Source organism: Aeromonas sp. EU05-FHT14A05, from assembly GCF_058791175.1.
Genome location: NZ_JBYTDH010000009.1, coordinates 132,713 through 188,892, shown reverse-complemented (window position 1 = coordinate 188,892; position 56,180 = coordinate 132,713). Strand labels below are relative to the sequence as shown.

The window sequence follows — 56,180 nt, the reverse complement described above, 5'->3', positions numbered from 1 at the left end:
GCGCGGCGACGTGTTGAGCTAACCCATACTAATTACCCGTGAGGCTTAACCATACAACACCCAAGAAGTGTTTCTGGTGCTTGTAGCGAATGAACGAACTACTCAAAATTCAGTGATAGTGACAAGCCAAGCGCAACATCATTACTCACGTCAGCTTTCCTGGATTGAAGAATTTGCCTGGCGGCCATAGCGCCGTGGAACCACCTGATCCCATGCCGAACTCAGAAGTGAAACGCGGTAGCGCCGATGGTAGTGTGGCATTCGCCATGCGAGAGTAGGACACTGCCAGGCACCCAACACGAAAAACCCCGCTCATCTGAGCGGGGTTTTTTATTGCCTGAAATTCATAGTATCCATCTATATCCGGTTGATTTACAACCGCATCCTCTCTTCATCGGCCCTGATCTGCGCAGGGCAGCACCATATTGACTATGCCGTCTTCCAGCTGGATGTCGATCTGGAAACCCAGCCGTTTGGCCAGATTGATCATGCCGCGATTGCTGGGCATGGTCATGCCCGACAGCTGGCCGATGCCACGCTCTCTGGCGTAGCGCACAATCTTCTCCATCATCAGCTTGCCGAGCCCCAGCCCTTTCATATCCGATCGCACCAGGATGGCAAATTCCGCGTCAGACTGGTCCGGGTTGGAGATGGCGCGCACCACTCCCAGGATCTGCTGGTTGTAGGGCCCATTCTGCCCCACGGCGACGAAGGCCATCTCCCGGTCGTAATCGATCTGGGTCATGCGGGCCAGCTCTTCGTGCCCCAACTCCCCTACGTCGGCGAAGAAGCGCTTGTATCTGTCCTCATCGGAGACCTTGAGCACGAACTGCTTGTGGGCCGGTTCGTCCTCCGGCCGGATCGGGCGCAGCAGCACATGGTTCTGATCTTTCAGCCAGGCCCCCTCCTCCAGTTCGGTGGGATAGGGGCGAATGGCCAGTGGCAGCATCTGCCGACCCTCTTCCATCAGCACCAGCCTGGCATCCAGGATCACCATCTCTGCGCCGCAGGCCTGCAGTGGATGCAGGTCCAGCTCCTGGATTTCGGGGAAGGCCAGCAGCAGTTCGGAGAGCTGGCACAAGACCTGGCCGAGGGCATCGATATCGAGTCGTACCGGACTGGCCTGTTCGCGGATCTTGCCGTTCTTGAGGGCACCGATGATCTGGTAGCGAGCCAGTGCCTGGTTGAGCGGTGGCAGGGCCGCGACCATCTCGTGGGGCTCGGCACCGGATTCTCCGAGCAGGATGACGGGGCCGAACACAGGATCCTGCTGCAAGCGGATCCTCAGCTCCAGACCCCCGCTGCGGCGTGCCATGCGTTGCACCAGCAGGCCTTCTATTCGGGCCCCAGGATCGTGCTGGCGGACCCGGTCTAGAATGGCATCCGCCGCCTGGGCCACTTCCGCCGAGGTGCGCAGATTCAGCATGACGCCGTGCACCTCGGATTTGTGGGCAATGTCAGGTGAGCGCAGCTTCACCGCCACCGGATAACCTATCTGCTCCGCGGTCAGCGCCGCCTCGATGGCATCGGAAACTATCCAGGTCGACAGGGTGGAGAGACCGGCCGCCTGCATGATGGGTTGTGCCAGGTGGGTGTCCAGTACCTGCTGCTTGCGAGCCAGCGCCTGGCGGAGCAGCTGCTGACAACGCTCGACATCGAGTCTGTCCCCTTGCAGGGAGGCGGGGGTTTCCATCAGCTGCTTCTGGTTGCGGCGGTATTCCACCATGTGCATGAAGGCGGTGACGGCACTCTCCGGAGTACGGTAAGTCGGTATTCCTGCTTCATTGAACAGGCGTCGACCCTCCTGGGCCGAGTATTCTCCCGCCCAGTTGGTCAGTATGTTGAAACGCCTGGCCCTGGGGTGCTGCTTGAGGAAATCGATCAGATTGCTGGCCAGGGTCGCACCGCGAGCGGTGAGGGAGGGGGCGTGGATCAGCAGTATGGCATCGGCCCTGTCCCCTTGCAGCAGCTCGTCCAGCGCGGTTCGGTAGGCCTCCACGTCGGCGTCGCTGCCTATGTCCAGAGGGGGCATGGCCATCTTGCCGCCGCGTGCCAGCAGCACGTCTGCGGCCATGTTGGCCAGACCGCGCCCGTTGGAGAGGATGGCGAGTCGCTCCCCCTTGAGGGTCAAGGAGTGGCTCAGGGTTTCGACGGTGGCAAACAGCTCGTGGGTGTCCCGTACCCGCAGCATGCCGGCCCGGCGGATGGCGGCGTCATAGACGTTGTCGAGGCCGTTGGCCGGATCGTGGCGGCCGCTCTTGAGCACCAGAATGGGTTTGTTGCGGGAAGCGGCGCGGGCGGCGGAGAGAAAGTGGCGGGCATCGTGAAGCTTGTCCATGTAGATCAGGATGGCGCGGGTTGCCCCGTCGCGGGAGAGCTGATCCAGCAGCTGACCGAAGTCGATGTCGCAGTGATCCCCAAGCGAGACGAAGGCCGAGAAGCCGATCTCCCGCTGTTTGGCCCAATCGAGGATGGTGGTGCTGACCGCCGCCGACTGGGACAAAAAGGCCACCTGCCCCGGGGTGGCGGCAATGGGGGAGAAGCTGGCGTTGATGCCCTGTCCGGGCAACAGCATGCCCATGCTGTTGGGGCCGAGCAGGCGGATGCCGTATTGCCGGCAGAGCTGCCTGAGCTGCTGGCGCTCGTCGCCGGAGAAGTGGGCGGCCAGTATGATGGCCGCCCCTGTGCCCTTCTTGCCGAGCTCCTCGATGAGCGGCAGTACCCGCTCGCGCCGGGTGCAGACGATGGCAAGATCCGGAGAGAGAGGGAGGCTCTCGATATCGGGATAGGCGAGCACGCCGGCGACGGCCCGGCAGTGAGGGCTGACCGGCAGTATGGGGCCCTTGAACTGGCCCGCGAGCAGATGCCGGATGACCACATGCCCGGCCTTCTGGGGATCACTGGAGGCACCGATGACGGCAATCGATTGGGGTTTGAAGAGCCGATCCAGGCCGCTTGGTTTCATGGGCACTCCTCATGGCGACCCCCGAGGCGAGGGCGACGTATGGTGCCAGTCTAATACGCTTCAGGCGTTCGTTCTGTGACCCATTTCGGATCACGACCGGGCCAGGGCATTGGCACGCAGATAAAATCTCAGCTCACCCTGGATGCGCCGCACAGTGGCCAGGTGCCTGTCCTGCACATAGATCTCCTGCTCCCGATCGAGCGAGGTGCGCTGGACTCCGAGGCTCTGCAGGTACTCTGCAAACAGGATGGCACTCTGGATTTCGACAAGATGCTGGCTCACGGCGTGATCCTCTGTGGTGGATAGATTTGCCGGCCAGTGTCCCCTCTTCTCCAGGGCTTTCATACTGACACATTTGACACTGATGCTGGGGTGACCCCGGAGTCAGCGCAGCCCTCCCTGACCGCGGGCCGTGTCCCAGAAGGCGCGGATCAGCGGCTCTTCCAGCCGCTTCTTGAGCACGGCGATGCCGACATCGAACGGCTTGAGGGCGGGCTTGGGATCGACGATGCGTACCTTGTCCCCCATGGGGCTGTGATCGATCACGGCGGCAGGCACCAGGCCTACGCCGAAGCCGAGGGCCACCATGGCGACTATGCCCTCGTTGCCCGCCACCTCGGCATAGATGTTGGGGGCTATGCCCTTGTTGCGAAACCACTGATCACAGCGTTTGCGGGCCAGCCCCTGCTCCGAGAGGATGAGCGGCAGCCGCTCCCAGTCGGGTTCACCCTGGGAGAACCACTGGCTTTGCTGGGGGGCATTGCGGGGGGCGATAAAGACCAGCGGCACCTGCTGCAGGCTGGCGAACTCCAGCTTGGACGAGAGGGCATCTGGCCTGGCGGCGATGGCGAGATCGGCCTCGTCCGCCAGGATCTTGTCCACCGCCAGGGCGGGGTCGCCGGTCTCCAGCTTGATCTCGAGCTGGGGGTAGCGGCGGCGAAAGCGTTCCAGCACCTCGGGCAGCAGGAAGTAGCTGGCGGTGACCGAACAGAAGACCCGCAGCCGCCCCTGCAACGGCTCGTCGCTGCGTTTGAGTTCCTGCTTGAGCCGCCGCCACTCCTGCAACAGGCTGCCACCGAACTCCCTCAGCTTCTCTCCCGCCGGGGTGAGCCGTACGCTGCGGTTGTCCCGCTCGAACAGCACGCAGCCGGTCTCCTGCTCCAGCCGCTGGATGGCGCGGCTCAGGGTGGAGGGGCTGACCGCCATGGCGTCGGCGCTCTTGCCGAAATGGAGGGAGTCGGCGAGGTGGAGAAACAGTTCGAGATTGCGAAGGTCCATCTTTGAATTCCTGCAGCGGCGCTTGTGCCGACCATATACCTTCAGGCAGCAAGCCCCCGAGATGCACCGGGTGGGAAAAACGGCCTGAGAATGCCAAGAGTCACATTTCAATTTCTGCAACGTACTGTTTCGAATATATCAGTTCAGGCAATAAGTGTCCCGCGCTATAGTGGTTTGGACAACGCCGCTACCCGGCATGGAATCAATCGAACGGAGCAATCACCATGGCTAACTATTTCAACACCTTGAACCTGCGTCAGCAGTTGGCCCAGCTGGGCAAGTGTCGTTTCATGCAGCGCGAGGAGTTCGCTGACGGTTGTGCGGCGCTCAAGGGCAAGAAGGTGGTGATTGTGGGCTGTGGCGCCCAGGGTCTGAACCAGGGTCTGAACATGCGCGACTCCGGGCTGGACATCTCCTATGCCCTGCGCAAGGCCGCCATCACCGAAAAGCGCGCCTCCTGGCAGAAGGCCACCGACAACGGCTTCGTCGTCGGTACCTATGAAGATCTGATCCCGACCGCCGATCTGGTACTGAACCTGACCCCGGACAAGCAGCACTCCGACGTGGTGAAGACCGTCATGCCGCTGATGAAGCAGGGCGCCGCCCTGGGCTACTCCCACGGCTTCAACGTGGTGGAAGAGGGTCAGCAGATCCGCGCCGACATCACCGTAATCATGGTGGCGCCGAAGTGCCCGGGTACCGAGGTGCGTGAAGAGTACAAGCGCGGCTTCGGCGTGCCGACCCTGATCGCCGTTCACCCGGAGAACGATCCCCAGGGTGAAGGCATGGCCATCGCCAAGGCCTGGGCCTCCGCCACCGGCGGCGACCGTGCAGGCGTGCTGGAGTCCTCCTTCGTGGCGGAAGTGAAATCCGACCTGATGGGCGAGCAGACCATCCTCTGCGGCATGCTGCAGGCCGGTTCCCTGCTCTGCTACGACAAGCTGGTTGCCGAGGGCACTGACCCGGCTTACGCCGGCAAGCTGATCCAGTTCGGCTGGGAAACCATCACCGAGGCCCTGAAGCAGGGCGGCATCAGCCTGATGATGGACCGTCTCTCCAACCCGGCCAAGCTGCGCGCCTTCGAGCTCTCCGAGCAGCTGCGCACCCTGATGCGTCCGCTGTTCGAGAAGCACATGGATGACATCATCGCCGGCGAGTTCTCCCGCGGCATGATGGCCGACTGGGCCGAAGACGATGCCAAGCTGTTCGGCTGGCGCGAAGAGACCGGCAAGTCCGCCTTCGAGAATGCCCCGGCCTATGCGGGCAAGATCGCCGAGCAGGAGTACTTTGACAATGGCGTGGTCATGGTGGCCATGGTCAAGGCAGGTGTGGAGCTGGCGTTCGAAACCATGGTGGCCTCCGGCATCTATGAAGAGTCCGCCTACTACGAGTCCCTGCACGAGCTGCCGCTCATCGCCAACACAGTCGCTCGCAAGCGTCTGTACGAGATGAACGTGGTCATCTCCGACACCGCGGAGTACGGTAACTACCTGTTCGCCAACGCCGCCGTGCCGCTGCTGCGCGAGCACTTTATGCCGACGTTGCAAGCCGGGGATCTGGGCAGCGCCCGCGCCGAGCCGAAGGCGGTGGACAACCTGGCCCTGCTGGCGGCCAATGAGGCGACTCGTAGCCATCCGATCGAAGCGATCGGCCATACCCTGCGTGGCTATATGAAAGACATGAAACGCATCGCCGTCGGCGGTTAATGCCGGCGATGGAAGGGCGGGGGTGACGATCCCCGTCTTCTGGCTGGCTTAGACACCTGGCCAGATCTCCACAGGATGGCAACGCCGGCTTCCGGCAATAAAAAGCCCCGCTCATCGAGCGGGGCTTTTGCATTCAGAAAGGCCGGATAAATCAGGCTTTCCAGGCTTTCCAGGTGTTGATCAGACCGTTGGTGGAGCTGTCGTGGCTGGTGACGGCGTCATTGCTGCCCAGCTCCGGCAGTATCTTGTTGGCGAGCTGCTTGCCCAGCTCCACGCCCCACTGGTCGAAGGAGAAGATGTTCCAGATTGCGCCCTGTACGAAGATCTTGTGCTCGTACATGGCGATCAGGGCACCCAGCGTCTTCGGGGTCAGGCTCTTGAACAGTATGCTGTTGGTCGGGCGGTTGCCTTCGAACACCTTGAACGGCACCAGATCCTTGACCTGCTCCAGCGTCTTGCCAGCCGCCAGGAACTCGGCCTCGACCTGCTCCTTGCTCTTGCCGAAGGCCAGCGCCTCGGTCTGGGCGAAGAAGTTGGCCAGCAGCTTCGGATGGTGGTCGCCGATCGGGTTGTGGCTGATGGCTGGCGCCAGGAAGTCGCAGGGGATCAGCTTGGTGCCCTGGTGGATCAGCTGGTAGAAGGCATGCTGGCCGTTGGTGCCCGGCTCACCCCAGATGATGGGGCCGGTCTGGTAGTCGACCTTGTTGCCGTTGCGATCCACGTACTTGCCGTTGGATTCCATGTTGCCCTGCTGGAAGTAGGCAGGGAAGCGGTGCATGTACTGATCGTAGGGCAGGATGGCTTCGGACTCGGCACCGTGGAAGTTGTTGTACCACAGGCCAATCAGCGCCAGCAGCACAGGCACGTTCTGCTCATAGGAGGCGGTGGCGAAGTGCATGTCCATCTCGAAGGCGCCTTGCAGCAGGGCTTCGAAGTTGTCGAAACCGACGGACAGGGCGATGGGCATGCCGATGGCAGACCAGGAGGAGTAGCGGCCGCCAACCCAGTCCCAGAACTCGAACATGTTGTCGGTGTCGATGCCGAACTCGGCCACGGCCTTGCCGTTGGTGGAGAGGGCGGAGAAGTGCTTGGCAACGTGGGCCTTGTCACCGGCGATCTGGATGAACCAGTCGCGGGCGGTCAGGGCGTTGGTCATGGTCTCCTGAGTGGTGAAGGTCTTGGAGGCCACCAGGAACAGGGTGGTTTCCGGGTCGATCTTCTTCAGGGTCTCGGCGATGTGGGTGCCATCGACGTTGGAGACGAAGTGCATCTGCAGGTGGTTTTTGTAGGGGCGCAGCGCCTCGGTGATCATCACTGGGCCCAGATCGGAACCGCCGATACCGATGTTGACCACGTGCTGGATCGCCTTGCCGGTGTAGCCTTTCCACTCGCCGGAGATGATCTTCTCGCAGAAGCCCTTCATCTTGGCCAGTACGGCGTTTACTTCCGGCATCACATCCTTGCCGTCGCACTCTATGGGGCGGTCTGAGCGGTTGCGCAGGGCTACGTGCAGCACGGAGCGGCCTTCGGTCATGTTGATCTTGTCGCCGTTGAACATGGCATCGATGGCGCTGCGCAGATCGGTCTCCTTGGCCAGATCGATGAGCAGCTTGAGGGTCTCCTCGGTGATCAGGTTCTTGGAGTAGTCGACCAGGATGTCGCCTTGATAGGTGAGGGAGAACTTGTCGAAACGCTGGGGATCCTGGGCGAACAGATCTTTCAGCCGGGTCTCTTTGTTCGCTGCAAAGTGGGCTTCCAGTGCCTGCCAGGCCTGGGTCTGGGTTGGATTGATGTTTTTCATAGGATTATCAGTCTTCCAAGTTGTGTTTGAACCTTGCAGGCAAGGCTCCCGCCAAACCTTATTATTCGAGCACTATACCGGGCCCATTATACCGGGCACATGGTGCGGCCCGTGTAACAGAGCTTTACCAATTGTCTGCATCGAAGGAGTTTACAACCAAAACGCTGCGATTATGAGTCAGCAGGGGTCATGAGATCTTGCGTTGGCTCATGCTTCGCCGGTCTCGTCAGGTTGAAAGGGGTTTCAATGTGGCAGGGGGGAGGCGGGGCCGGAGATGGGGTGGCGCGGCGGCCTTTCGAGCGGGGGTCAGGCCGCCCGGTGGCTGGCCTTTCCCCTGCCCCAGAAACGACGATGCCAGCCCTAAGGCTGGCATCGTGGCCATCATCACTGGATTCAGGCCTGGGTCTTCTGCATGTGCATGACCATCTGGGGGAAGGGGATCTCGACGCCCTCGGCATCGAAGGCCAGCTTCACCTTCTCGTGGAAGTCGAACCAGACACCCCAGTAATCGCCCGTCTTGACCCAGGGACGCACCACTATGTTGACCGAGGAGTCGGCCAGGGCAGCGACGGCGATGGTGACGGCCGGATCCTTGAGGATGCGGGCCTCCTCATTCACCAGACGCTCCAGGATCTGCTTGGCCTTGCGCAGGTCCGAGCCATAGCCGATGCCGAAGGTCATGTCGACCCGGCGGGTGTCCATGCGGGAGTAGTTGACTATGGTGCCGTTGAGGATGGCGGAGTTCGGGACCACCACCATCTTGTTGTCGGCGGAGGTGAGGGTGGTGGTGAACAGCTGAACGGCCTGCACCACGCCGTTGGTACCGGCCACCTCGATGAACTCACCGGCCTTGATGGGGCGGAAGATGATCAGCAGGAAACCGGCGGCAAAGTTGGAGAGGGACCCCTGCAGCGCCAGACCTATGGCCAGACCGGCGGCACCTATGATGGCGACGAAGGAGGCGGTCTGTACCCCGACCCGGCCCAGGGCTGCGATCACCACGAACACCAGTATGGTGTACTTGAGGATGCTGCCGACGAAGTGGGTGATTGTGGTGTCCAGTTTGCGGGTATGCATTACCTTGGTCACGCCGCCGCTGATGATGTTGGCGGCGATGTAACCGACCAGCAGGGTGAGCAGGGCGGCGGCGATGTTGACCGAATACTCGATGATCAGTCCCTGGTTATTGACCAGCCAGGTCTGCGCTTCTGTGATGATCTCGGGTTCCATAGGGTGTCCTGTTGGTATTGAAGGTTTATGGCGGATAAATCTAACACCGGAGCGCGACAACCTGGGTCGCATCTGGTGCTTATTCTCTGCCATCAAAAGCTGCCACAAAAAACAAGGGAGGCCAAGGCCTCCCGCTTTGCACCCACCAGTATGGTCCAGCTTTGCAGCTATGGGTTGCGCATCTATTGCCACCGAGCCTCTAACCCGGTGATGGGTTAAGGGTTTTATCCGGAGCTGATATGTAGGTCGATCCGTCCCTCTGGCTCGGCTCAGCTTTGCAATAACTGGCTGCGCATAAACTGCCACTGATCCTCGAAGCCGGCGGTGGGCTTGAGCTTGAACTCGGAGCGGACGAACTGGCTGATGCGGCCCTCCGCATAGGCCAGCAGCAGGTTGGCCAGCATGGTCTCATCGAGCTGGAAGCCCTGGCCTTCCCGCAGCCGCTTCTCCCTCAGTGCCTGCTTGAGCTGGGTCTCCAGCTTGTCAAACAGGGCGCTGATGCGATCCCGCAGCCGATCGTGCTCGCCAAGCAGGGCATCGCCGTTGAGGATGCGGGTGATGCCGGGATTGCGCTCGGCGAACACCAGCAGCAGCTGCAGTATATGGTGGCAGCGGGCCATGGTGTCCTTCTCTTCGGCCATGATCAGGTTGACCCGTGACAGCAGGGAATCCTCGATAAAGTCGATCAGTCCCTCGAACATCCGCGCCTTGCTCGGAAAGTGTCGATAGAGGGCCGCCTCGGACACACCCACCTCGGCTGCGAGGCGCGCCGTGGTGATGCGCTGGCCCGGACTGGTTTCCAGCATGTGGGCGAGTGCCTGCAGGATCTGATCGCGCCGACTCTGTTTCTGGTTACTGCTTGCCATGGATTCCCCTAAAAAAACAATGGCTTGATTCTGTTATTAGACACAGACCCCAGGGGGTTGTGTGGTCTTGTTATTGGCGACCAGAAGAACCAAACCCGCCTTCACCCCGTTCACTCTGGTTGAATTCGTCGACCAGCTGGAAGCTGGCCTGCACCACGGGCAGGATCACCAGCTGGGCGATGCGCTCGCCTGGCTGCATGGTGAAGCTGTCGTTGCCGCGATTCCAGACCGAGACCATCAGCTGGCCCTGGTAGTCGGAGTCGATGAGACCGACCAGGTTGCCGAGCACTATGCCGTGCTTATGGCCCAGGCCGGAGCGGGGCAAGATGGTGGCGCACAGACCCGGATCCTGAATGTGGATGGCGAGCCCGGTCGGCACCAGGGTGGTGTCGCCCGGTGCCAGCGTGATCGGTGCATCCAGCAGGGCGCGCAGATCCATGCCGGCGGAACCCGGAGTGGCGTAGGCAGGCAGCGGGAAGTCGGTGCCGATGCGGGCATCCAGGATTTTCAGTTCAATTTGTGTCGTCATGAATCGTTTTTCAATTGGATCGCCCCGGGGCGATCGAGTGGTTCAGTGGGCGCCCTTGGGTCGCCCAGCATGTTGTCAATGCGATGCCGGTCGCCGAGAGTCCGTCGCCAGTGGTAATGGCCCGGGGCTCAGGGTCGATAGTGGCGTGCAATCAGGGCGACAAGATGACGAGCCAGCGTCAGCTTGTCGGCCAGGGGCAGGGCGGCCTGACCCCCTTGCCAGAAGACGGTCAGGGCGTTGTCATCGGCATTGAAGCCTTGACCCGCGCGGGACACGTCGTTGGCGGCGATCATGTCCAGCCGCTTACGTCGCAGTTTGTCGAGGGCGTATTGTTCCACATCCACGGTTTCGGCGGCAAATCCGACGGTGAAGGGCTTGTTTGACAGTGCCCCCACGGCGGCGATGATGTCGGGATTCTTGACCAGGGTCAGCGCCATCTGGTCGTTGTCACCAGTCTTCTTGATCTTCTGGCTGGCGACCTGGGCCGGGCGATAGTCCGCCACGGCGGCGCAGCCGATAAAGAGGTCGCACTCACCGACCCGGCTCATCACGGCTTCGTGCATCTGCAGGGCGCTCTCCACATCGACTCTTGTCACCCCTTGCGGGGTGGCCAGGGCGACAGGGCCGCTCACCAGCGTCACTTCGGCACCCGCCTCGCGGGCGGCGCGGGCGATGGCGTAACCCATCTTGCCGGAGCTGTGGTTGCTGATGTAGCGCACCGGATCCAGCGCCTCGCGGGTCGGCCCTGCGGTGAGCAGCAGTTTGACCCCCGCCAGCAATGGCTCGGCAGCCAGCTGCTGGCAGCAGCGCTCCACCAGTTCGAGGGGATCCAGCATCCGGCCGGGGCCCACGTCACCGCAGGCCTGGCTGCCGGAATCCGGCCCCCACAGCAGGATGCCGCGGCTGGCCAGGGTCTTGAGATTGGCCTGGGTGGCGGCGTTGCGATACATCTGCTGGTTCATGGCAGGTGCCAGCGCCACGGTTGCCGGGGTGGCCAGGCAGAGGGTGGTCAGCAGCTCGTCCGCCATGCCGGCGGCCATGCGCGCCATCAGGTTGGCGCTGGCGGGGGCGATTAGCACCAGATCCGCCCACTTGGCCAGCTCGATGTGGCCCATGCCCGCCTCGGCGGCCGGGTCCAGCAGGCTGTCGGCCACCGGGTGGCCGGAGACGGCCTGCAGGGTCAGGGGAGTGATGAACTCCTTGGCGGAGCGGGTCATCACCACCCGCACCTCGGCCCCCTGATCTTTCAGGCGACGTACCAGTTCGGCACTCTTATAGGCGGCGATCCCGCCACTGACACCCAACAGGATGCGTTTATCGGCCAATCTCATCTGCTGCTTCTCTTTCGGCTCACTCTGACTGGTCGGCTAAGATAGCACAGGCGATGGACGACGACAGAGGCTGACATGGGGGAGTTGTGGTCGGGCTCCCGCGATTTTTTGCTATGTTTTCTCTCAATAGCCATGGGGGAGAGACAAATGAGCATCAAGGAGTGGCCGGAAGATGAGCGCCCCCGGGAGAAGCTGCTGCGCCGTGGGGCGGGGGTGCTGTCCGATGCGGAATTGCTGGCGATCTTCCTGCGGACCGGGGTCAGCGGCCTGAGCGCGGTGGATCTGTCCCGCCAGCTGTTGCAGCAGTTCGGCTCCCTGCGGGGGCTGCTTGGGGCCGAGCAACAGGCTTTTTGCGGCGCTCACGGGCTGGGGCCGGCCAAATATGCCCAGTTGCAGGCGGTGCTGGAGATGGGCAGACGGCATCTTGCCGAGCAGTTGCAACGGGGGGAGGCCCTCACCTCCCCCCAGCTGACCCGGGAGTATCTGCAGGCTCAGCTGCGGGACAGGCCGCGGGAGGTGTTTGCGCTGTTATTGCTCGATAACCAGCACAGAGTGATTCAATTTGTTGAACTTTTCTACGGCACCCTGGATTCGGCGAGCGTCTGGCCCAGGGAAATCGTGCAGATCGCGCTCAAACATAATGCAGCCGCCGTGATTCTGGCGCATAATCACCCGTCCGGCGTAGCCGAGCCCAGTCGGGCCGACCGCCAGATCACGGATCGGATCCTGGCCGCCCTGGCCTTGGTCGATATCAGAGTGCTGGATCACTTGGTGATCGGTGACGGCATCACGGTTTCTTTCGCAGAGCGTGGTTGGTTATGACTGGGCTCTGGCACTGTATTAGTTGATCTTTGATCACGGATGCTGTATAAAATGCCGCCTTCTGTTTGCCCCGCAATCGAAGGCCAGCGGGGCAGATATTTGCTCGAGCAATGAAGTAAGATTTGGAGAGACTGACATGTCTAGAGTATGCCAAGTAACCGGCAAGCGCCCGGCAGTTGGTAACAACCGTTCGCACGCTAACAACGCTACCAAGCGTCGTTTCCTGCCGAACCTGCACACTCACCGTTTTTGGGTTGAGAGTGAAAAACGCTTCGTAAGCCTGCGCGTATCCGCAAAAGGCATGCGTATCATCGACAAGCGCGGCGTTGAAGTGGTTCTGGCTGAACTGCGTGCCAGCGGCGTTAAGGTATAAGGAATTAGATCATGGCTAAAGGTATTCGCGATAAGATTCGCCTGAACTCCAGCGCCGGTACTGGTCACTTCTATACCACTACCAAGAACAAGCGCACCATGCCCGAAAAAATGGAGATCAAGAAATTTGATCCCGTTATTCGTCAGCATGTGATCTACAAGGAAGGCAAAATCAAGTAATCACTTGATGCTGCATTCCCAAAAAACCCGGCTTAGTGCCGGGTTTTTTTATGGATGGAATTCAGTACACTGCCGCTTCAAAGGGAGGCTTGCCATGTTCAAATTGAGCCGTAAAGGCTGGAATAACGTGATCATAGTGGTGGTGCTGATCGTTATCACCCTGCTGCACCGGCTGGAGCAGGCCCAGCAGGAGAACAGCGCCCAGCGCGCCCGTCCCCTGCTGCCCGAATCTGCCGTGGTGCTGACCTGGCAGGGGCCGAGCTGGCAGATAGAGCGGATCGGCCAGGGCTGGCGCAGCGGGCCGGATCTGGGGCTCAGCAGCGCCCAGCTGGCCGCCCGCATCGAAACATGGCAAGGCTGGCTGTTGCCCCCGGGCGGGGCCGTGCGCGGCACCCCTGTCACCCTCAAGATATGGGTCGCCGGCCAGAGCGATCCGGTTGAAGTGGGGCTCTATCAGGACGACGGCAAGTTTGCCGCCCTGCTGCCCCCCTCGACCTGGCTCACCCTGAGCCAGGAGCAGTACCGCGACCTGCTGCGTCCCACCCCCTGAACCCTGCCGTGAGCGAGAGACCTGTCTATGCCTGAATTACCGGAAGTCGAAGTCAGCCGCCAGGGGATCTCTCCCTGGCTCACCGGCATCAAGGTGACCCGAGTGGTGGTCAGGGATGGCCGGCTGCGCTGGCCCGTGCCTGGGGAGATCCAGGAGCTGGTGGATCTCGTCATCCACAGGGTCAGCCGCCGCGCCAAGTACCTGCTGCTGGAGACCGATTTTGGCACCGCCATCCTGCATCTGGGCATGTCCGGCAGCCTGCGGGTGCTGGACATAGGCACCCCGGCCGAGAAGCACGATCACGTGGATATCGAGCTGGCCAACGGCAAGCTGCTGCGGCTCAACGATCCGCGCCGTTTCGGCGCCCTGCTGTGGACCCGTGAACCCGCCGAGGCGCACGCCCTGCTCGCCAAGCTGGGGCCTGAGCCGCTCACCGACGCCTTCAGCGCCGACTATCTGCGGGCGCGGGCCAAGGGGCGCAGCACCGCCATCAAGCAGTTCCTGATGGACAACCAGGTGGTGGTCGGGGTGGGCAACATCTACGCCAACGAGGCGCTCTACGCCGCCGGGATTCATCCCAAGCGGGCGGCGGGCAACATCAGCGGCGAGCGGTTGGGGACCCTGGTGGCAGAGATCAAGCGGGTGCTGGCCGAGGCCATTCGCCAGGGGGGCACCACCCTCAAGGATTTCACCAGCGCCGACGGCAAGCCGGGCTATTTCGTGCAGCAATTGCAGGTCTATGGCCGGGGTGGCCAGCCCTGTTTCCACTGCCATACCCTGCTGACCGAGGTGAGGATGGGCCAGAGAACCACCGTGTTCTGCTCCCACTGCCAGCGCTGATCCGGATCATTTGGGGGGAGACGCGGTGAAGTTGTAACGACGTATTTCCAGTCTGTTGAAGCCCCGGCTGTCGCTGACTAGTATCTCGCTGTACACGCAGAAGAGATAATAAAATGACAGCAGAATCAATAGACTGGGATCATTTATCCCGGCAGGGGCACTATTGCGCCCAGAAAATGGCCCGCTTCCTTTATCCCGATGACAGCGCCCGCAAGACCTTCAATCGCGGCAAGTTCGTGCTGCGCAGTCTGCTCTACCGGCCGCAGTTGAACCGGGTGTTCGAGCTGTTTCAGACAGAACCCCTGAGGGCCCTGCCTGCCCACTATCCCGAGCTGCTCGACAAACCGATGCGCCCCTATCGCTTCGCCTGCTCGACCGTGAACCAGCGAGTCAGGATGGTGGAGGATCACTACCGGCTGCTGCTGGCCCGTTATCCGGATCTTATCGACCCGCTCTATCTGGGGGAGGGGATCGAACTCGGCCGCTACCCCGAGGGGGGCTGTCGCCTGGTGCTGCGCCACGACGGCACCTTCCGCCGGGAGGCCGAACTGGCCCTCTCCATCGTCAACGAGCAGGGGGAGCGGCTCTACAGCTGCGCCTTCTCGCTGGCGGGCAGCGAGCATGAGCTGGCGCTGGTGATAGGCTCGGTGCAGGGGCCCGAGCCCGGTGTCGAGCAGCCCCAGGAGCAGGTACGAGCCCTGACCAAGGCGGGCCATGGCATAAGACCCAAGTCGCTGGTGGTGATGCTGGTGATGGCGTTGGCCGCTGCCATGGGGGCAAGCCGTGTCTCGGCCGTACGGATGAAGGCGCACATCTTTCAGGCCAGACGCTACAGCAAGAAGAAAAAAGCCTGCCTGCAGGCGGATTATGACGAGCTGTGGCAGGAGTTCGGTGCCCTGGATCAGGATGCCAACTTCGTGCGGTTGCAGCCCGTGGTGCGCAAGCCGCTGGAGGAGGTGGCCGCCAGGAAGCGGGCCATGTACCGGCGTCGCTACGCCTGGCTGGACGAGCTGGCGCTCAACTGTCAGCAGGTGCTTAACCGCGCGCCGGACTGATGGCAGGGGCGGGAGACGGGGGCAGCGTCAACTGCCCCGACAAACAGGCTACCCGAGGTAGCCTGTTTGCGTTGTCACTTGCCCTGTTTGGCTGCGATGGCCTGGGCCACCAGGGGATCGACGAACTGGTGGATGTCGCCACCGTGCAGGGCGACTTCCTTCACCAGGGTGGAGGAGATGAAGGAGTTCTCTTCCGCCGGGGTGAGGAAGACGCTCTCCAGCTCCGGCATCAGGCGGCGGTTCATGTTGGCCAGCTGGAATTCGTACTCGAAGTCGGAGACGGCGCGCAGGCCGCGGATCAGCACGTTGGCCTGCTGCTCCCTGGCAAAATCCACCAGCAGGCCGGAGAAACCCACCACCTTGACGTTGGGCAGATGGGCGGTCACCTGCTGAGCCAGCAGGACGCGCTCCGCCAGATCGAACAGCGGCCGCTTGCTCGGGCTGTTGGCGACCCCGACCACCACCTCGTCAAACAGCCTGGCGGCCCGGCCAATGAGATCGGTGTGGCCGTTGGTGATGGGGTCGAAGGTGCCGGGATAGATTACCTTGTTGGTCATGCTGCTGATTCCTGCAACCGGGAAAATTGGTCGCATTATAGGGTCTGTTGGTGGTTTGTCGCGACCGGGATGGCGCGGATTTCTGGCGCGACGCCCCAGGTTGGATCGCCCAAATCAGGGCCCCTCGGCGTCTTCGCTTGAGAATAGCCCGGCATCAGGCAAGAATAGCCGCACCGCGCATCGAGCCTCCCTGCATTGGTGACAGGGAGCAAAGGGATTTTTTATGAAACGCATTCTGGTAGTACGCAATGACAAGATTGGTGACTTCATGCTGGCCTGGCCGAGTTTTGCCATGCTCAAGCGCTCCATGGAGTGTCATGTGACTGCCCTGGTTCCCGCCTACACGGCGCCGCTGGCCCGCCTCTGCCCCTGGATCGACGAGATCATCCTGGATCCGGGTGCCCGGGCCGACAAGGAACAGCAACGGGCCTTGCTGGCCCGCATCAAGGCGGCCGCCTTCGATGCCTCCATCTGCCTCTTCTCCAACACCCGTAACGCCAAGCTGGTGTGGAAGGCGCATATTCCCTACCGGCTGGCCCCGGCCACCAAGCTGGCCCAGGTGCTCTACAACCAGCGGCTGGTGCAGCGCCGTTCCCGCTCCCAGAAGCCGGAGTACGAGTACAACCTGGATCTGGTGCGCCGCTTTCTCGCCGACCAGCAACTGAGCGTGGTGGAACCCCATGGGCCCTACCTCAGCTTCGATCCCGAGAGCCTGCAACAGGTGCGCGAGCAGGTCGCCAGCCGGCTGAGGCTGGATGCGAGCCGCCCCTGGCTGATGGTGCACGCCGGCAGCGGCGGCTCGGCCAACAACCTCTCCATCGAGCAGTACTCGCGCCTCATCATCAAGCTCAACCAGGCCTGCCCGGAACTGCAGTGCGTGCTGACGGCGGGGCCCGGAGAGGAGAGCAAGGCGGAGCAGCTGGCGGCCGAGCTGCTGGCCCACGGCGGCAACGGCTGGATCTACCGCTCCGACGAGGGGCTGCCGAAGTTCTGTCAGGTGATGGCCAATGCCGCCCTGTTCGTGGCGGGCAGCACGGGACCGCTGCACATAGCAGCGGCGCTGGACGTGCCGACCATCGGCTTCTTCCCGGCACACCGCTCCGCCACGCCGCTGCGCTGGCGTCCGCTCAACAGCGAGGGGCGTCATCTGGCCTTCAGTCCGCCGGAAGACAGCGATCACCCGGAAGACATGAGCCAGCTCGATCCCAAGACCATGGCGGCGGCGATCGCCCGCTGGGCACCGCCGTTCTGGCGGGCAGAGAGCTGAGAATGCAGACAGGGCCCCTCGGGGCCCTGTCTCGTCATGGGGGTGTCGCCATGCCGGCTTACTTTGGTGCCTGGTCCGGTGCCTGGGGTTGCTGGCGGATCCAGAGGTCCGCGTACTTCGCGAAGGTGGAGTGGGCGGAGAGGATGGCCAGCAGCAGTCCCTGCTTTCCATCGAGGAAGCCAGCCTTGAGCAGGTACATCTTGAGGAAGCAGCCGATGGCGTGCACCAGTCCCTGACCGAGGGAGCCCTTCTTGCCGCGGGCGGTGCGCTGATCGGCCCAGGCCCTGGCGTAGCCGGCGGATTTCACCAGATAGTGCTCCAGATCCCGGTAGGTGAAGTGCAGCAGGTCGCCGTGCAGGTTGACGATCTTCATGTTGGCGCGCACCTCCACCTTCTCGTGCACCAGGGCCTCGTTGTAGCCGGTGAGCGCCCTGGGGTAGAGGCGCAGCACCCGATCCGGGTACCAGCCGCTGTGGCGGATGAAGCGGCCGAACACCCAGGAGAGGCGGGGGATGGAGTAGATGGTGTCGCCGGCCGGATTGGCCATGACCCCCTTGATGGCCTCCCTGAGCTCGGGGGTGAGCCGCTCGTCCGCATCCAGCCACAGCACCCACTCCGACTGGACATGGGACTGGGCGAGGCGGCGCTGGCGACCGAAGCCAGGCCAGGCCGTGTTGACGAAGAAGCGGGCGCCGAATTCGGCGGCGATGGCGGGGGTCTCATCCTGACTGCCGGAGTCCAGGATGACGATTTCGTCCACCAGGCCATCGAGGGAGGCGAGGCAGGCGCGCAGGTTGTCGGCTTCGTTCTTGACGATCAGGACGGCCGCCAGGGTCGGTTTTTTCACGGGTTCTGGACTCTTGTTGGCGCCCGGCGGGCGGGTCATGCTCGGATTGGCGCCCATTCTAGCCTAAAACCCCGGCGGGGGCATGGGGCCGCTGGCCATGTCGAGCCGCTTTCGATGGGGGACAGGGCGCCGGTGCTGACAAGAGGGAGTATCCACTTCCCGCAGCGCGGTCTTTAAGGCATCTTGCGCATCAGGCAGGTATCTTCTGTTATTTCTTCGGCCTTTCTTGGGGCATAATCTCGCCCAGTAACGATTAACAGCCGGGCCAGTCCCGAGAGAAGACGCGCGATGAAGATATTGGTGATCGGCCCCTCCTGGGTCGGCGACATGGTGATGTCCCAGAGCCTCTACAAGGCACTCAAGGCCAACCACCCGGGCAGCGAGCTGCATGTGATGGCTCCGGCCTGGTGCGTGGCCCTGCTTGAGCGGATGCCCGAGGTGGACAAGGCCATCCCCATGCCGCTCGGCCACGGCGACTTCAAGCTGGGGGCCCGCCGCCGGCTCGGCAAGCAGCTGGCTGCCGAAAAGTACGATCAGGCGATCATCCAGCCCAACTCCATGAAGTCGGCGCTCATCCCCTGGTTTGCCAGGATCCCGGTGCGTACCGGCTGGAAGGGGGAGCACCGCTTCGGCCTGCTCAACGACATGCGCAGCAACAAGCAGGCCTTCCCGCTGATGGTGGAAGCCTATCTGGCGCTGGCCTACCCCAAGGCGCAGATGAAGAGCCGGAGCGACATTCCGTCCATTCCCCATCCGTCCCTGCACGTGGATCTCGTCAACCAGGGCAAGGCGCTGGAGCGGCTCGGCCTGAATCGCGCCCGCCCCGTGCTGGTGCTCTGCCCCGGGGCCGAGTTCGGCCCGGCCAAGCGCTGGCCCGAGGGGCACTACGCCGTGGTGGCCCAGAGGCATCTGGATGAAGGCTGGCAGGTGTGGATCTTCGGCTCCGGCAAGGATGTGGAGGTGGCGAACACCATACGGGACCGGATCAACCCCCTGTCCCGCCCCAACTGCCACGTGCTGGCGGGCAAGACCAGCCTGCACGAGGCGATCGATCTGATGGCCCTGGCCGGTCGGGTCATCGCCAACGATTCGGGCCTGATGCACGTCGCCGCCGCCCTCAACCGGCCGCTGATCGGTGTCTACGGCTCCACCTCGCCGCTCTACACGCCGCCGCTGGCGGACAGGGTGGAGATAGTGCACACCGACATCGAATGCCGCCCCTGCTTCAAGCGCACCTGCAAGTTTGGCCACCTCAAGTGCCTGATCGAGCTGATGCCGGAGCAGGTCATCGAGGCGGGCAAGCGACTGGAGCGCAGCGAGTCGGAAGATCTGGTGATCGCGCTGCAGCCGGTGGCGGGCCCCGCGACCGGCGGCGAAGGCCAGTAGCATGATCTATCGGCTGCTCTACAACCTGCTGATCCACCTGGGCCTGCCGCTGGCGCTGCTGGCGCTCTACAAGCCCAAAAAAGGCAAGCCCGGCTTCGGCAAGCGCTGGGCCGAGCACCTGGGACGGGCACCTGCCACCGGGCAGGAGGCGCCGCTCTGGATCCATGCGGTGAGCGTGGGGGAGACGCTGGCCATCAGCCCCTTCATCCGCGCCCTCAAGGCGGAGCAGCCCTCCTTGCCCATACTGCTCACCACCACCACCCGCACCGGCGCCGAGCAGGCGGCCAAGCTCGGAGATCTGGTGGTGCACCGCTATGCGCCCCTGGACTACCCCTGGGCCATCTCGGCGTTTCTGGCCACCTTCAAGCCCCGCGCCCTCTGGGTGATGGAGACAGAGCTGTGGCCGAACTGGCTGGCAGCCTGCGAGGCGCGCCACCTGCCGGTGACCATCCTCAATGCCCGCCTCTCCGAGCGATCCTGCCAGCGCTATGCCCGCTTCCAGGGCGCCTTCGATGCTCTCAGTCGCCCGCTGACTCACCTGCTGTGCCAGCACCAGGACGACGCGGATCGCTTCCATCGTCTGGGGATCGGCCGCGAGCGGCTGGCGGTGACCGGCTCCATCAAGTTCGACATCCAGTTTGGCGACGAGGTGCAGGCCCGGGGCCGCGCCCTGCGCCAGCAGCTTGGACAGGCGCGGCCGGTCTGGATCGCCGCCAGCACCCATCAGGGAGAGGACGAGCAGGTGCTGGCCGCCTTCGATAGGGTGCTCAAGGTACATCCGTCTGCCTTGCTTATTCTGGTGCCGCGCCACCCCGAGCGCTTTGCCCGGGTGGCCGAGCTGTGCGCCCCCTACGGCTGCGTGCGGCGCACGGCGGGCAGTGCGGTCGGCGAGAGCGACAAAATCTACCTGGGCGACACCATGGGCGAGTTGCCGCTGATGCTGGCGGCCGCCGATCTGGCCTTCGTCGGCGGCAGCCTGGTGAAGATTGGTGGCCACAACCTGCTGGAGCCGGCGGCGCTCGGCAAACCCTGCCTGACCGGCCCCGCCTACTTCAATTTCAGCGACATCACCCGCCAGCTGGTGGTTCAGGGGGGGGCCGCCGTGGTGGCGGACGCCGATGCCCTGGGCGACAAGGTGAATACACTGCTCGGCGATGCGGGCGCTCGCCGCCAGATGGGGGAGCAGGCCCGTGCCGTGGTGCTGCGCAACCAGGGGGCGCTGGCGCGCACCCTGTCCCACTGCCTCGCAGCGCTGGAAAACGACTAACGCGGGTGGCCCTGGTGGCCACCCCGTGCCTTATCCTGCACCCGCCTGTTGTCCCGCCTCCTCCCGGGGCAGGGGCAAACGCCGCAGGCAATCCGGCCTGCTTTCCTTTATGCTCTGCCCTTTGCCCTGACCCTGTGATGCCCCGATGAACCGCGCTCCCCTGCTGTTGATGATACTGGTCACCCTGCTGGCCGCCGCTGGCTGGCTCTTCTCGAAAGAGGCTATTCGCGAACTGCCCACCGCCGCCTTTATCGGCAGCCGTTTCCTGCTGGCCGCCCTGCTGCTGTTGCCACTGGCCTGGCTGCGCGAGCCGCCCCCCAGCCGTTCGCAACTGCTGCGCGCCGCCGGCTGCGGCACCCTGCTCGGGGCCAGCCTGCTGTTCTGGGTCACCGCCATCAGCCAGAGCGATGCCCTGGGCAGCGGCGCCTTCATCATGAGCGTGGCCACCCTGATGGCGCCGCTTGCCGCCTGGGCGGCGTTCAAGGCCAGACCCGGCCGCCACTACTGGCTGACCCTGCCCGTCGCCGTGGCCGGCCTGCTGCTGCTCTCCAGCAGCACCCACTGGGGCGTGTCGCTCTCACTGTTCTGGTTTCTGGCGGCGGCCGCGACCCTGGGGGTACAGCTCGCGGTGCACCGCCACTTCGCCCAGTCCATTCCCCCCACCTGGCTCACCTGCATCCAGCTGGCGGTGACCGGGCTGCTCGGCACCCTGCTCTCCCTGCTGACCGAGCAGTGGCCCGCCGACATCAGCTCTGGCATCTGGGGCTGGTTTGCCGCCAGCGTCCTGATCGCCACCACATTGCGCTACTGGCTGCTCACCCATGCCCTGAGCCGGATGACCACGGCCCATGCGGCCCTGCTGATGCTGCTGGAACCCGTCTGGACCCTGATCCTGAGCACCCTCTTCTATGACGAGCCGCTGGGCGGCGCCAAGCTGGCCGGCGCCGGGCTGGTGCTGGGTGCCCTGGTGCTCTACCAGCTCCCCCTGCTGCTGCGCAGCCACAAGCTGAAGTCACCAGTCTGAGCCTGAACCGGCGACGAGCGTGCATGGTTCGGAAAAACGAGAGGGTCTGCATGGCAGACCCTCTCTGCTTGATGGCGAGGGCCAGGCTGGCGTCGCCATAAGCCATGCCGTTGATCACACTGGGGATATGACATAAAAAAGCCCCCGGGTGGCGGGGGCTGGTGCATCGGCGAGGGGGATCACTCGATGTTTTGAATTTGCTCGCGCATCTGCTCGATGAGGACCTTCAACTCGACGGCGGACTGGGTCACCTCGGCGTTGATGGACTTTGAGCCCAGGGTGTTCGACTCGCGGTTGAACTCCTGCATCATGAAGTCGAGACGACGGCCGCAGGCGCCCCCCTTCTTCATGATCTTGATGGTCTCGCTGATGTGCATCTCCAGGCGATCCAGCTCTTCGGCCACGTCGATCTTCTGGGCCAGCAGCACGATCTCCTGCTCGATGCGGGCGGGATCCAGCTCCACCTTGGCCTCGGCCAGGCGGTCGGTGAGCTTCTGGCGCTGCCACTCGATGATCTGCGGCAGGTGCACCCGCACCTTCTTCACTTCCACCTGGATGCCGTCCAGACGCTGCTCGATCAGCGCCTTGAGGTTGGCTCCTTCGCTGGCGCGGGAGGCGAGGAACTCTTCCATGGTCAGATCGAAACCGCCGAGCAGTTCGGTGGCGACCGCGTCCATGTCCTGCTCGGCGGCAGCCATGACACCCGGCCAGCGCAGCACGTCCACCGGGTTGAGCTGGCCCTGGCCCGCCTCTTTCATTACCCAGTTGGCGCTGTCGATGATGAGTTTGGCCAGCTCTTCATTGATATGGAGCTGGCTGGCGGCGGCTTGCGCTGCCTCGAACCTCAGGTTGCACTCCACCTTGCCGCGCTGCAGCTTGGCACGGAAACGCTCACGCAGGACAGGCTCCAGGCTGCGCAGCTGCTCCGGCAGGCGGATGTAGGTTTCCAGATAGCGCTGGTTGACCGAACGAATTTCCCAAACGGCTGTGCCCCAGTCGCCCTTGAATTCCTTGCGGGCGTAGGCGGTCATGCTGTGAATCATTGATTGTTCCGGGCTTGATGAAGTGTGCGGCCAGTATACTCAGCCAGGCTTGCCCCGTCAGCCGATGCCGTGGTTTTAGCGGCTGATATTTGAGTCACGATGGCTTATACTCCTGCGCCAATTCAGCCAGCCCAGAGGTCAGTCCCATGTCCCGTCCCAGCGATCGCAGTGCCGCGCAAGTGCGCCCGGTTACCATCACCCGCAACTTCACCAAGCATGCGGAAGGATCTGTGCTGGTGGAGTTCGGCCACACCCGCGTATTGTGCACCGCCAGCGTCGACACCAGCGTGCCGCGCTTCCTGAAAGGCAAGGGGCAGGGCTGGGTCACCGCCGAGTACGGCATGCTGCCGCGCTCCACCCATTCGCGCATGAACCGCGAGGCGGCTGCCGGCAAGCAGAGCGGCCGCACCCTGGAGATCTCCCGGCTGATCGCCCGCTCCCTGCGCGCCGCGGTGGACCTGACCGCGCTGGGCGAGCACTCCATCACGGTGGACTGTGACGTGCTGCAGGCCGACGGCGGCACCCGCACCGCCGCCATCACTGGCGCCTGCGTGGCTCTGGTGGACGCGCTGAACTGGATGGTGGAGAAGGGCATGCTCAAGCAGAGCCCGCTCAAGCAGATGATAGCGGCGGTCTCCGTCGGCATGTATCAGGGCGAAGCCATCTGCGATCTGGAGTATGTGGAAGACTCCGCCGCCGAGACCGACATGAACGTGGTGATGACCGAAGACGGCCGCATCATAGAGGTGCAGGGCACCGCCGAGGCCGAGCCCTTCACCCACGAGGAGCTGCTGGCGATGCTGGCGCTGGCCAAGGGCGGCATCGACGACATCATAGCGCTGCAGAAGCAGGCGCTCTCTTGAATTTCTGATTTGAAAAACGCGGCATTGACCGCGTTTTTTTATACCCCCACACCCGTCAACGACAAGCCAAGCAAGGAGCCAGAATGAAAGCCTACCAGCGTCAATTTATCGAGTTCGCCCTGGAGAAACAGGTTCTCAAATTCGGTGAGTTCACCCTGAAATCCGGCCGCAAGAGCCCCTACTTCTTCAACGCCGGCCTGTTCAACAGCGGCCGCGATCTGGCCCGCCTCGGCCGCTTCTATGCCGCCGCCCTGATGGATGCCGGCATCGAATTCGACGTGCTGTTTGGTCCGGCCTACAAGGGGATCCCCATCGCCTCCGCCACTGCGGTGCAACTGGTGGAGCAGCACGACGTGGACGTGCCCTGGTGCTTCAACCGCAAGGAGGCCAAGGATCACGGCGAGGGCGGCAATCTGGTGGGCAGCCCGCTCAAGGGGCGCATCATGCTGGTGGACGACGTCATCACCGCCGGGACCGCCATCCGCGAATCCATGGATCTGATCCAGGCCAACGGTGCCTCCCTGGCCGGGGTGCTGATCGCCCTGGATCGCCAGGAGAAGGGCAAGGGTGAGCTCTCCGCCATTCAGGAGGTGGAGCGCGACTACGGTGCCCACATCATAGCCATCATCCAGATGAGCGACCTCATCGCCTATCTGGAAGAGAAGCAGGCAGAGCAGCCCGCGCTGGCCGAGCAACTGGCGGCCATGAAGGCCTATCGCGCCCAGTACGGCATCTGACGACCTCTCCTGCCATCATGGCGTCGCCCCTGGCTCGGGGTGGCGCCATTTTTTTTGAAAAAGTGAGTGTGGTGGCTTGAGCTTACCCTTGCAGTAAAGGTTAGGGTTTAGTCATCGGCAGCCAGTTTGGCCGATGAGTTCCGAGGAGGAACAACATGACTACCCAGACTCAAGATCCCATCCATCTGCAGTTGCCGCTCAGCGGCATGAGCTGCGCCAACTGTGCCAGCCGCATCAGCACCGCCCTCAACCAGCTTGACGGGGTGCAGGCCAGCGTCAACTTCGCGCTGGAGCAGGCGGCCATCGAGCTTGCCAGCAGCGATCGCCTGCCCGCTGTGCTGGACAGCATAGCCGCGCAGGGCTACGGCTATGGCAGCGAATCCGTGTCGTTTCAAATCAGCGGCATGACCTGCGCGGGTTGTTCGGCGCGTCTCAACAAGATGCTGACTGCGTTGCCCGGCGTGCTCTCGGCCGAGGTGAATTTTTCCCTCGAGCAGGCCCGCATCGAGCTGGTGCCGGGGATGCAGACCCCAGCCTCGTTGCGCGAGCATATAGAAGCCCTTGGCTTCGGTGCCCAGCTGGCGCAGGGCTCTGCCAGTGCTCGCCGTCAACAGTTGCAGGCGCGTGAGGAACAGGAAGCTGCCGCCGCCCGTCATGCGCTGAATCAGGTCGTCATCTCGGCCCTGCTGACCCTGCCGCTGCTGGTGGGCATGGTCGCCATGGCCGGCCTGCTGCCCTGGCATCTGCCCGCCTGGCTGGAGCTGGTGCTCGCCACCCCGGTGCAGTTCTGGATCGGTGCCCGCTTCTATCGCGGCGCCTGGCTCGCATTGCGCAACAGGGCAGCCAATATGGATGTGCTGGTGGCGACCGGCACCAGCGCCGCCTACTTCTACAGCCTCTATCTGCTGCTGACCCTGGGGATGGCCGCCAGCGGCCAGCTCTATTTCGAGGCGAGCGCCATCATCATTACCCTGATTTCACTCGGGAAACTGCTGGAGGCCCGCGCCCGGCGCAGCACCCAGTCCGCCATTCGCGAGCTGATGGCGTTGCGGCCGGACACCGCCACCGTCTGGCGCGGCGAGGCCTGGCAGAGCGTCGCCATCGACGAGGTGCTGCGTGGCGACAGGCTGCGGGTGCTGGTGGGGGAGCGGGTGCCGGTGGACGGCAAGATCCTGAGCGGTGAGAGCGAGCTGGATGAATCCATTCTCACCGGTGAGAGCCTGCCTGTACCGCGTGCGCTGGGGGATGCCGTGCTGGGTGGCGCCATCAACCGCTCCGGTGTGCTGGAGATAGAGGCCACGACCGTGGGGGAAGACTCCAGCCTCAGCAAGATCATCGCCCTGGTGGAGCGTGCCCAGATGGGCAAGGCGCCGCTGCAGCAGCTGGTGGACAAGGTCTCCGCCATCTTCGTGCCCGTGGTCATGGCCATCGCCCTGTTCACTCTGCTGGCCTGGTATGCCTACAGCAACGACTTCGGTCAGGCGCTGCTCGCCGCCGTCGCCGTGCTGGTGATAGCCTGTCCCTGCGCCCTAGGGCTGGCGACCCCGGCCGCCATCGTCACCGGCACCGGGGTGGCGGCTCGCCACGGCATTCTGATCAAGGATGTGGATACCCTGCAGAAGGCCCACGCCATCAAGGCGCTCATCTTCGACAAGACAGGCACCCTCACCCAGGGCAAACCTGTGCTGGCGAGCTGGAGCGGCACCGACGAACAGTTGCGCCTCGCCGCCGCCCTGCAGCAGGCGAGCGAGCACCCGCTGGCGCTGGCGATGCGCGAGGCGGTCGGCAAAGAGGTCGTGCTGCCCCAGCCCGAGGCGGTGGAGGTACGGGTCGGTGCGGGCATCCTCGGCAAGGTGGCGGGCCATTCGGTCGCCATCGGCAATGGCTCTTTGCTGGCCCAGCTCGGTATTGAACCACCACAACAGGATGAACAACCCGCCGACGGCGCGACCCGGGTCTGGGTCGCCATCGACGGCATGGCGGTGGCGATCGCCGCCCTGGCCGATACCCTGAGACCCGAGAGCCCCGAGGCCATCGCCACCCTGCGTCAGCGCGGCATCGCCAGCTGGCTGGTGAGCGGCGACGCCCCGGCACCGGTGGCCCATATCGCCGCCAAGCTGGGGCTGGACGGCGCCTTCGACTCCGTGCTGCCCGCCGGCAAGGTGGAGAAAGTAGAGGCGTTGCGCGCCCGTACCCAGGGCCTGGTGGCCATGGTGGGGGACGGGGTGAACGACGCCCCGGCACTGGCGGCGGCGGACGTGGGGATCGCCATGGGCTCAGGCTCGGACGTGGCCATGGAAACCGCCTCCATCACCCTCATGCGATCCGACCCGCGCCTGGTGGCCGATGCCATCGACATCTCGGCGGCCACCTGGCGCACCATACAGCAGAACCTGTTCTGGGCCTTCGTGTTCAACATCATCGGCATTCCGCTGGCGGCGCTGGGCTACCTCAGCCCCGAGCTGGCGGGGGCAGCCATGGCCCTGAGCAGCATCACGGTATTGAGCAATTCCCTGTTACTGAAACGCTGGCAGCCCAGGGCGGGCAGCCAGCGCCAATCTGAATCGAAGAGGAGTCATCCATGAACATCAGCAAGGTTGCCAAGGCCACTGGGCTGTCCGCCAAGACCATCCGCTACTACGAGAGCATCGGCCTCATCTCGGCGCCGGTGCGCAGTGACAACGGCTATCGCAGCTACACAGACGGTGCCCTGCGGGAGCTGCGCTTCGTCAAGCGGGCGCGGGAGACCGGCTTCAACCTGGAGGAGTGTCAGGAGCTGCTGGCGCTCTACCGGGACGAGCACAGGACCAGCGCCCAGGTGAAGAAGCTGGCGCAGGAGAAGATCGTCGATCTGCGGGCCCGCATTGCCGGTCTGCAGGCCATGCTCAGCTCCCTGGAGGAGGTGGTGGGGTGCTGCCACGGAGACGCGAATCCCCAGTGCCCCATACTCGACGAGCTCGAGAAGGGGTGAGGGGGTTGCCGGGCGGGCGCGAGCAGGCTGGAGTGTTCCGGGATCCTGCCGGCGTGGCACGGCGAGCCAGGGGCTGAGTGGCTGCTTAATAGCGGGCGATTGATTGTTGAGCAGGAAAAGGGAGTGTTAGACTGTGCGGCTCTTGTACAGGGAGTACCCAGTTGACCCAGAGTGTGAATCACCAGGTGTGGCGGGCCATCATGGTCCAGCTCTATACCCACGCCTCCTTCAGCCTGCCTTGTCTGGCGCTGCTGGCGATCAGCTGGAGCCTGCTGTTCCACGACTACCTGCCCGCCAGGGAGGCGCTCGGCTGGCTTGGCCTGGTCTTCCTGCTGCTGCTGGGACGCTGGTGGCACCTGCGCTGGCGTCAGCCCCGGCTGGCAGAGCTGCCGCTGCCGGTGCTGGAGCGGGAGCTCTTCATCGGGGTGACCATCACCTCCATCATCTGGGCCCTCGGCGTGCTGCTCTACATGGACAGGCTGCCGGACACCTACCGCGCCGCCATGTTGATGCTCACCAGCCTGATCCTCACCGGCAGCGCCATCATGCTGTTCGGCAGTCGCCGCACCCTCTACGGCGCCGTGCTGCCCCTCGGGTTTGCCATGCTGTTCGAGCTCAGCGGCGGCAACGAGCAGGAGCGGATCGTCTCCTGCATGCTGGCGGGTTACCTGTTCGTGTTTCTGCCGACCCTGCTGCGCCGGTTGCGCCGGGATCAGGTGGCCTCCCTCTACCACAGTTTTTCCAACGCCGAACTGGTGGCCGAACTCAAGGCGGTCTCCGAGCATCTCAAGCTCACCTCCCGCCTGGACGGCCTGACCGGCATCGCCAACCGGGCTCACCTGGACGACACCCTGGCGCGGGCCTGGCGCCGCTGTCACCGGGCCAGGGCGCCCCTCTCCCTGGTGCTGGTGGATGTGGACTACTTCAAGCAGTTCAACGATCACTATGGCCATCAGCTGGGGGACCAGTGCCTGCAGCAGGTGGCGAGCCTGCTGGCCGAGGTGTTGCGGCGGGAAGACGATCTGGCCGCCCGCTACGGCGGGGAGGAGTTCGCCCTGCTGCTGCCCTGCACCACCTTGCAGGGGGCCATGCAGATCGCCGAGCAGGTGCGCACGGCCCTGCGCACCCTTGGCATTCCCCACCACAAGTCCCGGGTATCCGGCCGGGTCAGCTGCAGCTTCGGGGTCGCGACCCTGGTGCCGGATCAGCACCACTCCATCGCCGAGCTCATCCAAAAAGCGGATGCGGCCCTCTATCAGGCCAAGCATAATGGCCGGGATCGTATCGAAGTAGCCTTGATGGGTAAGGTTGCCTGAGTTTCACATGACAGATTAAAGAGGTCGTCTATGCAATGTCATCGTATCGAAGAGCTGCTGGAGCTGCTGCAGCCCGCCTGGATCAAGGATCAGGATCTCAGCCTGGTGCAATTCATCGCCAAACTGGCGGCGGAGGCCGGCTATGAGGGCGCCCTGTCCGAGCTGACCGACGACATGCTGATCTACCACCTCAAGATGCGCGAATCCGACAAGCAGGCGATGATCCCGGGCCTGGCCAAGGATCATGTTCCTGACTTCAAGGAAGCCCTGCTCAAGGCCCGCGGCATCAAGTAACCCGGCCGCCGGGTTGCCGGGAGAGGAAGGTTTCAAGAGAATCTCCAAAAAGGTCCATAGTCAACTGGCTATGGGCCTTTTTTGTTGCCTGAAATTGCGACGGCACTCGAACTATAGATACATTTAACCCACACAATTAGCAGGCTGTTTAAGATATAATCGGCTTCATAACAATATGAGTGGAGCTATGTGCTGCAATGGCCGACCAGGACAAGATCGATATCAAGGATGTGACCGACAAGAACGTCACCGGGACCTTCAATCCCCACACGTTCAAGGCGGGCGATGACAGGTTCAATCCCGGCAACCGCATCTACGTCAGGTCCCAGACCGGCTACTGGCAGCGGGTGCGCAAGGCCATGGGCTGGTTCTTCGTCGCGCTCTTCGTCACCCTGCCCCTGCTGCGCTACGACGGCCGCCAGGCGGTGCTGTTCGATCTGGAGCATCAGCAGTTCCACATCTTCGGCGCCACCATCTGGCCGCAGGATCTGACCCTGCTGGCCTGGGTCTTCATGATCGCCGCCTTCGCCCTCTTCTTCGTCACCACCTTCCTCGGCCGGGTCTGGTGCGGCTATCTCTGCCCCCAGACGGTGTGGACCTTCATGTTCATCTGGTTCGAGGAGAAGCTGGAAGGCGCCGCCAACAAGCGCCGCAAGCTGGATGCAGCCCCCTGGAGTGGCGAGAAGCTGGCCCGCAAGGGCGCCAAGCACCTGGCCTGGATCCTGCTGTCCCTGGGCACCGGCCTCACCTTCGTCGCCTACTTCCAGGATGTGTTCCAGCTGGTGCCTGACTTCTTCACCCTGCAGGCGAGCGGCTGGGTCATCTTCTGGGTGATCTTCTTCGCCGCCTGTACCTACGGCAACGCCGGCTGGATGCGCGCCATCATGTGCATCCACATGTGTCCCTATGCCCGCTTCCAGTCCGCCATGTTCGACAAGGACACCTACATAGTCGGCTACGACACCAAGCGCGGCGAGACCCGTGGCGCCCGTGGCCGCAAGGCTGATCCCAAGGCGCTGGGGCTGGGGGACTGCATCGACTGCGACCTCTGCGTGCAGGTCTGCCCGACCGGCATCGACATCCGCGACGGCCTGCAGTACGAGTGCATCAACTGCGGCGCCTGCGTCGATGCCTGCGATCAGACCATGGATCGGATGGGCTATCCGAAGGGGCTGATCAGCTACACCACAGAGCACAAGCTGGCCCACAACCAGACCCATGTGGCCAGGCCCAAGCTGATCGGCTATGGCCTGGTGATGGTCGTCATGCTGGGGGTCTTCGTCTACAACGCCATGTCCATCATGCCCATGGGGCTCGACATACTGCGGGATCGCAACCAGCTGTTCCGGGAGAACAGCGAGGGGCTCATTGAGAACACCTATACCCTGAAGATCCTCAACAAGACCCTGCAATCCCAGACCTATCAGCTGGATGTGGAAGGGCTGCCGGAGCACCAGTGGTTCGGCCCGCGGGAAGTGACGCTCAAGCCAGGGGAAATCTTCACCCTGCCGGTGAGCCTGGCGGTGGATCCCTTCAACCTGAAGCGGCCGACCCTGGATGTCCAGTTCGTGCTCAAACGGGAAGGGGCCGCACCGGACGACAGCAAGGGCACCCTGCGCCAGCCCAGCAAGTTTATCAGCCGGCTCTGAGGGGCCGTCTCTGGCGGCCGATCCTGCGTGCCACGGGCGTCCGTGGCACGCCCCGGATCGGGATCATGGGCGGCATTGATCGGCTATCTCGGATAGAATGGGGCGCAACAGCGCCCCTTTCTTATGGTGGATGACATGCGTTTCAACTATTCCGACCTCAATCCCGACCTCATCATGGATGCGATCGATCTCAGCGGCCTGCGCATCGACTCCGGTCTCATCGAGCTCAACAGCTATGAAAACCGGGTCTACCAGTTTCAGGATGAGGATCGTCGCCGTTACGTGGTGAAGTTCTACCGCCCCGGTCGCTGGAGCCGGGCCCAGATCCTCGAGGAGCACGAGTTTGCCGCTCGCCTGCGTGAGACGGAGATCCCGGTCGCCGCCCCCATCGCCTTTGCCGGCGAGACCCTGCTGGATCATCAGGGTTACCCCTTCGCCATCTGGCATAGCGTCGGTGGCCGCCAGTTCGAGGTGGACAACCTGGATCAGCTGGAGTGGGTGGGGCGCTATCTCGGTCGCATCCACAGGGTCGGGGCCAGTCACTCCTTCCACCATCGCGTCCAGCTGGACGTGGAGAGCATGCTGCACGAGCCGCGTCAGCTGCTGGCGGCAGGAGAGTGGGTGCCGAGCGGCCTGGCCAAGCAGTTCTTCGGGGTGCTCGACGAGCTGATCCGCCATGTGGGGGACGCCATGAGCCTGGACGTGGCGCGGATCTCCCTGCACGGGGATTGCCACCCGGGCAACATACTGTGGCGTGACGGCCCCCTGTTCGTCGATCTCGACGACTGCCGCACCGGCCCCGCCATCCAGGATCTATGGATGATGTTGAGCGGGGAGCGTCACGAGCAGCAGATCCAGCTCGACACCCTGCTGGCCGGCTACGAGGAGTTCATGGAGTTTGACCCGCGGGAGCTGGCGCTGATAGAGCCGCTGCGAGCCATGCGCATAGTCCACTACATGGCCTGGCTGGCCCGGCGCTGGGAGGATCCCGCCTTCCCCCGTCACTTCCCCTGGTTCAATACGGATCACTACTGGCGCCAGCAGATCGCGACCCTGCACGACCAGCTGGAGGCGCTCAAGGCGCCGCCCCTGACGCTGATGCCGAACTGGTAAGCCAGACGGATCGCGGTACCCGCAGTACGGCCAGCAGGATGCGCTCCAGGCACTGCTGCTGACGCTGATGCCGAACTGGTAAGTCAGACGGTTCGCGGTACCCGCAGTACGACCGGCAGGATGCGCTCCAGGCACTGCCGCTGACGCTGATGCCGAACTGGTAAGGGAAGCGGAGTTCGGCCAACTGGCGGTGCTCCGGGCCGCTGATGCCAGCCGGGAAAGCCCCGGCAACCCGGCCCAGGATGCCGGGGCGAGGGGCTCGCCCACCCGCCTTTGCCATTGACGGCGGGAGGGTGACGCAATAGGCTTGGACTGCTTCGGTTCGCCGGGCGTGCCTCACAGTGATCCCTTAACAGGAAACGTCATGAAAAAAGTACTATTTTTCCTCGCTGCCATGCTGATGATCCCCATGGTTCACGCCGCCCCGGAATTCAAGGAAGGCGTCAACTATGACGTGGTCACCCAGACCGGCAGCGCCCAACCTGAAGTGCTGGAGTTCTTCTCCTACTTCTGCCCTCACTGCGCCAAGTTCGAGCCGATCGCCGAAGATCTGAAGAAGAGCCTGCCGGAAGGCGTGCCGATGAAGAAGAACCCGGTGGCCTTCCTGGGCCGTGAGATGGGCCCGGAGATGCAACGCGCCTATGCCGTCGCCAACCTGCTGAACGTCGAAGGCAAGCTGACCCCGGTCATCTTCGACAAGATCCACACCCAGCGTCAGGTGCCGCAGAGCCGTGCCGACGTGAAGCAGATCTTCGTGGACAACGGCGTACCGGCCGAAGAGTTTGACGGTGCCGTCGACAGCTTCGCCGTCTCCGGCATGGTCTCCCAGTTCGATCGCAACACCGAGAGCTACAACGTGCGCGGTGTGCCGGCCTTCCTGGTGAACGGCAAATACATGGTGAAGATTGAATCCATCACCTCCCAGGAGCAGTTCAACCAGCTGGTGAAATTCCTGCTGGCCAAGAAAGACTGACCTCTCCGGAGTCGATAAAAAAGCCCGCCGGTGCGAACCGGCGGGCTTTTTGTTGTCTGCTGTTCCTGTTCACACCCCGACGTGGAAGGCCTGCTTGAGGTTGCGGATGAAGTCCGCGTCCCGGCAGAGGGTCTTGCCCGGGCTGTCGGAGATCTTGGCAACCGGGCCGCCGTTGCACTCCATCAGCTTGAAGACGATGTTCATCGGGCTGACGCCGGGCAGATCGCAGGTGAGCTTGGTGCCGATGCCGAAGCTGGTGTTGATGCGGCCACGGAAGTGGCGCAGTAGCTCGACGGCCTTGTCGAGGTTGAGACCGTCGGAGAAGACCAGCGTCTTGTCCTTGGGATCTATGCCGAGCCGCTGGTAGTGGCTGATGGCCTTCTCGCCCCACACCACGGGGTCGCCGGAATCGTGGCGCAGCCCCTGATAGCGGCTGGCCAGCTCGAAATCGAAGTCGCGCAGGAAGGCATCCATGGTGATGCAGTCGGTCAGGGCTATGCCCAGGTGGTTGGTGAACTCGTCGAGCCAGCTGATGAGGGCGGCCCGCTGGCTGTGTTCCAGCGGGAAGCCGAGCTGCTGGTGGGCCTGGAACCACTCGTGGGCCTGGGTGCCCACCGCCGGCAGCCGGTACTTCTGGGCCAGCTGGTAGTTGCTGGTGCCCCGAAATGCCGGCAGCCGCTCCTTGAGGCGACCCACCACCGCATCCTGCACGGCATGGGAGAAGCGGCGGCGAGTGCCGAAGTCGATGAGGTTGAACTCGCTCATCTCCTCGGGGCTGAGTTCCCGCTCCAGCTTGTCGATCTTCTGATCCAGCCGCGCCAGGGCCTGGCTCACCCCGAACTGGGGATAGCGGAAGCGGTTGCGCATCTCGCTGATGATGGCGAGCACCGGGATCTCCCACAGGATCACGTCCTGCCAGGGCCCCTCGACCCGCACATTGATGCGGCCATCCTGCTCGAATACCTTGAGCAGGGAGGCATCCAGCGGCTTGCGGCGCAGGTGATCGAGGTAATCGGCGGTGAAGAAGGGGCGCTCGGCCAGGAAATCGAGTTCGGGTTCGGTCAGGCGCAGGGAGCCCGCGAGGCGCAGCTGCTCCTCGATCTCACCCATCATGGGCAGCAGATCTTCCTCGTTGCGGCTGTGGAACTCGGCCACCACCTCGGCATCCGGGTAACGATGGAACACCGCCTGCTGCATGTGCAGCTTGTAGGCGTCGGTGTCGAGCAGGCTGGTGAGGATGGGTGGCATATCAGACTCCCCGCAGGCGGGCGAACGCCAGCCGCATATGTAGATTGCAGGCGCCGGTATCGGGTTGGCGGGAAAAAATGGGTGACATATCAGGCGTCCAGCAGGCGTTGTACATCGACCAGGGTCTGGGCCAGTTCGGCGCCGGCCTCGGTCATCCGGGTGCGGGCCTGGGCCACAGTCTCTGGCGCTATGCCACGGCAGGCATCGAGATGGACGATCACCCGGAAACCGGCGCGGCGCAGCTGCAGCACGCTGGTCTTGACGCAGTAGTCGGTGGCGAGGCCCCCCACCAGCACTGTGCTGACCCCCCGTGCTTGCAGGAATTCGATAAGCCCGGTGCTGCGCCGCTCGGCCAGGTCATGGTAGCAGGCGCCATAGGGATGCAGGTCCGGCTCGACCCCCTTCCAGACGAAGAAGTCATAGTCGATGGGGGCGGGCAGGCCATCGAGCAGTTCGAAGCCCGGGGTGCCCGGCACGCAATGGGCCGGCCAGGTGAGATCGGCGTTGGGCAGGTCCAGCGGTTGCAGCATGGCGGCGGGGTTTGTCACGACCCAGGCGGCGTTCGCTGGGTGGGCGTCCTTGCTGCCGACTCGCAGGCTGGCGAGGGCGGCCTGCGCGTTGAGAGCGGCCACTATGTCAGCCCCGCCCGCGACGGGCAGCTCGTTCGGGCAGAGGGGCGTGAATCCCTTCTGCGCATCTATATCCAGGCTGGCGATGGTTCCCATGGGTGGCTCCTGCACATAATATTCTTGTGATATTATCTACCAAACATTATTAGAAGGCGAGCAGGTCGACCAGGATGCCGAGAATGAGTCTGGATATGGTGGTGCTGCGGTTGCACGAGGAGCGGCTCGAGCTGCTCCTCGAGACCCGGGATCGCCCTCCCTTTAGCCACTGCTGGCAGCTGCCGGCCCTGCGCATCGACGAGACCCGGGATCGGGATCTGGATGCCGCCCGTCACCGCCTGCTGGGGGAGTGGGGGCTGGGTCATTGCTACAGCGAGCAGGTCTGTACCCTCGGCAATCTGGAACGGGATCCCCGTGGCTGGTCCACCACCCTGGTCTATCTCTGTCTGGTGGAGCCGGAAGCGGAAGCCGTGCGAGGTCATTGGCACCCGCTTTCGGCCCTGCCTGGCCTCGATCTTGCCTTCGATCACGGCCAGCTGGTCGCCATGGGGCTGGAGCGGCTGCGCATCAAGAGCCGCTACAGCACACTGCCGCTGCAACTGCTGGGAGTCGAGTTCACCCTCTCCGAGGTGCAGCGGGCGTTCGAGATAGTCCTGCAGACCCCCATGAACACGGCGGCGTTTCGCAAGCGGATCCATCGCGCCGACATCCTGGTGGATACCGGCCGCAAGCGCACCGGCAAGCAGAGGCCCGCCATTCTCTACCGGCTGGAGAACCCCTGCTGCGTGATGTTCGATCAGGTGATGCACGGCGCGGAAGCATAAGCCGGTGCCTGCGAAAGCCGGATTGTCGCCCGATAGCGGGTCTGGTGCGCGGGCACCCTCACACAGGGAGTGACAGCATGGGAGAGACGGGAATGCACAAGGTGCTGGTGAGTGCCTGCCTGCTGGGCCAGCCGGTGCGTTACGACGGTCAGAGCAAGGGGATCGTCAGCGACTGGCTGAAGGCGCTGGGGGCCGAGGGGAGGGCGCTGGCGTTCTGCCCCGAGGTGGCGGGCGGCTTGCCGACCCCCCGTCCACCCGCCGAGCGGCAGGGCGAGCGGGTGCTGACCGAGAGTGGACTGGATGTGACGGCCGAGTTCGATCGCGGCGCCGAGCTGGCGCTCGGGCTCTGCCTGGCACAGGGCATTCGCTTTGCCCTGCTCAAGGAGGGGAGCCCCTCCTGCGGCAGTGGTCGCATCTACAACGGCCACTTTGAAGGCGTCTCCATGGCGGGAGAGGGCAAGACCACGGCCCTGCTGCGCCGTCACGGCATTCAGGTGTTCAGCGAGGATCAGTTGCCCGAGCTGGCGTCGGCCCTCTCCCTGGCGGCCACCGCAGCGGGCTCCTGAGCTTGCTGCCACTCTTCCAGAACCTCGTCCTTCTCCTGCCAGCGCTGGTTCAGCCAGGCCTGAAAACCGCGCTTGAACTGCTTGTCGTTGAAGTAGTCCCCCACCAGCGCCTCATCCACCGGCAACTCCTCGATACGCACCTGAATGCGCTTCATCCGCCCCATCAGGAAGTCCTTGAACGGTGTTTCGCTGTTGTCCGGATAGCGGATGGTGACGTTGATCAGGCTGTCGAACTGCTCCCCCATGGCCGCCAGGGTGAAGGCGAGCCCCGCCGCCTTGGGGGGCATCAGGTGGCGGTAGCGGGAACGGGTCGCCTCTCGCTTCGCCTCGGTGAAGCGGGTCCCCTCCACGAAGTTGATGACTGTGGTGGGGATGTGGCGAAACTTCTCGCAGGCGTGGCGGGTGGTCTCTATGTCCTTGCCCCTCAGGTGCGGGTTGCGCAGCAGAAACTCCCGTGAGTAGCGGCGCATAAAGGGCATGTCGAGCCCCCAGCAGGCGAGCCCCAGCAGCGGTATGTAGATGAGCTCGTGCTTCATGAAGAACTTGGGCACCGGCAGCCTGTCCCGGAACAGGTGGCCCAGCACCACTATGTCGGTCCAGCTCATGTGGTTGCTGATGATGAGGTACCAGCCATCCTTGCGCAGCCGGGTCTCATCCTCGAGCTGCCAGTCGATGCGGGTGGTGAGGCGGATCACCAGGGCGTTGCAGCCCAGCCACAGCCTCATGAAGCCATTGTTGAGCCGGCTGCAGGCACGGCCTAAGGCCGGGATGGGCAACAGCAATTTCCCTAGGGAGACCAGCAGGATCAGGCTGGCGCACAGGGCGGTGAACAATATGGTCAGGCCGGCGCTGATGAGCAGCACCAGGGGGCCGGGGAGCAGGCTTAGCATGGGTGTCGTTTACTGCGTCTTGTCCGCCAGCAGCTGACCCAGGGTCTGGTCTTTCTCGCGCCAGATCCCGTTCAGCCACTGTTGAAACTCTTGTTGGAACTCGGGGTCATTGAAGTAATCCCCCACCAGATTGCGTTCGATCGGCAGAAAGCGGACCCGAACCTTGATCTCCTTGACCCGACCGCACATGAAGTCCCAGTAGCTGGGGATGCCGCCCGGATAGGCGATGGTCACATCCACCAGCTTGTGCAGTTGATCCCCCATGGCCGCCAGGGTGAAGGCGATGCCGCCAGCCCTCGGGTGCAGCAGGTGGCGATAGGGCGCGCCCTGTTTGTCGTGCTTGTGGGCGGTGAAGCGGGTGCCCTCCACGAAGTTCATCACACTCACCGGAATGTGGCGGAACTTGGCACAGGCCTTGCGCGTCGTTTCTATGTCTTTTCCCTTCAGATGCGGCTTCTTTTCCAGCAAGCTGCGTGAATATCGCCGCATGAAGGGGAAGTCCAGAGCCCACCAGGCCAGACCGAGAAAAGGTACCCAAATCAGTTCTTTCTTGAGGAAAAACTTCAGGAAGGGAATTTTTTGATTAAAAATCCGCTGCAGTACCAGTATGTCGACCCAGGATTGATGGTTGGCAACCACCATATACCACTCATTCCGGCGCCCTTTGTCCACTCCGACCACCTCGAAAGGGGTTCTGATGATGATTTTCTGGATCAGGTTGTTGAAACCTATCCAGCAGCCGGCACAGCCGTCCAGCAGGGCGTTGCAGAGGGTGCGCCAGCCCTTGAGCGGCAGCAGCAGCTTGACGAGGCCGAGCAGCAGTATGGGGACAAACCAGAAGAGGGTGTTGAGGAAATAGAGCAGGGTCGAGAGGCAGCCGCGCAGCCGCTCTATCAGCTTGTTGTGCATGAATCGGATCCGTTTTCGTGTCTGTGGGTGGCAACCAGGTGGTCAGATCTGTGGCCATAATATCAGCCGATCCGGCGCTAGACCATGAATGCACCGCATTGACGCCGGGATCTCCTCGCCATCATGTCGCGATCACTGGCCGCTGCGCAGTCGTGACAGCAGCCTGTCCATGGCCCTGTAACCGAGCGCCTCGATGAGATGCTCCTTCTCGATGGCGGGGCACCCCGCCAGATCCGCTATGGTGCGCGACACCCGCAGTATGCGGTGCCAGGCGCGGATGCTGAGCCCCAGCTTCTGGATGGCGTTCTCCAGAAATTCGGCATTTTGCGGCGATAATCGGCAAATATCCTCTATCTCACGACTATCAAGCAGGTTGTTGAGTTTGCCGTTGCGGCTTTGCATGCGCTCCCGCGCTGCCAGTACCCGATCGCGGATCTGCCGGCTAGACTCCCCCCGCTCCGCCTTGCCGGTCAGGCTCCCCTTGGGCAGCAGCGGCACCTCCACCGTCAGATCGAACCGATCGAGGAAGGGGCCCGAGAGCTTGCCGAGGTAGCGCAGTATCTGATCCGGGCTGGAGCGGGTCTGGCCGTCCCCGTAGTGGCCGCAGGGGCTGGGGTTCATGGCGCCCACCAGCTGGAAACGGGCGGGGAAGTCCACCTGGCGGGCGGCGCGGCTGATGGTGATGTGGCCCGTCTCCAGCGGCTCTCGCAGGGAGTCCAGCACCTTGCGTTCGAACTCAGGCAACTCGTCGAGAAACAGCACCCCGTTGTGGGCCAGGGAGATTTCCCCTGGCCTCGGGTGGCTGCCGCCCCCCACCAGGGCCACCGCCGAGGCGCTGTGGTGCGGCGTGCGATAGGGCCTGTGATGCCAGTGACCGGCGCGGGGGGTGAGGCCGCCGATGGAGTGGATGGCGGCGGTCTGCTGCGCCTCCTGCTCGCTCAGCGGCGGCAGTATGCCGGGCAATCGGCTCGCCAGCATGCTCTTGCCGGTGCCGGGCGGGCCGATGAACAGCAGGTTGTGGCTGCCGGCGGCGGCGATCTCCAGCGCCCGCTTGGCCTGGGACTGGCCGATCACGTCCTGCAGATCCGGCACGTCGGGCAGGGCGTCCGTGGTCTGGGGCTCCGGCAGGGGCAGCTCGTACTGACCCGCCAGCCAGGCGGTGACGGCCAGCAGCTGGTGGGCGGTGCGCACCTCGGCATCCTGGATGAGGGAGGCCTCGGGGCCGTTCTCTCGCGGTACCAGCAGGGTGCGCCCCGCGTCGCGGCAGGCGAGCACGGCGGGCAGCACGCCGAGCACGGGACGGATCTCGCCGGTCAGGGCCAGCTCCCCTAAAAATTCGTGATCGAGCAGGTATTTTGCAGGTATTTGCTTGGAAGCGGCGAGAATGCCGATGGCGATGGCCAGATCGAAACGGCCTCCCTCCTTGGGCAGATCGGCGGGGGCCAGGTTGACCGTGATGTGCTTGGAGGGGAACTCGAAGTTGCCGTTGAGCAGGGCGCTGCGCACCCGATCCCGCGACTCCTTCACCGAGGTTTCCGGCAGGCCCACCATGTTGAAGGCGGGCAGCCCGTTGGATAAATGGACTTCCACCGTGACTTGCGGCGCCGCGATCCCCAGGCTGGCACGGCTATAAACCACAGCTAATGACATAAATCCCGTCCTTGGTTTGATGTATGTGCTGGTTAACCGTTTTTTATTAGTTTTTTGTTCCAGAGAGCAGCTTGCCGAACAGTCAAAATCAGAGTCTTGTCAGGTAAAAAATGCTTGCCCAATAAAAATCACCGTGCTAGTTCTAATAGCCATTCGCGGTGCAAACCGTCCCCATTTCACAGGATTTCCGGTTGTAACTATGAACATGGCCTCCCGTTTCGTCAGCATTATTGTGGTCCTAGTGGTGATTATTATCTCACCGCTCGGGGCTCGTTTAGCTGCACGGAACAAGGGATAGACCCACCACCGGACAGAACGAAACAAGCGACCCCCGAGCCTCACGGCCCGGGGGTTTTTTTTCGACCAAAGGACAGGATTTTCCACATGAACGGCGCGCAGTTTTTGGTACAGGCTCTCAAGAAACAGGGTGTGACCCAGGTGTTTGGTTACCCGGGCGGGGCCATCATGCCGGTCTACGACGCCCTGTATGACGGTGGCCTGGCCCATCAGCTCTGCCGCCACGAGCAGGGTGCCGCCATGGCCGCCGTGGGTTATGCCCGCGCCTCCGGCCAGGTGGGGGTCTGCATCGCCACCTCGGGCCCTGGGGCCACCAACCTGGTGACCGGCCTGGCGGAGGCGCTGCTCGATTCCGTGCCCCTGGTCGCCATCAGCGGTCAGGTGCCTTGCGCCGCCGTCGGCACGGATGCGTTTCAGGAGGTCGACGTGCTCGGCATGTCCCTCTCCTGCACCAAGCACTCCTTTATGGTGACCGATGCCGCCGATCTGGGTCGGGTGCTGGCGGAAGCCTTCGCCATCGCCATCGAGGGGCGTCCGGGTCCTGTGCTGATCGATTTTCCCAAGGATGTGCAGCTGGCCGCCGTGCCGACCCAGAGCCCGCTGTTTGCGGTGGAGGAGCCCGAGCCCCTCAATCCGGCCGAGCTGACCCTGGCCCGCACCCTGCTGGCCGCCGCCGAGCGCCCGGTGCTCTATGTCGGCGGTGGTGTGGGCATGGCCAATGCGGAGCAGCAGCTGCGGGACTTTGCCGCCGCCACCGGCATGCCGGCGGTCACCACCCTCAAGGGGATAGGTGCCCTCGACCCCGACAGCCCCGCCTACCTCGGCATGCTCGGCATGCACGGCACCAAGGCCGCCAACTATGCGGTGCAGCAGTGCGATCTGCTGGTGGTGGTGGGCGCCCGTTTCGATGATAGGGTGACCGGCAAGTTGGAGGAGTTCGCTCCCGAGGCCAGGGTGATCCACCTGGACGTGGATGCCGCCGAGTTCGGCAAGCGCCGCGCCGCCGACGTGGGCATCACCACGGATCTCAAGCGGGTGTTGCCCGCCCTGGCCATGGCGCTGGCGATCGATCCCTGGCGTGAGCACTGCGCCGCCATGGCTCGCGAATATGCCTTCCGCTACGACCACCCCGGCCAGCCCATCTATGCCCCGGCCCTGCTCAAGCAGCTCTCGGCCCGCCTGCCGGACACCAGCGTGGTGGCCTGCGACGTGGGTCAGCACCAGATGTGGGTGGCCCAGCACATGCGCTTCACCAGCCCGCGCAATCACCTCTCCAGCGCGGGCCTCGGCACCATGGGCTTCGGCCTGCCCGCCGCCATCGGCGCCAAGATGTCGCGCCCGAATGACGAGGTGGTGCTGGTGAGCGGTGACGGCTCCTTCATGATGAACGTGCAGGAGCTCGGCACCATACGCCGGGCCCAGCTCAAGGTGAAGATGGTGCTGATCGACAATCAACGCCTCGGCATGGTGCGCCAGTGGCAGGAGCTGTTCTTCGACGGTCGCTACAGCGAGACCATCCTCTCCGACAACCCGGATTTCATCGCCCTGGCCGCCGCGTTCGGCATCCCGGGCGAAACCATCACATGCAAGGAGCAGATAGCCGGTGCACTCGATCGCCTGCTGGCAAGCGAGAGTGCCTACCTGCTGCATGTGGCCATTTCAGAGGAAGAAAACGTCTGGCCCCTGGTTCCGCCGGGAGTCGCCAACCACAAGATGATGGAGCAACGCCCATGAAGCAGCACAGCTTTCACCAACACACCCTGCATATCCACGCCCAGCCCAGACCCGAAGTGATGGAGCGGGTGCTGCGGGTGGTGCGTCACCGTGGCTTCGCTCTCTGCGCTCTGAACATGGAGCAGGATTGCCAACAGCTGCGGATCACGGTTACTGTCGAGTCGGAGCGTCCCATCCAGCAGTTGTGGAGCCAGCTGGTCAAGCTGGTGGATGTCTCCCGGGTCGATGCACTGGAACAGCAACCCCGGATCAGCGCTTAAGGAGCCAAGCCAATGTCACAGCCTTCCCAATCCGCCACTCACCCGCAATACATCTGGTTCAACGGCAAACTGGTGCCCTGGCAGGATGCCCAGGTGCACGTCATGAGCCACGCCCTGCACTACGGCTCCTCGGTCTTCGAAGGGGTGCGCGCCTATGACACCCCCAAGGGGACCTGTATCTTCCGCCTGCAGGAGCACACCCGCCGCCTGTTCGACTCCGCCAAGATCTACTGGATGGACGTGCCCTACAGCGAGGCCGAGGTGAATGATGCCTGCCGCACCGTGGTGCGCGAGAACGGCCTGAAGAGCGGCTACCTGCGCCCGCTGGCCTTTGTCGGCAACGTGGGGCTGGGGCTGCATCCGCCGCTGGATGCCAAAGCCGATCTCATGGTCGCGGCCCTGCCCTGGGGGGCCTATCTGGGAGAGGAGGGGCTGAAAAACGGGGTGGATGTGTGCGTCACCTCCTGGAGCCGGCTCGCTCCCAACACCATACCCACAGGCGCCAAGGCCGGGGGCAACTACCTGTCGTCCCAGCTGATCAGTCGCGAGGCCAAGCGTAACGGCTTCGCCGAGGGGCTGGCGCTGGACGTGAACGGCTACCTGAGCGAAGGGGCGGGGGAGAACCTGTTCCTGGTGAAGAACGGTGTGCTGTTCACCCCGCCCGCCACCGCCGCCATCCTGCCCGGTATCACCCGCGACACCATCATGACGCTGGCTCGTGACTTGGGGTATGAGGTGCGCGAGCAGGCACTGCCTCGCGAGGCGCTCTACGTGGCGGACGAGATCTTCATGACCGGCACGGCGGCCGAGGTGACCCCGGTGCGCTCCGTCGATCGGATGAAGGTGGGCTCTGGCAGCCGTGGCCCCGTGACCGAGCAGCTGCAGAACGCCTTCTTCGGCCTGTTCAACGGCAAGACCGAGGACAAGTGGGGCTGGCTGACGCCGGTCAACGACTGATGAGAGAGGGGAGGCGTCACGCCTCCCCGAGTCGCTTCCGGTGAAGGCTCCCCGTGGTGCCTTCACCAGGATCGATTCCCGATCCGCGAATCACACATTCATGTTGAAAGACAATGCGCCCCAGGGGCATTCAGGGAGTAGAGACAATGCCGAAGTTGAGATCCGCCACCACCACCCACGGACGTAACATGGCCGGGGCCCGCGCCCTCTGGCGTGCCACCGGCATGACAGATCAGGATTTCGGCAAGCCCATCATTGCCGTGGTCAACTCCTTCACCCAGTTCGTGCCCGGTCACGTCCACCTCAAGGATCTGGGCCAGCTGGTGGCCCGGGAGATCGAGGCCGCCGGCGGCGTCGCCAAGGAGTTCAACACCATCGCCGTGGATGACGGCATCGCCATGGGCCACGGCGGCATGCTCTATTCCCTGCCGTCCCGGGAGCTGATCGCCGACTCGGTGGAGTACATGGTCAACGCCCACTGCGCCGACGCCATGGTCTGCATCTCCAACTGCGACAAGATCACCCCGGGGATGCTGATGGCCGCCCTGCGCATCAACATACCGGTGATCTTCGTCTCCGGTGGCCCCATGGAGGCGGGCAAGACCAAGCTCTCCGAGCAGATCATCAAGCTGGATCTGGTGGACGCCATGATCCAGGGTGCCGACCCCAAGGTCTCCGATGCCCAGAGCGATCAGATCGAGCGCAGCGCCTGCCCCACCTGCGGCTCCTGCTCCGGCATGTTCACCGCCAACTCCATGAACTGTCTGACCGAGGCGCTGGGTCTCTCCCAGCCGGGCAACGGCTCCCTGCTGGCGACCCATGCCGATCGGGAGCAGCTGTTCAAGCTGGCGGGTCAGCGCATCGTCGCTCTGGCCAATCGCTACTACCAGCAGGATGACGAGAGCGCCCTGCCGCGCAACATCGCCACCAAGGCGGCGTTCGAGAACGCCATGGCCCTGGACATCGCCATGGGCGGCTCCACCAATACGGTGCTGCACCTGCTGGCGGCGGCCCAGGAGGCCGGGGTGGACTTCACCATGGCCGACATCGACCGCATGTCCCGCAAGGTGCCCCAGCTGTGCAAGGTGGCCCCGTCCACCCAGAAATACCATATGGAAGACGTGCACCGCGCCGGTGGCGTGGTCGCCATCCTGGGCCAGCTGGAGAAGGCCGGGCTGGTGCACGGGGATACCCGCAACGTGCTCGGCACCAGCTTGCACGAGCTGCTGGAGCAGTACGACGTCAGCCGCTGCGACGACAAGGCGGTGCACGACTTCTACCGCGCCGGCCCGGCCGGTATTCGCACCACCAAGGCATTCAGCCAGGATTGCCGCTGGCCCGAGCTGGATCTGGACCGGGCAGAAGGCTGCATCCGCTCCCTGGACAACGCCTACAGCTTGGAAGGGGGACTGGCGGTGCTCTCCGGCAACCTGGCCCTCGATGGTGCCATCGTCAAGACTGCCGGGGTGGATGACGAGAACCTCTGCTTCCGCGGCCCGGCCCGGGTGTTCGAGAGCCAGGACACGGCGGTCGCCGGCATCCTGGACGGCACAGTCAAGGCCGGTGAAGTGGTGGTGATCCGCTACGAAGGGCCCAGGGGCGGCCCCGGCATGCAGGAGATGCTCTACCCCACCACCTATCTCAAGTCCATGGGGCTCGGCAAGGCCTGCGCCCTCATCACAGACGGTCGCTTCTCCGGCGGCACCTCTGGCCTTTCCATCGGTCACGTCTCTCCCGAGGCGGCCTCCGGCGGCACCATAGGGCTGGTGGAGGATGGGGACATCATCAACATCGACATCCCGGCCCGCAGCATGGTGCTGGAGGTGGCTGACAGCGTGCTGGCCACTCGCCGCGTGGCAGCCTCGGCCCGTGGCTGGAAGCCGCTGAACCGTCAGCGCAAGGTCTCCTACGCCCTGCGTGCCTACGCCATGCTCGCCACCAGCGCCGACAAGGGCGCGGTGCGCGACCTTAGCAAGCTGGAGGAGTAAGCCATGGTCTCTGCGGCTGATTATCTACGCAAGGTGTTGCTCTCCCCCGTCTATGAGGCGGCGAGGGTGACACCCTTGCAGACCCTGAAAAAACTCTCCGAGCGACTCGGCAACCAGGTGGCGCTCAAGCGGGAAGACCTGCAGCCGGTGCACTCCTTCAAGCTGCGGGGTGCCTACCACAAGATCGCCACCCTGAGCGCCGAGCAGAAATCCCACGGCGTGGTGGCGGCCTCGGCCGGCAACCATGCCCAGGGGGTGGCGCTGTCGGCGGCCAAGCTCGGCATCAAGGCCATCATAGTGATGCCCAAGACCACGCCGGACATCAAGATCGATGCGGTGCGCCGCCTGGGTGGCAACGTGCTGCTGTTTGGCAACAGCTTCGACGAGGCCTATGCGGAGAGTCGGCGCCTCGCCGAGACCGAGGGCTATACCCTGATACCGCCGTTCGACGACGTCGAGGTGATCGCGGGCCAGGGCACCATAGGCAAGGAGCTGCTGGAGCAGGACACCCACCTGACCCATGTGTTCGTGCCTGTGGGGGGGGGCGGCCTGGCCGCCGGGGTGGCTGTCTACATCAAGCAGCTGCTGCCGGATGTCAAGGTGATCGGGGTGGAAGCCGAGGGCTCCGCCTGCCTCAAGGCAGCCATGGAAGCCGGTGAGCCGGTCAACCTGGAGCGGGTCTCCCTGTTTGCGGACGGGGTGGCGGTCAAGCGCATCGGCGAGGAGACCTTCCGCCTGTGCAACCAGTATCTGGACGAGGTGGTGACCGTCTCCAACGACCAGATCTGCGCGGCGCTGAAAGACATCTTCGACGACTGCCGCGCCATCGCCGAGCCGTCGGGGGCCCTGTCCCTGGCGGGCCTCAAGGCCTACAGCGAGCGGGAACAGGTCAAGGGCGGCCGGATGGCGGCCATATTGTCCGGCGCCAACGTCAACTTCCACAGCCTGCGCTATGTTTCCGAGCGCTGCGAGATCGGCGAGAAGCGCGAGGGCATGCTGGCGGTGACCATCCCCGAGCGCAAGGGGGCCTTCCTCGACTTCTGCCGTCAGCTTGGGCCCCGCATGGTGACCGAGTTCAACTACCGCTACGCGGATGCGGCCCAGGCCTCCCTGTTCGTCTCGGTGCGCCTCACCGGGGGTGACGAGGAGCTGGGCCAGATCCAGCAGCAGCTGGAGGAAAACGGCTATCCGGTGGTCAACATGACCGAGAGCGAGCTGGCCAAGAACCACGTGCGCTACATGATTGGCGGCCGCCCGGCCCGGCCCCTCGGTGAGCGTCTCTACAGCTTCAAGTTTCCGGAGCAGCCGGGCGCCCTGATGCGCTTCCTCGAGACCCTGGGTTGCCGCTGGAACATCAGCCTGTTCCACTACCGCAACCACGGCGCCGACTATGGCCGGGTGCTGTGTGCCTTCGAGCTGCCGGACGAGGACGTGGCCGCCTTCCACGACTACCTGCACGAGATTGGCTACGGCTGGAAGGAGGTGAGCGAGGATCCCGCCTACCGCCTGTTCCTGGCGAGCCAGGGCAGTCAGTGACGGCGGCTTGACCATCCCGCCTCGAGATGAAAACGAAGAGCCTGGCTCTTCGTTTTTTTATGGGCGACGTTCCAACCCCCCATGATTGGGGGCGCGGTGGTCGATAATGTCGCCAATATCACACTCCTGAGGCCCTGGTCGTTTGAGGCTGGTTGCAGATGGGATAATCTGAGTGCGGGGCTTGGGTTCAGGGCCCCGTCAGGGAAGAGAGGCGCAGTCGCGTCATAACAATTCATTGCAGGGGCTCATCCATGAACAGATCTATGCTCGCCGTCTTCGTCGGCGCTCTGATGGCAACGGGGACGGTGCAGGCTGCCGCCCAGGACAACACCTGGTATGTCGGCGGCAAGGCCGGCTGGTCCAATTTTTACGGGGTGGATTACGACGATCAGGTCAAGGAGCTGTTAGATGCCTTTGATCCTGGCCAGGACCACAGCGATCTCGGTCTGGGGGCCTTCGCCGGCTATCAGGTCAACCGCAATGTGGCCGTCGAGCTCGGCTATGACTGGCTCGGCAAGTATCAGGTCGATCAGCGCTTCAGCAGTAACGGGGTCGAGGCAGGACTGGATGGGGAGGCCAAGGCCCAGATGATCCAGGCCACCATGAAGATCGGCTTCCCGGCGACCGAGGCCCTGGATATCTACGGCCGGCTGGGGGGCGCCTATGCCTGGACCGACAGCTCCATCAGTGCCTGGGCCAACGATGGCACCAACAACCTCTCGGCATCGGGCGGGGGCAAGTATCACGGTGCCGCCTTTGTGGGGGCATTGGGCCTCGAATACGCCATCGACAAGGATTGGGCCGCCCGCCTCGAATACCAGTACACCACGCCGCTCGGCAAGGACTCGCTGGATGAATCCGGCATAGAGCTGGACAACGGCCTGCTGTCGGTGGGCATGCTCTATCGCTTCGGTCAAGTCGGTGACGAGCCGGTGGCGCCGACGCCGGCTCCCGTGCCTGAGCCGGCCCCCGTGCTGGTGGAGAAGCAGTTCAGCCTGGACTCGGACGTCTTGTTCGAATTCAACAAGGCGACCCTGAAGCCGGCCGCCAGCCAGGCCCTCGACAACCTGTTTGCCCAGATCCTGGCTGCCAACCCGAAAGACGGGGTGGCGACGGTGATCGGTCATACCGACCGGCTGGGATCCGATGCCTACAACCAGGCCCTCTCGGAGCAGCGTGCCCGCACTGTGGCCGACTACCTGATTGCCAAGGGGCTGTTTGCCGACAAGGTGCGGGCCGAGGGGCAGGGCGAGTCGTCACCGGTGACGGGGGGCAGCTGCCCGGAAGGCGCCAAGGCGCAGATGATCGCCTGTCTGGCCCCGGATCGCCGGGTCGAGGTGCGCCTGACCGGGGTCTCTCAGGTAGCCGAATAAGCCATCTTTGTCTTGCTATTAAACAACGAGGGGGCCTTGGCCCCCTCGTTGTTTATGTGGGTGTGAGCCTTGACGTTTGCAGGCGCTTGGCGCAATGACTCACCATGATCAGCAGCAAGGCGCCGGGCAGAACTGTTTGCCAGAGGAAAGGCCAGGATTGTGCCGTAAGCAACACCAGCAGTGGATTGGCCCCGGCGGGGGGATGAATCAGCCCCAGACCCTGCATCATGGCCACGGAGAGGCCCACACCGAGGGCCAGCTTGAGCTCCATGGGCAGGGGCAGCAACTGCACCAGCAAGCCCAGGGTCGCCGACAGCAGGTGGCCTCCCAGCACGTTCTGCGGACGGGCCAGCGGACTTTGTGGCAGGGAGAAGAGCAGCACGCAGCTCGCCCCGAAGGGTGCCATCAGCAGGGTCAATTGCCAGCTCAGATCCAGCCAGCCGAGCAGGGCTATGGCCATGCTGGCGCCTGCGCCTGCCAGCAAGGCGGGTCTCCATTGTTTCATCTCCATCTTCTGTCTCCTCAATGTGTGACGGGTTGCTTGATCTCAGTTGCGACATTAGGTAGACAGATCGGTGTACTTCAAGAGGGAAATCAGTGTGAGTGAGAAACGTCAACAACTGATGGCGACAGCCTACCGGCTGTTCAACCGCCATGGCTTTCACGCCACTGGCATCGATCGCATCTGGGCCGAGGCGGGCAGCACCAAACGCACTCTTTATCGCCACTTTCCCACCAAGGACGCCTTGATCGAGGCGGTGTTGATGGCGCGGGATGCGGAGTTCTTTGCCCTGCTCGATGCCAGGATGGATGGGGTGTCGGGGCGGGAGGCGAGGTTGCTGGCGCTGCTCGACGGCTTTGCCGACTGGTTTGGCCGCAGCGATTTCTACGGCTGCAACTTCATCAATGCCAGTGCTGAGTTCTCTGATGCGCGCCATCCGGTGCGCAAGCTGGTTATGGCCCACAAGCTGGCGCTGCTGAACTGGGTCAGGGATGCCCTCGAATGCACCGAGGAGCAGGCCACCGGGCTATGCCTGCTGCTGGAAGGGGCCGTGGTGATGGCACACAGTTATCAGCAGCCAATGGCCCTGGAGCAGATCAGGGTGATGGCACCTGCCGTGCTGGGTGAGGGGCGCTAGTTCAACTCCGTGGGGTCTATGTCCAGGCTCCAGCGCACCTTCTTGGTCTCCGGCCAGGCGTCCAGCTCCTTCACCGCCCAATCCAGCAACTGGGCCAGGGGGGCCCGGTTCGGCCCCTGCACCAGCAGCTGCATGCGAAACTTGCCCGCCTTGCGCTCCATGAAGCCGCTGATGGGCCCGAGCACCTGCACCTGGGGGTAGCGGGCGCTGCGCAGGGTATCGGCGAGACGGGTGAGGAACAGCTGCACCTCGTCCCGGCCGTTGGCCTCGGCCCGGAACAACCCCTGATAGCTGAAGGGCGGCAGTCCCAGCAGGCGGCGCTCCTTGAGCGCGGTGTCGGCGAAGTGGCCGTAACCGTTCTGGGTCAGATCCTGCAGCAGGGCATGCTCGGGGTGGTGGCTCTGCAGCACCACCAGCCCCGGCTTGCTGGCGCGACCGGCCCGGCCCGCCACCTGGGTGTAGAGCTGGGCCAGCTTCTCGGCGGCGCGAAAATCGGCACTGAACAGGGCGCCATCCACATCCAGCAGGCCCACCAGCGTCACATCCGGGAAGTGGTGGCCCTTGGCCAGCATCTGGGTGCCGATCAGGATCTTGTATTTGCCCGCCTTGATGTCGCCGAGGTGGGTCTCCAGCTCCCCCTTGCGGCGGGTGTTGTCCCGATCGATGCGCACCACTGGATATTGAGGGAACACAGTGGTGAGCAGCTGCTCCAGCTGCTCGGTGCCGACCCCCGAGCCGATCAGCTCGGGGCTGCCGCACTCGGGGCAGTGGTGGGGCAGGGGGCGCACGCTGTCGCAGTGGTGGCAGTGCAGGCGCCGCCCGGCCTGATGCCAGGTGTACCAGGCATCGCAGCGCTCGCAGGCGGCGCTCCAGCCGCACTGGTGGCAGATGAGGGCAGGGGCATAGCCGCGCCGGTTGAGGAACAGCATCACCTGGTTGCCCGCCGCCAGATGCTCCGCCATCAGCTGCTCCAGCTGGGGGGAGAGCCCGGCCTGCAGCCGCACGCTCTTGATGTCCAGGATCACCTGGCGGGCGGTCTGGGCGTTGCCGGCGCGCCGCGTCAGGCTGAGGTGGTGATACTTGCCGCTGCGGGCGTTGTGCAGGGTTTCCAGCGACGGGGTGGCCGAACCGAGCAGTATGGGGATGCCGGCGCGATGGGCCCGCATCACCGCGAGATCCCGCGCGTGGTAGCGAAAACCGTCCTGCTGCTTGAAGGAGCCGTCGTGCTCCTCGTCGATGATGATGATGCCGAGGTTCTTGAACGGGGTGAACACGGCGGAGCGGGTGCCGATCAGGATGGCGGCGCCACCGTCCCGGCAGGCGAGCCAGGCATCGAGCCGCTCCCTGTCGTTCATGGCGGAGTTCATCGCCACCACGGGCACCTTGAAGCGACGGCGGAAGCGGTTGATGGTCTGGGGGGTGAGGCCTATTTCCGGCACCATCACCAGGGCCTGCTTGCCCGCCTTGAGCAACGGCTCGAGGATGCTCAGGTAGACCTCGGTCTTGCCGGAGCCCGTGATGCCGTCCAGCAGGAAGGCGCCGAACTTGTCGCTCTGGCTGGTGACGGCGGCCACTGCCAGGGCCTGTTCGCCGTTGAGGCGCAGCCCTTCCCCCGCGTCAAAATGGGTAGCCCAGTCGCCGTCGTGGCTCGGCTCCAGGCTGCGCTTCTCTAGCAGTCCTTTCTTCTCCAGCGCGGTGAGGGCCGCGCTCTGGATCTCCTCCTGCTTGAGCGCCGACGGCGTCTGCGGCCCCTTGCGCAGCAGGGCGAGGGCCTGTTGCTGCTTGGCCGCCCGCTTGAGCTCGTTGAGATCGAGCGCCATGCCCGCCTCGGTGGCAAACCAGAACTCCAGCTCCCGGTAGGCGGCGGGCTCCCCCTTGCGCACCAGCACCGGCAGGGCGTGAGGCAGCACCTCCCCCAGCGGATGTTGGTAGTAGCTGGCGCTCCAGGCCATCAGCGCCAGTATGTCGGGCCCGAGCACAGGGGCCGTGTCGAGTACCCGCTTCAAGGGCTTCAATTTGGCGCGGGGCACCTGACTCTCGGTCGGGTGATCCACCACCAGACCGACCAGGGTCTGGGGGCCGAACGGGATCTCGACCCGGCAGCCGGGGGCAGGTAAAGGCAGGGGAGAAAGATAGTCGAAGTGACGGCGCAAGGGCACCGGGACAGCGACACGAACCAGATCAAGCGTTTGCGATGAATCCACCAAAAGGTTGCCTATTTTTTCTGCGAAGCCACTTGCCTGAACTCAGGCATTTCCTATATTATTCGCAGCCTTTGAAACTGTGTTCAACAATCGTGTGGTGTCCGACAAGAGATCGGATGGCGACACGGCCTATCAATTGAGGTTGTCCATGAAAGCTGGTATCCATCCTGACTACGTAGCCATCACCGCCAAGTGCTCTTGCGGTAACGTCATCAACACTTTCTCTACCCTGGGTAAAGATCTGAACCTGGACGTGTGCTCCGAGTGCCACCCGTTCTATACCGGCAAGCAGAAAGAAGTTTCTAGCGGCGGCCGCGTAGACAAGTTCAACAAGCGTTTCGGTGCGATGACCACCAAGAAGTAATCTTGCTTCTGAAGAATTCTGAAAAAGGCGCCCATCGGGCGCCTTTTTTGCTTGTGGGCGTTCTGTAACGCGGCGCTTTGCCCTATGGTGGTGCGAGTCCATGGGGGATGAGGAGTGTCGGAATGCGAAACTGTCTGGTGATGGGTGCGGCGGGTTACATAGGTTCCTACTTGGTGCCTCATCTGCAAGGGCTGGGTTACAGGGTGATCGCCGGTGCGCGCCGCCCCTGCCGCCTGCCGGAGGGAGTGGAGTTTCGTCTCGCCGACAGCCTCAAGCCCATCACCCTGCTGCCGGCCCTGGCCGGGGTGGATACCGTCTTCTATCTGGTGCATGCCATGGGGGCAGGCGCCGGTTTTCATCGGCTGGAGCAGCAGGGTGTGAAGAACTTCGCCGCCGCCGCCCGCGCCGCCGGGGTGCGCCGCATCATCTATCTGGGGGCCATACAGCCGATCCCCTGCAACAGTCGCCACCTCAACTCCCGTCGCCACTGCGGCGAGCTGTTTCGGGACGCGGGCGTGCCTACGGTGGAGCTGCGGGCCGGCATCATCATAGGGCCGGGCTCGGCCGCCTTCGAGGTGATGCGGGATCTGGTGTTCAACCTGCCCATGATGGTGACGCCCAAGTGGGTGCGCTCCCGCACGCCGCCGATTGCGCTCTCCAACCTGCTGCACTATCTGGGCGGCCTGGTGGAGGCGCCAGGGGTGGATGGCCGCATCTTCAACGCGGCGGGCCCCGAGCTGCTCAGCTACCAGCAGCAGTTGCAGAAGTTCGCCGCCCACATCGGCAAGCGTTGCCCCATCATCCCCATCCCCTTCCTGAGCCCCCGGCTCTCCGCCTGGTGGCTGCAGTTTGCCACCTCTGTGCCCCAACCCATCGCCAAGGCGCTGGTGGGCGGCCTCAAGCACGACATCCCGGCCGACGATGGCCCCTTGCGGGCCCTGCTGCCCCAGCACCTGCTCAGCTTCGACGAGGCGCTGACGGAGAGCCTGGCGCTGGAGCAGAAACTCGGCGCCGAGCAGCAGGGGGAGGAGACGCCGCTCGGCCTGCGCTGGCGTCACCCCGAGTACGGCTTCTACGATCGCACCGCCAGCGGGGATGCCGAGTGCCTCGCCTCCCCCGAGGTGGTGTGGCAGGTGCTGCAGCAGCTGGGGGGCGAGCAGCGCTACTTCTACATGAACGAGCTGTGGGTGGTGCGTGAATGGATGGATCACCTGATAGGGGGCCCGGCGCTCACCCGGGGCCGCACCAATCCGGATCGCTTCGTGAAGGGGGACATGCTGGACTCCTGGCAGATCCTCGGGGTGGACGAGGGGCGCAGGCTGGATCTGCTGTTCAACATGAAGGCCCCCGGCGTCGGGCGGCTGGAGTTCAACATCCAGCCCCAGGAGTCCGGCCTGACCCGGCTGCGGGTGACTGCCCACTGGCACCCCCAGGGAGCCTGGGGGCTGGCCTACTGGCTCGCCATGCTGCCCTTCCACCTCTTCATCTTCCAGGGGATGACGGAGGCCATCGCCCGCCAGGCGGAGGCGAGGGCCGGTATTCCCGTGATGGACTGAAAGCGGATCTATAACTAAATGGGTATCTTTGCGTGGCGGGAGATGCTGCTGAGTCGGCTATCAGTGAGATTTGGCGATATTTTCTGCTGTGAAAGCCCGGTGGTTTTCTTTATGATCCCGAGCCCTCGCCACAGGCGAGCCAATGCACCACTCACTCACTTCCGTATCGGGGTCCCCCATGTCCGATCTGCGTCACGATCTTCGTCAACAAGCGCTCGATTACCACGCCCAGCCCATTCCCGGCAAGATAGCCATCGCCCTCACCAAACCCGCAGAGACCGCCCTGGATCTGGCCCTGGCCTACAGTCCGGGTGTCGCCGAGCCGGTGCGCGAGATCGCCGCCAACCCGGCCGATGCCTACCGTTACACCGGCAAGGGCAACCTGGTGGCCGTCATCTCCAACGGCACCGCCATCCTGGGGCTGGGCAATCTGGGGCCGCTGGCCTCCAAGCCGGTGATGGAGGGCAAGGCCCTGCTGTTCAAGCGCTTTGCCGGCATCGACGCCATCGACATCGAGGTGAAGCACGAGACCAGCCAGCAGTTCATCGACACTGTCGCCGCCATCGCCGACACCTTCGGTGGCATCAACCTGGAAGACATCAAGGCTCCCGAGTGCTTCGAGATAGAGCAGGCGCTGATCGAGCGCTGCGACATCCCGGTGTTCCACGATGATCAGCACGGCACCGCCATCGTCACCGCCGCCGGTCTGCTCAACGCGCTGGAAGTGCAGGGCAAGCGCATCGAACAGAGCCGCATCGTCTGCATGGGCGCCGGTGCCGCCGCCACCGCCTGCATGGACCTGCTGATCAAGTGCGGTGCTGCGCCACAGAACATCCTCATGCTGGACCGTCAGGGGGTGATCCACAGCGGTCGCACCGATCTCAACCAGTACAAGCAGCGCTTCGCCAACGACACCCCCCTGCGTACCCTGATGGAGGTGATCGACGGGGCGGATGTGTTTGTCGGCGTCTCCGGTCCGGACGTGTTGCCTGCCGAGGCGGTGGCCCTGATGGCCCCCAATCCGGTGATCTTCGCCTGCTCCAACCCGGATCCCGAGATCAAGCCTGCCCTGGCACACTCGGTGCGCAACGATCTCATCATGGGCACGGGTCGCTCCGACTACCCGAACCAGATCAACAACGTCATCTGCTTCCCCTTCATCTTCCGCGGTGCCCTGGACGCCCGCGCCAGCCGCATCAACGATGCCATGAAGGTCGCGGCGGTGGAGGCCATTCGTGGCCTGGTCAAGGAGCCGGTCCCGGCCGAGGTGCTGACCGCCGCCGGGGTGAGTGAGCTCACCTTCGGCAAGGAGTACGTCATTCCCAAGCCGATGGATGCCCGTCTGCTGCCCCGCGTGGCCCGCGCCGTGGCGCTGGCGGCGGTGGCCTCCGGCGTGGCACGCATCGCGCTGCCGGCAGATTACATGCAAGATTGAGTCGACTGAGCACGACAGAAGGGGCCCCATGATGGGGCCCCTTTTCATTGGGAGCTTGTGCGCCTGTTACTTGGTCTTGGGGGCCACCTTCACGGCCGGTGCGGCATGGGTCGCCTTGTGATGTTTTTTCACCACCTTGGTCTGGGTGGCGTGGGGCGCGGCAGCCTTGGTCGGGGTGGCAGCCATGGTGAAGCCGGAGGTCAGGGCGAAGACAGCAGCCAGGCTCAGGGGGATCAGCTTTTTCATATTCCAGTTCCTCGTTCGGTTTGATGACATGGAGCGGCTCTCCATGACGTCATCCTAGGGCTGCAGGGCCTGCACTTCAGTGAGGGACTGGTGACGGTGTGTATCCAAATGTACGGGCAGCCTGAGGCAGAAGCGGGCTCCCGTCTCGGCGGGCAGCAACTGCACCTCGCCGCCGTGGTGGCGCGCTATGCTGCGCACTATGGCGAGACCCAAGCCGGTGCCGCCGGTGCGCCTGTCCCGGCTCTGATCCAGCCGCACGAAGGGCTCGAAGATCTGGGGCGCCAGCGCCGGATCTATGCCGGGGCCGTCGTCGGTCACCTCCAGCAGGTAGTGATCCTGCTGCCGACTCATGGCGAGGCTCACCCGGCTGGTGGCGTGGCGCAGGGCGTTGCCGATGAGATTCTCCAGCGCCCTGTCCAGCAGGCGGATGTCGCCGCGCCAGGGCAGGGGATGGGCGGGCAGCTGGAGGGCGAGCCGCCTGTCCGGGCGCAGCGCCTGCCAGTCCGGGAGCCGCTCCCCGGCCCAACTGCCCAGATCCAGATCGCTGCACTGCAGCGGCAGCTCTGGGCGATCCAGCCTGGCGTAGGTGAGCATCTCCTCGATGAGGGCGTCCAGGGCGCCGAGATCCCGCTCCAGCCCCTGCTGCTCCTCGGGCGAGGGAGGCTCGGCCAGCATGGCGAGCCGGTAGCGCAGCCGCACCAGGGGGGTGCGCAGCTCGTGGGCGATGGCGTCGGTCAGCTGCTTGCGGCTGGCCAGCATGGTCTGCAACTGCTCAGCCATCTGATCGAAGGTGCGACCGACCCGGCCCAGGCTGCTGCCGGGGGGCAGGCCGGTGCGGCAGGAGAGATCCCCGTCACCAACCCGGCGGGCCGTCTGCTCCAGCCGTTGCAGGCCGTGCCAGTGGGGGCGCAGCCAGAGCAGGATGGGCAGGCCGAGGGAGAGGCCGATGAGCAGCAGCAGGCCCACGTCCACCCAGTGCAGCTCGTGCAGGTAGGAGAGATAGGGGACGGGGCCGACGATCAGCACCTGATCGGTGCCCGGGATGCGCTGCAGGAAGGTGTCATCCTCCTCGACGATGACGATGTTGCCCGCCTCGAGGAAGGCCTGATCCTCCCTGGCCAGGGGCTGATTGGCGAGGGCGCCGAGCTGCAGCGGCAGGTTGAGCTGGTGGCTCTGCTCCCCCATGCGGGCGGGCCAGCGCGCGGGAGGCAGCCGGGCCAGCTCGCCAGTGAGCAGCCCCAGGGAGCCCTGCATCATGTGCTCCAGATAGCGATCTCCCGCCCGCTCGGCACTGATCTGATAGACCAGACCGATGAGCAGGATGGCGAGGCCGAAGCAGCCGATCAGCAGCAGGTAGAACTGGATAAACAGGCGTCGCATGGAGGCTCTCCTCTTGCCTGGATTGCGTCTTGGCGTTGTTTTGTTGTCCCCTCATCCCCAACCCTTCTCCCGCAAGGGGAGAAGGGAGCGGAGAGCATCAAGATCATTCGGTAACAGCTTATTCCCAGGCCTGGGGCACCAGCAGATAACCCTTTTGGCGCACCGT

52 protein-coding genes and 1 rRNA gene are annotated in these 56,180 nt (G+C 63.9%); 33 read left to right on the top strand and 20 right to left on the bottom strand.

The window, feature by feature from the left end; translation table 11 throughout:
* The first annotated feature begins 176 nt into the window (after positions 1–176).
* Positions 177–291, top strand: a 5S ribosomal RNA gene (rrf, locus tag AC3WR3_RS14385).
* 100 nt (positions 292–391) lie between these two features.
* On the opposite strand, the gene AC3WR3_RS14380 is transcribed toward rrf, so the two are convergent.
* The 3 genes from AC3WR3_RS14380 to ilvY form a co-directional block, all read right to left on the bottom strand.
* Complete coding sequence (locus tag AC3WR3_RS14380) at positions 392–2,965, bottom strand: bifunctional acetate--CoA ligase family protein/GNAT family N-acetyltransferase (protein ID WP_492292167.1); 2,574 nt, start codon at positions 2,963–2,965, stop codon at positions 392–394.
* Between the two features lie 90 nt (positions 2,966–3,055).
* On the bottom strand, positions 3,056–3,247 hold the full coding sequence (locus tag AC3WR3_RS14375) for a hypothetical protein (RefSeq protein ID WP_106887833.1): 192 nt from the start codon (positions 3,245–3,247) through the stop codon (positions 3,056–3,058).
* Between the two features lie 102 nt (positions 3,248–3,349).
* A complete protein-coding gene (gene ilvY / locus AC3WR3_RS14370) occupies positions 3,350–4,243 on the bottom strand; it encodes an HTH-type transcriptional activator IlvY (protein ID WP_492292166.1) in 894 nt (297 codons plus the stop codon).
* 224 nt (positions 4,244–4,467) lie between these two features.
* Between ilvY and ilvC the strand changes: the two genes are divergently transcribed.
* Complete coding sequence (gene ilvC, locus AC3WR3_RS14365) at positions 4,468–5,949, top strand: ketol-acid reductoisomerase (protein ID WP_492292165.1); 1,482 nt, start codon at positions 4,468–4,470, stop codon at positions 5,947–5,949.
* Positions 5,950–6,100: 151 nt separating this feature from the next.
* On the opposite strand, the gene pgi is transcribed toward ilvC, so the two are convergent.
* The 5 genes from pgi to coaBC all read right to left on the bottom strand — a co-directional run bounded on the left by pgi (position 6,101) and on the right by coaBC (position 11,706).
* Complete coding sequence (gene pgi, locus AC3WR3_RS14360) at positions 6,101–7,750, bottom strand: glucose-6-phosphate isomerase (RefSeq protein WP_492292164.1); 1,650 nt, start codon at positions 7,748–7,750, stop codon at positions 6,101–6,103.
* 393 nt (positions 7,751–8,143) lie between these two features.
* The gene (locus tag AC3WR3_RS14355; RefSeq protein WP_404837406.1) at positions 8,144–8,980 is read right to left on the bottom strand and encodes a mechanosensitive ion channel domain-containing protein; all 837 of its coding nucleotides are present in this window, start codon (positions 8,978–8,980) and stop codon (positions 8,144–8,146) included.
* Between the two features lie 269 nt (positions 8,981–9,249).
* Positions 9,250–9,846 carry a nucleoid occlusion factor SlmA gene (slmA, locus tag AC3WR3_RS14350; RefSeq protein WP_005323760.1) on the bottom strand — a complete coding sequence of 199 codons (597 nt, stop codon included), beginning with the start codon at positions 9,844–9,846 and terminating at the stop codon, positions 9,250–9,252.
* Positions 9,847–9,916: 70 nt separating this feature from the next.
* A complete protein-coding gene (gene dut, locus AC3WR3_RS14345; protein ID WP_025328776.1) occupies positions 9,917–10,375 on the bottom strand; it encodes a dUTP diphosphatase in 459 nt (152 codons plus the stop codon).
* Between the two features lie 128 nt (positions 10,376–10,503).
* Entirely contained in the window at positions 10,504–11,706 is a 1,203-nt protein-coding gene (gene coaBC, locus AC3WR3_RS14340) for a bifunctional phosphopantothenoylcysteine decarboxylase/phosphopantothenate--cysteine ligase CoaBC (RefSeq protein ID WP_492292163.1), read from the bottom strand.
* 147 nt (positions 11,707–11,853) lie between these two features.
* Here coaBC and radC point away from each other — a divergent pair, with 147 nt between their 5' ends.
* From radC to AC3WR3_RS14310, 6 genes are all read left to right on the top strand, one after another.
* Positions 11,854–12,528, top strand: a complete 675-nt coding sequence (radC, locus tag AC3WR3_RS14335) for a RadC family protein (protein WP_247627598.1) — start codon at positions 11,854–11,856, stop codon at positions 12,526–12,528.
* 136 nt (positions 12,529–12,664) lie between these two features.
* Positions 12,665–12,901, top strand: coding sequence for a 50S ribosomal protein L28 (gene rpmB, locus AC3WR3_RS14330; RefSeq protein WP_005307492.1), 237 nt, complete (start codon positions 12,665–12,667; stop codon positions 12,899–12,901).
* 11 nt (positions 12,902–12,912) lie between these two features.
* A complete protein-coding gene (gene rpmG / locus AC3WR3_RS14325) occupies positions 12,913–13,080 on the top strand; it encodes a 50S ribosomal protein L33 (protein ID WP_005323752.1) in 168 nt (55 codons plus the stop codon).
* A 94-nt stretch (positions 13,081–13,174) separates the two neighbouring features.
* A complete protein-coding gene (locus tag AC3WR3_RS14320) occupies positions 13,175–13,630 on the top strand; it encodes a hypothetical protein (RefSeq protein ID WP_247627597.1) in 456 nt (151 codons plus the stop codon).
* 27 nt (positions 13,631–13,657) lie between these two features.
* Positions 13,658–14,470: a bifunctional DNA-formamidopyrimidine glycosylase/DNA-(apurinic or apyrimidinic site) lyase gene (gene mutM, locus AC3WR3_RS14315; protein WP_163137455.1), complete on the top strand. Its 813-nt coding sequence runs from the start codon at positions 13,658–13,660 to the stop codon at positions 14,468–14,470.
* Positions 14,471–14,646: 176 nt separating this feature from the next.
* Positions 14,647–15,525, top strand: a complete 879-nt coding sequence (locus tag AC3WR3_RS14310; RefSeq protein WP_492292172.1) for a VirK/YbjX family protein — start codon at positions 14,647–14,649, stop codon at positions 15,523–15,525.
* Positions 15,526–15,599: 74 nt separating this feature from the next.
* On the opposite strand, the gene coaD is transcribed toward AC3WR3_RS14310, so the two are convergent.
* Positions 15,600–16,082: a pantetheine-phosphate adenylyltransferase gene (gene coaD / locus AC3WR3_RS14305; protein ID WP_139744767.1), complete on the bottom strand. Its 483-nt coding sequence runs from the start codon at positions 16,080–16,082 to the stop codon at positions 15,600–15,602.
* 223 nt (positions 16,083–16,305) lie between these two features.
* On the opposite strand from coaD, the gene AC3WR3_RS14300 reads away from it, so the two are divergent.
* On the top strand, positions 16,306–17,349 hold the full coding sequence (locus AC3WR3_RS14300) for a glycosyltransferase family 9 protein (protein WP_454009104.1): 1,044 nt from the start codon (positions 16,306–16,308) through the stop codon (positions 17,347–17,349).
* A gap of 58 nt (positions 17,350–17,407) precedes the next feature.
* Here the strand turns inward: AC3WR3_RS14300 and AC3WR3_RS14295 are convergent, their stop codons facing one another.
* Positions 17,408–18,196 (bottom strand): glycosyltransferase family 2 protein, encoded by a 789-nt coding sequence (locus AC3WR3_RS14295; RefSeq protein WP_265437240.1) that lies wholly within the window; start codon positions 18,194–18,196, stop codon positions 17,408–17,410.
* 288 nt (positions 18,197–18,484) lie between these two features.
* Between AC3WR3_RS14295 and waaF the strand changes: the two genes are divergently transcribed.
* The 3 genes from waaF (at position 18,485) to AC3WR3_RS14280 (ending at position 21,873) form a co-directional block, all read left to right on the top strand.
* Complete coding sequence (gene waaF / locus AC3WR3_RS14290) at positions 18,485–19,582, top strand: lipopolysaccharide heptosyltransferase II (RefSeq protein WP_492292162.1); 1,098 nt, start codon at positions 18,485–18,487, stop codon at positions 19,580–19,582.
* Position 19,583: 1 nt separating this feature from the next.
* Positions 19,584–20,849, top strand: coding sequence for a lipid IV(A) 3-deoxy-D-manno-octulosonic acid transferase (gene waaA / locus AC3WR3_RS14285; protein WP_492292161.1), 1,266 nt, complete (start codon positions 19,584–19,586; stop codon positions 20,847–20,849).
* A 145-nt stretch (positions 20,850–20,994) separates the two neighbouring features.
* Positions 20,995–21,873 carry a DMT family transporter gene (locus tag AC3WR3_RS14280; RefSeq protein WP_492292160.1) on the top strand — a complete coding sequence of 293 codons (879 nt, stop codon included), beginning with the start codon at positions 20,995–20,997 and terminating at the stop codon, positions 21,871–21,873.
* Positions 21,874–22,052: 179 nt separating this feature from the next.
* Here AC3WR3_RS14280 and AC3WR3_RS14275 read toward each other — a convergent pair whose 3' ends face one another.
* Complete coding sequence (locus tag AC3WR3_RS14275; RefSeq protein WP_492292159.1) at positions 22,053–22,916, bottom strand: YicC/YloC family endoribonuclease; 864 nt, start codon at positions 22,914–22,916, stop codon at positions 22,053–22,055.
* A 146-nt stretch (positions 22,917–23,062) separates the two neighbouring features.
* Between AC3WR3_RS14275 and rph the strand changes: the two genes are divergently transcribed.
* The 9 genes from rph (at position 23,063) to AC3WR3_RS14230 (ending at position 32,832) form a co-directional block, all read left to right on the top strand.
* The gene (gene rph / locus AC3WR3_RS14270) at positions 23,063–23,779 is read left to right on the top strand and encodes a ribonuclease PH (RefSeq protein WP_025328763.1); all 717 of its coding nucleotides are present in this window, start codon (positions 23,063–23,065) and stop codon (positions 23,777–23,779) included.
* Between the two features lie 83 nt (positions 23,780–23,862).
* Entirely contained in the window at positions 23,863–24,516 is a 654-nt protein-coding gene (gene pyrE, locus AC3WR3_RS14265) for an orotate phosphoribosyltransferase (RefSeq protein WP_043128766.1), read from the top strand.
* Positions 24,517–24,671: 155 nt separating this feature from the next.
* Positions 24,672–27,101 carry a heavy metal translocating P-type ATPase gene (locus tag AC3WR3_RS14260; protein ID WP_492292158.1) on the top strand — a complete coding sequence of 810 codons (2,430 nt, stop codon included), beginning with the start codon at positions 24,672–24,674 and terminating at the stop codon, positions 27,099–27,101.
* Entirely contained in the window at positions 27,098–27,487 is a 390-nt protein-coding gene (gene cueR / locus AC3WR3_RS14255; protein WP_005323722.1) for a Cu(I)-responsive transcriptional regulator, read from the top strand. Before AC3WR3_RS14260 ends, cueR begins: the two co-directional genes overlap by 4 nt.
* 161 nt (positions 27,488–27,648) lie before the next feature.
* Entirely contained in the window at positions 27,649–28,803 is a 1,155-nt protein-coding gene (locus AC3WR3_RS14250; protein ID WP_492292157.1) for a GGDEF domain-containing protein, read from the top strand.
* A 30-nt stretch (positions 28,804–28,833) separates the two neighbouring features.
* A complete protein-coding gene (locus tag AC3WR3_RS14245) occupies positions 28,834–29,097 on the top strand; it encodes a YihD family protein (RefSeq protein ID WP_139438101.1) in 264 nt (87 codons plus the stop codon).
* 197 nt (positions 29,098–29,294) lie between these two features.
* Positions 29,295–30,746, top strand: coding sequence for a cytochrome c oxidase accessory protein CcoG (gene ccoG / locus AC3WR3_RS14240; RefSeq protein WP_139438098.1), 1,452 nt, complete (start codon positions 29,295–29,297; stop codon positions 30,744–30,746).
* 123 nt (positions 30,747–30,869) lie between these two features.
* Positions 30,870–31,859 (top strand): serine/threonine protein kinase, encoded by a 990-nt coding sequence (locus AC3WR3_RS14235; RefSeq protein ID WP_492292156.1) that lies wholly within the window; start codon positions 30,870–30,872, stop codon positions 31,857–31,859.
* A 364-nt stretch (positions 31,860–32,223) separates the two neighbouring features.
* A complete protein-coding gene (locus tag AC3WR3_RS14230; protein ID WP_139438094.1) occupies positions 32,224–32,832 on the top strand; it encodes a thiol:disulfide interchange protein DsbA/DsbL in 609 nt (202 codons plus the stop codon).
* A gap of 69 nt (positions 32,833–32,901) precedes the next feature.
* On the opposite strand, the gene pncB is transcribed toward AC3WR3_RS14230, so the two are convergent.
* A complete protein-coding gene (pncB, locus tag AC3WR3_RS14225; RefSeq protein WP_247627583.1) occupies positions 32,902–34,080 on the bottom strand; it encodes a nicotinate phosphoribosyltransferase in 1,179 nt (392 codons plus the stop codon).
* 89 nt (positions 34,081–34,169) lie between these two features.
* Complete coding sequence (locus tag AC3WR3_RS14220; protein WP_492292155.1) at positions 34,170–34,805, bottom strand: nicotinamidase; 636 nt, start codon at positions 34,803–34,805, stop codon at positions 34,170–34,172.
* Between the two features lie 74 nt (positions 34,806–34,879).
* Between AC3WR3_RS14220 and AC3WR3_RS14215 the strand changes: the two genes are divergently transcribed.
* Together AC3WR3_RS14215 and AC3WR3_RS14210 are read left to right on the top strand one after the other, a co-directional pair.
* Positions 34,880–35,530 (top strand): NUDIX hydrolase, encoded by a 651-nt coding sequence (locus AC3WR3_RS14215; protein ID WP_492292154.1) that lies wholly within the window; start codon positions 34,880–34,882, stop codon positions 35,528–35,530.
* 77 nt (positions 35,531–35,607) lie between these two features.
* On the top strand, positions 35,608–36,096 hold the full coding sequence (locus AC3WR3_RS14210) for a 2-thiouracil desulfurase family protein (RefSeq protein WP_492292153.1): 489 nt from the start codon (positions 35,608–35,610) through the stop codon (positions 36,094–36,096).
* Here AC3WR3_RS14210 and yihG (AC3WR3_RS14205) read toward each other — a convergent pair.
* The 3 genes from yihG (AC3WR3_RS14205) to AC3WR3_RS14195 all read right to left on the bottom strand — a co-directional run bounded on the left by yihG (AC3WR3_RS14205) (position 36,039) and on the right by AC3WR3_RS14195 (position 39,545).
* Complete coding sequence (yihG, locus tag AC3WR3_RS14205) at positions 36,039–36,986, bottom strand: 1-acylglycerol-3-phosphate O-acyltransferase, YihG family (protein WP_492292152.1); 948 nt, start codon at positions 36,984–36,986, stop codon at positions 36,039–36,041. The genes AC3WR3_RS14210 and yihG (AC3WR3_RS14205) overlap by 58 nt on opposite strands.
* A gap of 9 nt (positions 36,987–36,995) precedes the next feature.
* The gene (gene yihG, locus AC3WR3_RS14200; RefSeq protein WP_492292151.1) at positions 36,996–37,895 is read right to left on the bottom strand and encodes a 1-acylglycerol-3-phosphate O-acyltransferase, YihG family; all 900 of its coding nucleotides are present in this window, start codon (positions 37,893–37,895) and stop codon (positions 36,996–36,998) included.
* 132 nt (positions 37,896–38,027) lie between these two features.
* Positions 38,028–39,545 (bottom strand): YifB family Mg chelatase-like AAA ATPase, encoded by a 1,518-nt coding sequence (locus tag AC3WR3_RS14195; protein WP_492292150.1) that lies wholly within the window; start codon positions 39,543–39,545, stop codon positions 38,028–38,030.
* Between the two features lie 384 nt (positions 39,546–39,929).
* Here AC3WR3_RS14195 and ilvG point away from each other — a divergent pair, with 384 nt between their 5' ends.
* The 6 genes from ilvG (at position 39,930) to ompA (ending at position 47,690) form a co-directional block, all read left to right on the top strand.
* Positions 39,930–41,576 (top strand): acetolactate synthase 2 catalytic subunit, encoded by a 1,647-nt coding sequence (gene ilvG, locus AC3WR3_RS14190; RefSeq protein WP_492292149.1) that lies wholly within the window; start codon positions 39,930–39,932, stop codon positions 41,574–41,576.
* Positions 41,573–41,836 (top strand): acetolactate synthase 2 small subunit, encoded by a 264-nt coding sequence (ilvM, locus tag AC3WR3_RS14185; RefSeq protein WP_139438078.1) that lies wholly within the window; start codon positions 41,573–41,575, stop codon positions 41,834–41,836. The genes ilvG and ilvM overlap by 4 nt, the downstream gene beginning before the upstream one ends.
* Positions 41,837–41,848: 12 nt before the next feature.
* A complete protein-coding gene (locus AC3WR3_RS14180; RefSeq protein WP_492292148.1) occupies positions 41,849–42,793 on the top strand; it encodes a branched-chain amino acid transaminase in 945 nt (314 codons plus the stop codon).
* Between the two features lie 146 nt (positions 42,794–42,939).
* Positions 42,940–44,781: a dihydroxy-acid dehydratase gene (gene ilvD / locus AC3WR3_RS14175; protein ID WP_492292147.1), complete on the top strand. Its 1,842-nt coding sequence runs from the start codon at positions 42,940–42,942 to the stop codon at positions 44,779–44,781.
* A gap of 3 nt (positions 44,782–44,784) precedes the next feature.
* Complete coding sequence (ilvA, locus tag AC3WR3_RS14170; RefSeq protein WP_202047679.1) at positions 44,785–46,317, top strand: threonine ammonia-lyase, biosynthetic; 1,533 nt, start codon at positions 44,785–44,787, stop codon at positions 46,315–46,317.
* 251 nt (positions 46,318–46,568) lie between these two features.
* A complete protein-coding gene (gene ompA, locus AC3WR3_RS14165) occupies positions 46,569–47,690 on the top strand; it encodes a porin OmpA (protein WP_492292146.1) in 1,122 nt (373 codons plus the stop codon).
* 52 nt (positions 47,691–47,742) lie between these two features.
* Here the strand turns inward: ompA and AC3WR3_RS14160 are convergent, their stop codons facing one another.
* Positions 47,743–48,195 carry an HPP family protein gene (locus tag AC3WR3_RS14160; protein ID WP_247627572.1) on the bottom strand — a complete coding sequence of 151 codons (453 nt, stop codon included), beginning with the start codon at positions 48,193–48,195 and terminating at the stop codon, positions 47,743–47,745.
* A 94-nt stretch (positions 48,196–48,289) separates the two neighbouring features.
* On the opposite strand from AC3WR3_RS14160, the gene AC3WR3_RS14155 reads away from it, so the two are divergent.
* Positions 48,290–48,829, top strand: coding sequence for a TetR/AcrR family transcriptional regulator (locus tag AC3WR3_RS14155; RefSeq protein ID WP_492292145.1), 540 nt, complete (start codon positions 48,290–48,292; stop codon positions 48,827–48,829).
* On the opposite strand, the gene priA is transcribed toward AC3WR3_RS14155, so the two are convergent.
* On the bottom strand, positions 48,826–51,033 hold the full coding sequence (gene priA, locus AC3WR3_RS14150; RefSeq protein WP_492292144.1) for a primosomal protein N': 2,208 nt from the start codon (positions 51,031–51,033) through the stop codon (positions 48,826–48,828). The two genes, AC3WR3_RS14155 and priA, sit on opposite strands and share 4 nt — an antisense overlap.
* Before the next feature lie 148 nt (positions 51,034–51,181).
* Here priA and rpmE point away from each other — a divergent pair, with 148 nt between their 5' ends.
* From rpmE to AC3WR3_RS14135, 3 genes are all read left to right on the top strand, one after another.
* Positions 51,182–51,397 carry a 50S ribosomal protein L31 gene (rpmE, locus tag AC3WR3_RS14145; protein WP_016352348.1) on the top strand — a complete coding sequence of 72 codons (216 nt, stop codon included), beginning with the start codon at positions 51,182–51,184 and terminating at the stop codon, positions 51,395–51,397.
* A 122-nt stretch (positions 51,398–51,519) separates the two neighbouring features.
* The gene (locus tag AC3WR3_RS14140; RefSeq protein WP_492292143.1) at positions 51,520–52,953 is read left to right on the top strand and encodes a DUF2867 domain-containing protein; all 1,434 of its coding nucleotides are present in this window, start codon (positions 51,520–51,522) and stop codon (positions 52,951–52,953) included.
* 178 nt (positions 52,954–53,131) lie between these two features.
* Entirely contained in the window at positions 53,132–54,388 is a 1,257-nt protein-coding gene (locus AC3WR3_RS14135) for a malic enzyme-like NAD(P)-binding protein (protein WP_492292142.1), read from the top strand.
* Positions 54,389–54,454: 66 nt separating this feature from the next.
* Here the strand turns inward: AC3WR3_RS14135 and AC3WR3_RS14130 are convergent, their stop codons facing one another.
* Together AC3WR3_RS14130 and rstB are read right to left on the bottom strand one after the other, a co-directional pair.
* On the bottom strand, positions 54,455–54,634 hold the full coding sequence (locus AC3WR3_RS14130; RefSeq protein ID WP_042649209.1) for a hypothetical protein: 180 nt from the start codon (positions 54,632–54,634) through the stop codon (positions 54,455–54,457).
* A 54-nt stretch (positions 54,635–54,688) separates the two neighbouring features.
* Positions 54,689–56,014 carry a two-component system sensor histidine kinase RstB gene (gene rstB, locus AC3WR3_RS14125; RefSeq protein ID WP_492292141.1) on the bottom strand — a complete coding sequence of 442 codons (1,326 nt, stop codon included), beginning with the start codon at positions 56,012–56,014 and terminating at the stop codon, positions 54,689–54,691.
* Positions 56,015–56,180: the final 166 nt, after the last annotated feature.

Coding starts and splice junctions, on each gene's coding strand:
- AC3WR3_RS14275 (WP_492292159.1), bottom strand. CDS start 22,916: ATGATTCACAGCATGACCGCCTACGCCCGCAAGGAATTCAAGGGCGAC.
- rpmB (WP_005307492.1), top strand. CDS start 12,665: ATGTCTAGAGTATGCCAAGTAACCGGCAAGCGCCCGGCAGTTGGTAAC.
- yihG (WP_492292151.1), bottom strand. CDS start 37,895: ATGCACAACAAGCTGATAGAGCGGCTGCGCGGCTGCCTCTCGACCCTG.
- pyrE (WP_043128766.1), top strand. CDS start 23,863: ATGAAAGCCTACCAGCGTCAATTTATCGAGTTCGCCCTGGAGAAACAG.
- ompA (WP_492292146.1), top strand. CDS start 46,569: ATGAACAGATCTATGCTCGCCGTCTTCGTCGGCGCTCTGATGGCAACG.
- ilvA (WP_202047679.1), top strand. CDS start 44,785: ATGGTCTCTGCGGCTGATTATCTACGCAAGGTGTTGCTCTCCCCCGTC.
- yihG (WP_492292152.1), bottom strand. CDS start 36,986: ATGCTAAGCCTGCTCCCCGGCCCCCTGGTGCTGCTCATCAGCGCCGGC.
- AC3WR3_RS14180 (WP_492292148.1), top strand. CDS start 41,849: ATGTCACAGCCTTCCCAATCCGCCACTCACCCGCAATACATCTGGTTC.
- AC3WR3_RS14355 (WP_404837406.1), bottom strand. CDS start 8,980: ATGGAACCCGAGATCATCACAGAAGCGCAGACCTGGCTGGTCAATAAC.
- ilvG (WP_492292149.1), top strand. CDS start 39,930: ATGAACGGCGCGCAGTTTTTGGTACAGGCTCTCAAGAAACAGGGTGTG.
- pncB (WP_247627583.1), bottom strand. CDS start 34,080: ATGCCACCCATCCTCACCAGCCTGCTCGACACCGACGCCTACAAGCTG.
- AC3WR3_RS14135 (WP_492292142.1), top strand. CDS start 53,132: ATGTCCGATCTGCGTCACGATCTTCGTCAACAAGCGCTCGATTACCAC.
- AC3WR3_RS14215 (WP_492292154.1), top strand. CDS start 34,880: ATGCCGAGAATGAGTCTGGATATGGTGGTGCTGCGGTTGCACGAGGAG.
- ilvC (WP_492292165.1), top strand. CDS start 4,468: ATGGCTAACTATTTCAACACCTTGAACCTGCGTCAGCAGTTGGCCCAG.
- AC3WR3_RS14195 (WP_492292150.1), bottom strand. CDS start 39,545: ATGTCATTAGCTGTGGTTTATAGCCGTGCCAGCCTGGGGATCGCGGCG.
- radC (WP_247627598.1), top strand. CDS start 11,854: ATGAGCATCAAGGAGTGGCCGGAAGATGAGCGCCCCCGGGAGAAGCTG.
- cueR (WP_005323722.1), top strand. CDS start 27,098: ATGAACATCAGCAAGGTTGCCAAGGCCACTGGGCTGTCCGCCAAGACC.
- rpmE (WP_016352348.1), top strand. CDS start 51,182: ATGAAAGCTGGTATCCATCCTGACTACGTAGCCATCACCGCCAAGTGC.
- waaF (WP_492292162.1), top strand. CDS start 18,485: ATGAAGATATTGGTGATCGGCCCCTCCTGGGTCGGCGACATGGTGATG.
- AC3WR3_RS14140 (WP_492292143.1), top strand. CDS start 51,520: ATGCGAAACTGTCTGGTGATGGGTGCGGCGGGTTACATAGGTTCCTAC.
- ilvM (WP_139438078.1), top strand. CDS start 41,573: ATGAAGCAGCACAGCTTTCACCAACACACCCTGCATATCCACGCCCAG.
- rph (WP_025328763.1), top strand. CDS start 23,063: ATGTCCCGTCCCAGCGATCGCAGTGCCGCGCAAGTGCGCCCGGTTACC.
- dut (WP_025328776.1), bottom strand. CDS start 10,375: ATGACGACACAAATTGAACTGAAAATCCTGGATGCCCGCATCGGCACC.
- AC3WR3_RS14210 (WP_492292153.1), top strand. CDS start 35,608: ATGGGAGAGACGGGAATGCACAAGGTGCTGGTGAGTGCCTGCCTGCTG.
- AC3WR3_RS14220 (WP_492292155.1), bottom strand. CDS start 34,805: ATGGGAACCATCGCCAGCCTGGATATAGATGCGCAGAAGGGATTCACG.
- AC3WR3_RS14380 (WP_492292167.1), bottom strand. CDS start 2,965: ATGAAACCAAGCGGCCTGGATCGGCTCTTCAAACCCCAATCGATTGCC.
- rstB (WP_492292141.1), bottom strand. CDS start 56,014: ATGCGACGCCTGTTTATCCAGTTCTACCTGCTGCTGATCGGCTGCTTC.
- coaBC (WP_492292163.1), bottom strand. CDS start 11,706: ATGAGATTGGCCGATAAACGCATCCTGTTGGGTGTCAGTGGCGGGATC.
- ilvD (WP_492292147.1), top strand. CDS start 42,940: ATGCCGAAGTTGAGATCCGCCACCACCACCCACGGACGTAACATGGCC.
- mutM (WP_163137455.1), top strand. CDS start 13,658: ATGCCTGAATTACCGGAAGTCGAAGTCAGCCGCCAGGGGATCTCTCCC.
- AC3WR3_RS14320 (WP_247627597.1), top strand. CDS start 13,175: ATGTTCAAATTGAGCCGTAAAGGCTGGAATAACGTGATCATAGTGGTG.
- AC3WR3_RS14260 (WP_492292158.1), top strand. CDS start 24,672: ATGACTACCCAGACTCAAGATCCCATCCATCTGCAGTTGCCGCTCAGC.
- pgi (WP_492292164.1), bottom strand. CDS start 7,750: ATGAAAAACATCAATCCAACCCAGACCCAGGCCTGGCAGGCACTGGAA.
- slmA (WP_005323760.1), bottom strand. CDS start 9,846: ATGGCAAGCAGTAACCAGAAACAGAGTCGGCGCGATCAGATCCTGCAG.
- AC3WR3_RS14235 (WP_492292156.1), top strand. CDS start 30,870: ATGGTGGATGACATGCGTTTCAACTATTCCGACCTCAATCCCGACCTC.
- AC3WR3_RS14310 (WP_492292172.1), top strand. CDS start 14,647: ATGGCCCGCTTCCTTTATCCCGATGACAGCGCCCGCAAGACCTTCAAT.
- ilvY (WP_492292166.1), bottom strand. CDS start 4,243: ATGGACCTTCGCAATCTCGAACTGTTTCTCCACCTCGCCGACTCCCTC.
- AC3WR3_RS14160 (WP_247627572.1), bottom strand. CDS start 48,195: ATGAAACAATGGAGACCCGCCTTGCTGGCAGGCGCAGGCGCCAGCATG.
- AC3WR3_RS14300 (WP_454009104.1), top strand. CDS start 16,306: ATGAAACGCATTCTGGTAGTACGCAATGACAAGATTGGTGACTTCATG.
- AC3WR3_RS14245 (WP_139438101.1), top strand. CDS start 28,834: ATGCAATGTCATCGTATCGAAGAGCTGCTGGAGCTGCTGCAGCCCGCC.
- AC3WR3_RS14280 (WP_492292160.1), top strand. CDS start 20,995: ATGAACCGCGCTCCCCTGCTGTTGATGATACTGGTCACCCTGCTGGCC.
- coaD (WP_139744767.1), bottom strand. CDS start 16,082: ATGACCAACAAGGTAATCTATCCCGGCACCTTCGACCCCATCACCAAC.
- waaA (WP_492292161.1), top strand. CDS start 19,584: ATGATCTATCGGCTGCTCTACAACCTGCTGATCCACCTGGGCCTGCCG.
- AC3WR3_RS14230 (WP_139438094.1), top strand. CDS start 32,224: ATGAAAAAAGTACTATTTTTCCTCGCTGCCATGCTGATGATCCCCATG.
- ccoG (WP_139438098.1), top strand. CDS start 29,295: ATGGCCGACCAGGACAAGATCGATATCAAGGATGTGACCGACAAGAAC.
- rpmG (WP_005323752.1), top strand. CDS start 12,913: ATGGCTAAAGGTATTCGCGATAAGATTCGCCTGAACTCCAGCGCCGGT.
- AC3WR3_RS14130 (WP_042649209.1), bottom strand. CDS start 54,634: ATGAAAAAGCTGATCCCCCTGAGCCTGGCTGCTGTCTTCGCCCTGACC.